Origin of the sequence: Nocardia jinanensis (genome assembly GCF_014645735.1) — a bacterium.
In the GTDB taxonomy this organism is placed as follows: domain Bacteria; phylum Actinomycetota; class Actinomycetes; order Mycobacteriales; family Mycobacteriaceae; genus Nocardia; species Nocardia jinanensis.
Map to the genome: position 1 here is coordinate 230,565 of NZ_BMMH01000005.1, position 57,671 is coordinate 288,235.

52 protein-coding genes (2 of these 52 cut by a window edge) are annotated in these 57,671 nt (G+C 66.1%); 26 read left to right on the forward strand and 26 right to left on the reverse strand.

Annotated features, from left to right (window positions below; genetic code table 11):
- The 11 genes from IEY68_RS14415 to IEY68_RS14465 form a co-directional block, all read left to right on the forward strand.
- Positions 1–169, forward strand: the 3' end of a protein-coding gene (locus tag IEY68_RS14415; RefSeq protein WP_063916266.1) for a phosphotransferase family protein. The gene continues 983 nt to the left of window position 1, outside the view; the window shows 169 of its 1,152 coding nt (coding positions 984–1,152); its start codon lies off the left edge, out of view; the stop codon is at positions 167–169.
- 493 nt (positions 170–662) lie between these two features.
- Positions 663–1,451: an MlaE family ABC transporter permease gene (locus IEY68_RS14420; RefSeq protein WP_062997646.1), complete on the forward strand. Its 789-nt coding sequence runs from the start codon at positions 663–665 to the stop codon at positions 1,449–1,451.
- Between the two features lie 3 nt (positions 1,452–1,454).
- Positions 1,455–2,315 carry an ABC transporter permease gene (locus IEY68_RS14425; RefSeq protein ID WP_062997644.1) on the forward strand — a complete coding sequence of 287 codons (861 nt, stop codon included), beginning with the start codon at positions 1,455–1,457 and terminating at the stop codon, positions 2,313–2,315.
- 10 nt (positions 2,316–2,325) lie between these two features.
- Entirely contained in the window at positions 2,326–3,534 is a 1,209-nt protein-coding gene (locus IEY68_RS14430) for an MCE family protein (protein WP_062997642.1), read from the forward strand.
- Positions 3,531–4,556: an MCE family protein gene (locus IEY68_RS14435; RefSeq protein WP_062997640.1), complete on the forward strand. Its 1,026-nt coding sequence runs from the start codon at positions 3,531–3,533 to the stop codon at positions 4,554–4,556. Before IEY68_RS14430 ends, IEY68_RS14435 begins: the two co-directional genes overlap by 4 nt.
- Complete coding sequence (locus IEY68_RS14440; RefSeq protein WP_062997638.1) at positions 4,553–5,725, forward strand: MCE family protein; 1,173 nt, start codon at positions 4,553–4,555, stop codon at positions 5,723–5,725. Before IEY68_RS14435 ends, IEY68_RS14440 begins: the two co-directional genes overlap by 4 nt.
- The gene (locus IEY68_RS14445) at positions 5,722–6,975 is read left to right on the forward strand and encodes an MCE family protein (protein ID WP_189094273.1); all 1,254 of its coding nucleotides are present in this window, start codon (positions 5,722–5,724) and stop codon (positions 6,973–6,975) included. Before IEY68_RS14440 ends, IEY68_RS14445 begins: the two co-directional genes overlap by 4 nt.
- Positions 6,972–8,117, forward strand: a complete 1,146-nt coding sequence (locus IEY68_RS14450; RefSeq protein ID WP_062997636.1) for an MCE family protein — start codon at positions 6,972–6,974, stop codon at positions 8,115–8,117. The genes IEY68_RS14445 and IEY68_RS14450 overlap by 4 nt, the downstream gene beginning before the upstream one ends.
- Complete coding sequence (locus IEY68_RS14455; protein ID WP_062997634.1) at positions 8,117–9,559, forward strand: MCE family protein; 1,443 nt, start codon at positions 8,117–8,119, stop codon at positions 9,557–9,559. Before IEY68_RS14450 ends, IEY68_RS14455 begins: the two co-directional genes overlap by 1 nt.
- Complete coding sequence (locus tag IEY68_RS14460) at positions 9,529–10,242, forward strand: Rv1363c family protein (RefSeq protein WP_062997632.1); 714 nt, start codon at positions 9,529–9,531, stop codon at positions 10,240–10,242. Before IEY68_RS14455 ends, IEY68_RS14460 begins: the two co-directional genes overlap by 31 nt.
- Positions 10,243–10,250: 8 nt before the next feature.
- A complete protein-coding gene (locus IEY68_RS14465; RefSeq protein ID WP_189094274.1) occupies positions 10,251–11,300 on the forward strand; it encodes an RDD family protein in 1,050 nt (349 codons plus the stop codon).
- 829 nt (positions 11,301–12,129) lie between these two features.
- Here the strand turns inward: IEY68_RS14465 and IEY68_RS14470 are convergent.
- Complete coding sequence (locus IEY68_RS14470; protein ID WP_189094275.1) at positions 12,130–12,576, reverse strand: B-4DMT family transporter; 447 nt, start codon at positions 12,574–12,576, stop codon at positions 12,130–12,132.
- Positions 12,577–12,879: 303 nt separating this feature from the next.
- Between IEY68_RS14470 and IEY68_RS14475 the strand changes: the two genes are divergently transcribed.
- The 7 genes from IEY68_RS14475 to IEY68_RS14505 all read left to right on the forward strand — a co-directional run bounded on the left by IEY68_RS14475 (position 12,880) and on the right by IEY68_RS14505 (position 19,307).
- Complete coding sequence (locus IEY68_RS14475; protein WP_229718778.1) at positions 12,880–13,428, forward strand: TetR/AcrR family transcriptional regulator; 549 nt, start codon at positions 12,880–12,882, stop codon at positions 13,426–13,428.
- Between the two features lie 238 nt (positions 13,429–13,666).
- Positions 13,667–15,004, forward strand: a complete 1,338-nt coding sequence (locus IEY68_RS14480; protein ID WP_062997621.1) for an aromatic ring-hydroxylating oxygenase subunit alpha — start codon at positions 13,667–13,669, stop codon at positions 15,002–15,004.
- A gap of 21 nt (positions 15,005–15,025) precedes the next feature.
- A complete protein-coding gene (locus IEY68_RS14485) occupies positions 15,026–15,358 on the forward strand; it encodes a 2Fe-2S iron-sulfur cluster-binding protein (RefSeq protein ID WP_229718779.1) in 333 nt (110 codons plus the stop codon).
- Positions 15,359–15,383: 25 nt separating this feature from the next.
- A complete protein-coding gene (locus tag IEY68_RS14490) occupies positions 15,384–17,027 on the forward strand; it encodes an FAD-binding protein (RefSeq protein WP_062997617.1) in 1,644 nt (547 codons plus the stop codon).
- Complete coding sequence (locus IEY68_RS14495) at positions 17,024–18,013, forward strand: thiamine pyrophosphate-dependent dehydrogenase E1 component subunit alpha (protein ID WP_062997615.1); 990 nt, start codon at positions 17,024–17,026, stop codon at positions 18,011–18,013. The genes IEY68_RS14490 and IEY68_RS14495 overlap by 4 nt, the downstream gene beginning before the upstream one ends.
- Complete coding sequence (locus IEY68_RS14500) at positions 18,010–19,020, forward strand: alpha-ketoacid dehydrogenase subunit beta (protein WP_062997613.1); 1,011 nt, start codon at positions 18,010–18,012, stop codon at positions 19,018–19,020. The genes IEY68_RS14495 and IEY68_RS14500 overlap by 4 nt, the downstream gene beginning before the upstream one ends.
- Positions 19,021–19,073: 53 nt before the next feature.
- Positions 19,074–19,307, forward strand: a complete 234-nt coding sequence (locus IEY68_RS14505; protein WP_189094277.1) for a biotin/lipoyl-containing protein — start codon at positions 19,074–19,076, stop codon at positions 19,305–19,307.
- Positions 19,308–19,890: 583 nt separating this feature from the next.
- Here the strand turns inward: IEY68_RS14505 and IEY68_RS14510 are convergent.
- From IEY68_RS14510 to IEY68_RS14540, 7 genes are all read right to left on the reverse strand, one after another.
- Positions 19,891–20,670: an SDR family NAD(P)-dependent oxidoreductase gene (locus IEY68_RS14510; RefSeq protein ID WP_062997611.1), complete on the reverse strand. Its 780-nt coding sequence runs from the start codon at positions 20,668–20,670 to the stop codon at positions 19,891–19,893.
- 250 nt (positions 20,671–20,920) lie between these two features.
- Positions 20,921–21,856 (reverse strand): cyclase family protein, encoded by a 936-nt coding sequence (locus IEY68_RS14515; protein ID WP_062997609.1) that lies wholly within the window; start codon positions 21,854–21,856, stop codon positions 20,921–20,923.
- 101 nt (positions 21,857–21,957) lie between these two features.
- Positions 21,958–22,773 (reverse strand): SDR family NAD(P)-dependent oxidoreductase, encoded by an 816-nt coding sequence (locus tag IEY68_RS14520; protein ID WP_063916248.1) that lies wholly within the window; start codon positions 22,771–22,773, stop codon positions 21,958–21,960.
- A complete protein-coding gene (locus tag IEY68_RS14525) occupies positions 22,770–23,654 on the reverse strand; it encodes an alpha/beta hydrolase fold domain-containing protein (protein WP_062997605.1) in 885 nt (294 codons plus the stop codon). Before IEY68_RS14525 ends, IEY68_RS14520 begins: the two co-directional genes overlap by 4 nt.
- 480 nt (positions 23,655–24,134) lie before the next feature.
- Complete coding sequence (locus IEY68_RS14530) at positions 24,135–25,070, reverse strand: IclR family transcriptional regulator (protein ID WP_062997603.1); 936 nt, start codon at positions 25,068–25,070, stop codon at positions 24,135–24,137.
- Between the two features lie 145 nt (positions 25,071–25,215).
- Complete coding sequence (locus tag IEY68_RS14535; RefSeq protein ID WP_189094278.1) at positions 25,216–26,562, reverse strand: MFS transporter; 1,347 nt, start codon at positions 26,560–26,562, stop codon at positions 25,216–25,218.
- 192 nt (positions 26,563–26,754) lie between these two features.
- Positions 26,755–28,653: a flavin-containing monooxygenase gene (locus IEY68_RS14540; RefSeq protein WP_062997599.1), complete on the reverse strand. Its 1,899-nt coding sequence runs from the start codon at positions 28,651–28,653 to the stop codon at positions 26,755–26,757.
- A 424-nt stretch (positions 28,654–29,077) separates the two neighbouring features.
- On the opposite strand from IEY68_RS14540, the gene IEY68_RS14545 reads away from it, so the two are divergent.
- Positions 29,078–29,893 carry an SDR family NAD(P)-dependent oxidoreductase gene (locus tag IEY68_RS14545; RefSeq protein WP_062997597.1) on the forward strand — a complete coding sequence of 272 codons (816 nt, stop codon included), beginning with the start codon at positions 29,078–29,080 and terminating at the stop codon, positions 29,891–29,893.
- Between the two features lie 206 nt (positions 29,894–30,099).
- Here IEY68_RS14545 and IEY68_RS14550 read toward each other — a convergent pair whose 3' ends face one another.
- The 3 genes from IEY68_RS14550 to IEY68_RS14560 form a co-directional block, all read right to left on the reverse strand.
- The gene (locus IEY68_RS14550; RefSeq protein ID WP_189094279.1) at positions 30,100–31,701 is read right to left on the reverse strand and encodes a class I adenylate-forming enzyme family protein; all 1,602 of its coding nucleotides are present in this window, start codon (positions 31,699–31,701) and stop codon (positions 30,100–30,102) included.
- Positions 31,702–32,143: 442 nt separating this feature from the next.
- Positions 32,144–33,502 carry a phosphotransferase family protein gene (locus IEY68_RS14555; RefSeq protein ID WP_229718780.1) on the reverse strand — a complete coding sequence of 453 codons (1,359 nt, stop codon included), beginning with the start codon at positions 33,500–33,502 and terminating at the stop codon, positions 32,144–32,146.
- Positions 33,503–33,669: 167 nt separating this feature from the next.
- On the reverse strand, positions 33,670–34,401 hold the full coding sequence (locus IEY68_RS14560) for a tyrosine-protein phosphatase (RefSeq protein ID WP_063916264.1): 732 nt from the start codon (positions 34,399–34,401) through the stop codon (positions 33,670–33,672).
- A 171-nt stretch (positions 34,402–34,572) separates the two neighbouring features.
- On the opposite strand from IEY68_RS14560, the gene IEY68_RS14565 reads away from it, so the two are divergent.
- Complete coding sequence (locus tag IEY68_RS14565) at positions 34,573–35,397, forward strand: SDR family NAD(P)-dependent oxidoreductase (protein WP_229718781.1); 825 nt, start codon at positions 34,573–34,575, stop codon at positions 35,395–35,397.
- Between the two features lie 140 nt (positions 35,398–35,537).
- Here the strand turns inward: IEY68_RS14565 and IEY68_RS14570 are convergent, their stop codons facing one another.
- The 3 genes from IEY68_RS14570 to IEY68_RS14580 all read right to left on the reverse strand — a co-directional run bounded on the left by IEY68_RS14570 (position 35,538) and on the right by IEY68_RS14580 (position 38,360).
- The gene (locus tag IEY68_RS14570) at positions 35,538–36,227 is read right to left on the reverse strand and encodes a TetR/AcrR family transcriptional regulator (protein WP_062997589.1); all 690 of its coding nucleotides are present in this window, start codon (positions 36,225–36,227) and stop codon (positions 35,538–35,540) included.
- A gap of 557 nt (positions 36,228–36,784) precedes the next feature.
- Entirely contained in the window at positions 36,785–38,032 is a 1,248-nt protein-coding gene (locus IEY68_RS14575; protein ID WP_062997586.1) for a cytochrome P450, read from the reverse strand.
- A gap of 109 nt (positions 38,033–38,141) precedes the next feature.
- On the reverse strand, positions 38,142–38,360 hold the full coding sequence (locus tag IEY68_RS14580) for a ferredoxin (protein ID WP_062997585.1): 219 nt from the start codon (positions 38,358–38,360) through the stop codon (positions 38,142–38,144).
- Between the two features lie 191 nt (positions 38,361–38,551).
- Here IEY68_RS14580 and IEY68_RS14585 point away from each other — a divergent pair, with 191 nt between their 5' ends.
- The gene (locus IEY68_RS14585) at positions 38,552–39,253 is read left to right on the forward strand and encodes a TetR/AcrR family transcriptional regulator (RefSeq protein ID WP_062997584.1); all 702 of its coding nucleotides are present in this window, start codon (positions 38,552–38,554) and stop codon (positions 39,251–39,253) included.
- A 9-nt stretch (positions 39,254–39,262) separates the two neighbouring features.
- Here IEY68_RS14585 and IEY68_RS14590 read toward each other — a convergent pair whose 3' ends face one another.
- From IEY68_RS14590 to IEY68_RS14620, 7 genes are all read right to left on the reverse strand, one after another.
- Positions 39,263–39,700 carry a nitroreductase family deazaflavin-dependent oxidoreductase gene (locus IEY68_RS14590; RefSeq protein ID WP_062997583.1) on the reverse strand — a complete coding sequence of 146 codons (438 nt, stop codon included), beginning with the start codon at positions 39,698–39,700 and terminating at the stop codon, positions 39,263–39,265.
- Between the two features lie 9 nt (positions 39,701–39,709).
- Positions 39,710–40,492, reverse strand: coding sequence for an SDR family NAD(P)-dependent oxidoreductase (locus IEY68_RS14595; protein ID WP_062997582.1), 783 nt, complete (start codon positions 40,490–40,492; stop codon positions 39,710–39,712).
- 86 nt (positions 40,493–40,578) lie between these two features.
- Positions 40,579–41,787, reverse strand: coding sequence for an amidohydrolase family protein (locus tag IEY68_RS14600; protein ID WP_062997581.1), 1,209 nt, complete (start codon positions 41,785–41,787; stop codon positions 40,579–40,581).
- Between the two features lie 69 nt (positions 41,788–41,856).
- Complete coding sequence (locus IEY68_RS14605) at positions 41,857–43,323, reverse strand: aldehyde dehydrogenase family protein (protein ID WP_189094280.1); 1,467 nt, start codon at positions 43,321–43,323, stop codon at positions 41,857–41,859.
- A gap of 28 nt (positions 43,324–43,351) precedes the next feature.
- Positions 43,352–44,554: a thiolase family protein gene (locus IEY68_RS14610; RefSeq protein WP_062997579.1), complete on the reverse strand. Its 1,203-nt coding sequence runs from the start codon at positions 44,552–44,554 to the stop codon at positions 43,352–43,354.
- Positions 44,551–44,817 carry a Zn-ribbon domain-containing OB-fold protein gene (locus IEY68_RS36200; protein ID WP_229718782.1) on the reverse strand — a complete coding sequence of 89 codons (267 nt, stop codon included), beginning with the start codon at positions 44,815–44,817 and terminating at the stop codon, positions 44,551–44,553. Before IEY68_RS36200 ends, IEY68_RS14610 begins: the two co-directional genes overlap by 4 nt.
- A gap of 206 nt (positions 44,818–45,023) precedes the next feature.
- Positions 45,024–46,232 carry a CaiB/BaiF CoA transferase family protein gene (locus IEY68_RS14620; RefSeq protein WP_062997575.1) on the reverse strand — a complete coding sequence of 403 codons (1,209 nt, stop codon included), beginning with the start codon at positions 46,230–46,232 and terminating at the stop codon, positions 45,024–45,026.
- Between the two features lie 725 nt (positions 46,233–46,957).
- Here IEY68_RS14620 and IEY68_RS14625 point away from each other — a divergent pair.
- The 4 genes from IEY68_RS14625 to IEY68_RS14640 all read left to right on the forward strand — a co-directional run bounded on the left by IEY68_RS14625 (position 46,958) and on the right by IEY68_RS14640 (position 52,232).
- Positions 46,958–47,857, forward strand: coding sequence for a helix-turn-helix domain-containing protein (locus tag IEY68_RS14625; protein WP_062997573.1), 900 nt, complete (start codon positions 46,958–46,960; stop codon positions 47,855–47,857).
- Positions 47,858–48,169: 312 nt separating this feature from the next.
- Positions 48,170–49,234: a phosphotransferase gene (locus IEY68_RS14630; protein ID WP_062997571.1), complete on the forward strand. Its 1,065-nt coding sequence runs from the start codon at positions 48,170–48,172 to the stop codon at positions 49,232–49,234.
- A gap of 364 nt (positions 49,235–49,598) precedes the next feature.
- Complete coding sequence (locus tag IEY68_RS14635) at positions 49,599–50,621, forward strand: Rieske 2Fe-2S domain-containing protein (protein WP_062997569.1); 1,023 nt, start codon at positions 49,599–49,601, stop codon at positions 50,619–50,621.
- Positions 50,622–50,996: 375 nt separating this feature from the next.
- A complete protein-coding gene (locus IEY68_RS14640; protein WP_062998035.1) occupies positions 50,997–52,232 on the forward strand; it encodes an NAD(P)/FAD-dependent oxidoreductase in 1,236 nt (411 codons plus the stop codon).
- Between the two features lie 73 nt (positions 52,233–52,305).
- Here the strand turns inward: IEY68_RS14640 and IEY68_RS14645 are convergent, their stop codons facing one another.
- From IEY68_RS14645 to IEY68_RS14660, 4 genes are all read right to left on the reverse strand, one after another.
- Positions 52,306–52,833, reverse strand: a complete 528-nt coding sequence (locus tag IEY68_RS14645) for a Zn-ribbon domain-containing OB-fold protein (protein ID WP_063916247.1) — start codon at positions 52,831–52,833, stop codon at positions 52,306–52,308.
- A 177-nt stretch (positions 52,834–53,010) separates the two neighbouring features.
- On the reverse strand, positions 53,011–54,204 hold the full coding sequence (locus IEY68_RS14650; protein WP_062997567.1) for a thiolase family protein: 1,194 nt from the start codon (positions 54,202–54,204) through the stop codon (positions 53,011–53,013).
- Positions 54,201–54,653, reverse strand: coding sequence for a Zn-ribbon domain-containing OB-fold protein (locus tag IEY68_RS14655; protein ID WP_229718783.1), 453 nt, complete (start codon positions 54,651–54,653; stop codon positions 54,201–54,203). The genes IEY68_RS14650 and IEY68_RS14655 overlap by 4 nt, the downstream gene beginning before the upstream one ends.
- 126 nt (positions 54,654–54,779) lie before the next feature.
- Positions 54,780–55,577: an SDR family oxidoreductase gene (locus tag IEY68_RS14660; RefSeq protein ID WP_062997565.1), complete on the reverse strand. Its 798-nt coding sequence runs from the start codon at positions 55,575–55,577 to the stop codon at positions 54,780–54,782.
- A 325-nt stretch (positions 55,578–55,902) separates the two neighbouring features.
- Here IEY68_RS14660 and IEY68_RS14665 point away from each other — a divergent pair, with 325 nt between their 5' ends.
- Positions 55,903–56,985, forward strand: coding sequence for a Gfo/Idh/MocA family protein (locus IEY68_RS14665; RefSeq protein WP_062997563.1), 1,083 nt, complete (start codon positions 55,903–55,905; stop codon positions 56,983–56,985).
- A 63-nt stretch (positions 56,986–57,048) separates the two neighbouring features.
- Here the strand turns inward: IEY68_RS14665 and IEY68_RS14670 are convergent, their stop codons facing one another.
- Positions 57,049–57,671, reverse strand: partial view of a 2,3-butanediol dehydrogenase gene (locus tag IEY68_RS14670; protein ID WP_062997561.1) — the 3' portion only. The gene runs 445 nt beyond the window's last position; 623 of the gene's 1,068 nt are visible here — the last part of the coding sequence; the start codon falls outside the window, past its right edge; it ends in the stop codon at positions 57,049–57,051.

Sequence of the window (57,671 nt, forward strand, 5' to 3'; positions counted from 1 at the left end):
CTGGGACGACTACAGATTCTTCGCCTTCGATGCGTGGGACTCGATCGCGTTCGGCGTCGCGTGGCCCGGTATGCAGTCGGTGGAAACCGTCGAGGCCGGTTTCCACCGGGCCAATGCCGCGGTCGCAGATCTCGAGGTCTCGGAGGCCCTCGCCTCCTACCTGAACTGATCACCGCGGATAGTAGTCGCGGTATCCGACCGCGAGGATGCAGTCGAGGCACCGGCTCCTCATCGCGTCACACGACCCACCGGACCGAACGAGTCCACAGCCGGCCGGCCGCCCAGCAGCTCGATCTCGACCGGGCATCCATGCTGCGGCCTTCGACTGCACCGACAGCCGGGTGACGCCCGCTTCGGATTGCCGAACGACCCTCTGCGCGAGATGTTAGCTGAGGCAAGCTTCCCGCCGGCCGGACCGGCGGCTTCGCCGCCGAATTCCCCCACGGCCACAATCCAGGACACGCTGATCGGCCGGAACGTGCCCCCGGTACGAGCTGCGATGATCTGCCATTTTACCGGGAAAGATTTAGACTTATTCATTTAATCTATTCAACCTATTGTGTTTTTTCCGTGTCTATGTCAACTTGGTTGCCGACAGTTGCTGTGACGGCGAGCACACGATCTGACTGCACGCACTGGACAGACGGAAACAGGAGGACGCGATGCAACCGAAAGTCGAGGCGCCGCTGCGCGCCAAGCTGCGCGTGCCGGTGTCTGCGGTGGGTGGGTTCTTCTCCATGTGCGCGGCCACCGCCCGCGCCTCGACCAAACGGCCGTTCCCGTGGACCGAGTTCTTCGAGCAAGGATGGTTCCTGGCCCGGGTAGCCCTGCTCCCGACCATACTGGTGGCCATCCCGTTCACGGTGCTGGTCATCTTCACGCTCAACATCCTGCTCGTCGAATTCGGAGCCGCCGATCTGTCCGGCGCGGGTGCGGGGCTGGGGGCGGTAACGCAAGTAGGGCCGCTGGTCACCGTGCTCATAGTCGCCGGCGCCGGTGCCACCGCGATCTGCGCCGACCTCGGCTCCCGGACGATCCGGGAGGAAATCGATGCCATCCAGGTTCTGGGCATCGATCCGATACACCGGCTGGTCGTACCGCGCATGTTCGCGTCGACGATCGTCGCTCTGCTGCTGAACGGGCTGGTGGTCACCATCGGACTGATAGGCGGATTCCTGTTCTCGGTGTACGTACAGAATGTGACCCCCGGTGCGTACGTCTCCAGCCTGACACTGGTCACGGGCCTGCCCGAGGTGATCATCTCGGAAGTCAAAGCCGGTCTGTTCGGGCTCATCGCCGCACTCGTCGCCAGCCATATGGGCCTCACCGTCAAGGGCGGACCGAAAGGGGTCGGCGATGCGGTCAACGAGACCGTGGTCTACGCGTTCATGGCGCTGTTCGCGGTCAATGTCGTCGTCACCGCGGTCGGCGTCAAAGCAACGTTGGGATAGCGAATGACTGAAGAAGTATCGGTATTTCGAAGTAGGTACCCGCGTGCGGCGCACAGGCTCGCCGCGCCCGGCCGGGCAATGGATCACGTCGGCCATCAGGGCTGGTTCTTCTACCAGAGTTTCCGCCAGATGGCCCACGCCGTACGGACCTACCGTATGGAAGTGCTGCGCATCATCGCCGAAATGGGAATGGGCACAGGTGCATTGGCGATCATCGGCGGTACCGCCGTCATCGTCGCATTCATGACCCTGTCGGCCGGCGCGCTGCTGGCGATCCAGGGTTTCGCGTCCCTCGGCGATATCGGTGTCGAGGCACTGACCGGTTTCTTCTCCGCATTCATCAACGTGCGCATCGTGGTTCCGGTAACCGCGGGCATCGCCCTCGCGGCGACCATCGGCGCCGGCGCCACCGCACGCATCGGCGCCATGCGGATCAGCGAGGAAATCGACGCGCTCGAGGTCATGGCGATCCGGTCGATCTCCTACGTCGTCTCGACCCGGGTGATCAGCGGACTGATCGTGATCATTCCGCTGTACTCGATCGCGGTGCTGATGTCGTTTCTGTCGTCCCAGCTGTACACCACATTGCTGGCCGGTCAGTCCTCCGGCGTGTACAACCACTACTTCTACACATTCCTGCGACCGACCGACCTGATGTGGTCGTTCGTCCAGGCGATCGCGATGGCGCTGACGGTGATGCTCATCCACTGCTATTACGGTTTCAATGCCGCCGGCGGTCCCGCCGGAGTCGGCTACGCCGTGGGGCGTGCGGTTCGCGCGTCGCTGGTCGCCGTTGTCATGGTCACTCTGCTGGTCTCTCTCGCGGTGTACGGCACCACGGGCAATTTCAATCTCGCCGGGTGAGGGAGAACTGATGTTCGGCCGCGCGCAAGGTTCGCGATACAAGAATCCACCGTACAAATCCATCTCGGTCGTCTTTGTCGGCGCCTTGGCCGGTCTCGTAGTTTTCTGCGCGGCATCCTTTCGCGGCACCTTCACCGAGACAGCCCCGGTGACCGTGGTTTCGCCGCGATCGGGGCTGATCATGGAGGTCGGGTCGAAGGTGAAACTGCACGGCGTAGAGATCGGCCACGTCGACGGAATCGCCACCACCGGACAGGAAGCCACGATCTCACTCGCCCTGGATCCGTCGAGGCTGCCACAGATCCCGTCGAATGCACTGGCCGAAATCAAGCCCACGACGATATTCGGCGCCAAATACATCGAATTGGTTACTCCCGACGGCCCGGCGGGCACATCCCTGACCGCCGGAGCTCGAATCCGCACCCTCGGCGTCACCGCCGAGATCAACACCGTTTTCCAGGACATCGTGGCGGTGATGAACAAGATCCAGCCGGAAAAACTCGACGCCACCCTCACCGCGATCGCGGAAGGCCTGCAGGGACGCGGCGACGACCTGGGCCAGACGATCGTCCGGCTCGACGACACCCTTGTGCAGCTGAACCCTCAACTGCCCCGGCTGCAGAGCGACCTGCGTAGCACCGCCGCCGCGGCCCAGACACTCGGTGATGCCGGGACCGACCTCATGTCCATCCTGCGCAATGCCACCGTGACCTCCGATTCCATCGTCGAGAAAAAGGACGATTTGGCTGCTCTGCTCGTTTCCGCGATCGGCCTGGGCTCGACCGGCAATACGTTTCTCGGCGAGAACAGAAACGGAATCGTCGACTCGATGCGCCTGCTGACACCGACAACAGCGCTGCTGGCGAAGTACAGTCCGGGATTTCCCTGCATGTTCCATCTCGGCGCGCTGAATGCCGCCAACGAGCCTCCGGTCATCGATGAGACCGGATACTCGGCCTCCATGGACGTCGGACTTCTGGGCGGTGACGATCCCTACGTCTACCCCGAGAACCTTCCGATCGTGGGTGCCAAGGGCGGACCACACACCGAACCGGGCTGCTACGCACCGACGACCTGGGAAAACTATCCGGCGCCGTACCTCAGGATGAATACGGGCGCCCCCCTGAACGGACCGGGCAGTGACCATCCGAAGTTCGGCAATCCCAGCATCATCGAGTATCTGCTCGGCACTGCGCCGACCGGAGAGGGACGCCGATGAGAATTACCTCGCACATGCTCAAGTTCGTGGTCTTCGCCGTGACGATGAGTTTCTTTCTCTTCGCGATCGTGGTCGTTTTCGGAAAGCTCCGCTTCGAGAGCCGCTCGGATTATTCGGCAATATTCGACAATGTATCGGGCCTGAAATCCGGTCAGTTCGTTCGCATCGCCGGGGTCGAGGTCGGTCGGGTCGACAACGTATCGGTCACCGACAACACCCGCGCGCGGGTCGACTTCTCACTGGACAGCGACGTCGCGCTGACCGTGGCGACCCGCGCGGAGGTCCGCTACGAGAACCTCGTCGGCGACCGGTACATGGAATTGAGTGAGGGCGCCGGCGCGACGGACCCGCTGTCCCGGGGCGCCACCATCCCGGCTGATCACACCGCACCGGCATTGGATCTCGACGCCGTGATCGGCGGGTTCCGTCCGCTGTTCAAGGCACTTGATCCCGATCAGGTGAACCAGTTCTCGGCGGAACTGATCGCCACCCTGCAGGGGCAGGGCGGCACCATCGCCGGCATTCTCGACCACACCGCGCAACTGACATCGGCACTGGCCGATCGCGACCAATTGATCGGCCAGGTCATCACCAACCTCAATGCGGTACTCGGCACCGTCAACGACCGCAATCAACAATTCGACTCGCTGGTCGACAACCTGCAGCTGCTGATCAGTGGTATTTCGAAGCAGTCGCAGCCGGTGGCCGACGCATTGGCCCGTATCGGCTCCGCGTCCGGGAACATCGCCGCGCTGCTGGATGTCACCCACGCGGACATCACCTCGGATGTGACCCAGCTGGGCAGGGTGAGCGGCAATATCGACGCCGATCACGACTACGTCGACGGGCTGCTGTCGCGGCTGCCCTCCGACTACGCCCGGTTGAGCCGGCTCGGCCTGTACGGCGACTTCTTCAGCTTCTATCTCTGTGACGTAACCCTGAAGGTCAACGGGCCCAACGGCGATCCGAACTATATCGAGATCGTCGGCCAGCGAGCGGGAAGGTGCACTCCGCCCCAATGAGCGCAACCGCAACAGCGAACACATTCCGGATCGGCCTGATAGGGCTGGTCGTCACCGCGGCGGCGGTACTGACCGCCAACAACTACGACAAGGTCGCCTATTTGGGCACGCATCGCGAGTACCGCGCGCAATTCGCCGAGGCGGCGGGGCTGAAATCGGGGTCGCCCGTGGAGGTCGCGGGTGTCCAGGTCGGCAAGGTGTCCAGCCTGGAACTCGACGGCACAACGGTGCTGGTCCGATTCTCCGCCGACGGCGTGCGACTCGGCACCGAGACAGAGGCCGCCATCAAGACGCATACCGTGCTGGGCAGCAAAATGCTCGAGTTGCGCCCGCGCGGACGGACCCCACTGGGGCCGAACGCGACCATCGACACCGCGCACACCTCGACCCCCTATCTGCTGACCGACACCCTCGGTGACCTCACCGCCACCATCAGCGGACTGAAGACCGACGATCTGACCGCCGCGTTGCAGGTGCTCGGCGACACGCTGAACATGGCCCAGCCGAATCTCGGTGCTGCGCTCGACGGCGTGTCGCGGCTGTCGACATCGATCGGCACGCGCGACGACCTGCTGAAGGATCTGCTCTCGAACGCGTCGGCTGTCACCGGCGTGCTGTCGAAACGCAGCGCCCAGCTCAATGCGCTGATCCTGGACGGCAACGTGTTGTTCCAGGCGCTGGACGAGCGGCGCCAGGCGCTGTCGGTCCTGCTGACGAACATCTCCGCGGTGTCGACGCAGCTCACCGGCCTGATCGCGGATAACAGGGAGCAGCTCGGCCCCGTCCTGGACCGGTTGAACCGCGTCGCCGATCTGCTCGACAAACGCAAAGCCGATATCGAGAGGACTCTGTTGCCACTGAGTCAGTACGCGCTCTCACTCGGCGAATCGGTGGCGTCCGGGCCATTCTTCAAGGCCTACGTGGGCAACCTGCTGCCGGGGCAATTCCTGCAACCCTTCATCGACGCCGCATTCGCCGAGCAGGGCGTGAACCCCGGCATCCTCGGCGGGCCCCACGGTGGCGGTGCCACCGGGCCGCCCGGTCCTGTCCCGCCGGCCGATCCGGGTCCCGCACCCGCTGCTCCGGCGCCCCCCGCAGCACCACCGTTTCCACCGATCCCGACAATCCCGGGGCTCCCGCCCATCCCGGGGCTCGGAGGCCAGCGATGAAGATCCCCGCCCTGGCGCGATGGCCGATTTCCGGTCGCGCGCTCACCCGTGCCGCCGCCGTCGTCCTCGTCGCGGTGCTGGCTGCCACCGGTTGGTACATCCATTCGATCCGCACACGTATCGATATCACCGCGTATTTCGCCAACACCAACGGCCTGTACGAGGGCGACGACGTACTCCTGCTGGGCCTGAAGATCGGCCGGATCGACCACATCGAGCCGGACGGCCGGCAGATGAAGGTCAGCTTCCACTACGACTCCTCGGTCGCGATCCCCGCAGACGCCAAAGCCGTTGTACTGTCGCCGACGCTGGTGTCCTCCCGGGCCATCCAGCTGACCCCGGCCCATACCGGCGGACCGCAACTGGCCGACGGTGACACCATAGATATCAGCCGTACCGCCGTTCCCGTCGAGTGGGACGATTTCCGCAAACAGCTGGAGCGGCTGGCGCAGTCACTCGGTCCGACCGGCGAACAGCCGACCGGACCTCTCGGATCGTTCATCAATTCCGCGGCAGGCGCCCTCAAAGGCAACGGTGATCGGCTCAACACCACGATCACCACCCTTTCCGACGCGATGAGCACGATCGCCGGCAGCCGCAACGACCTGTTCAGCACCATCCGCAACCTGCAGGTGTTCGTCAGCGCGCTGGCCGCCAGTGACCAGCAGATCGTCGAGATCAACGGTCATCTGGCGTCGGTCAGCCAGGTCCTGGTCGATTCGGACAGCCAACTGTCCACGGCCTTATCCGATTTGGACACGGTAGCCGCCGATATTCAGCGATTCGTGGCCGACAACCGGAATCGGCTGCAGCATTCGGTCGATCAACTCGCCTCGGTCACCACGATGCTGAACAACAACAGGGCCACCATAGAGCAGACCCTGCATGTCGCACCGCACGCCTTCGCCAACCTCTACAACATCTACCAGCCGGCGCAAGGCGCACTGACCGGCGCGCTCACCGTGCCCAATATGCAGAATCCGGTCCAATTCATCTGCGGCGCAATCCAGGCCGCCAGTCAGCTCGGTGCGGCGGAGGCCGCGAAGTTGTGCGTGCAGTACCTGGGACCGGTGCTGAAAAGCATCGGCTTCAACTATCCCCCGGTCGGCGCCAACCCGATGACCGGCGTCCAGGCCCGGCGCGACCAGGTCGACTACAGCGAACCGTTCCTCAACCCGTATCCCGCCGGCGCGACGGTCGACGCAGGCAGCGGTATGCCCGGGTTGTTCGGTCGGACAGGACAGCGATGACCATCCCTCGAAAGCTCGGCCGACCACACCGCGCACCCGCTGCGATCTGCTGCGTGGCCGCGCTACTGCTGCTCAGTGGCTGCGGACAGTGGCGCGGTGCCAACTCGCTGCCGCTTCCCGGTGCCGCAGGACACGGAGCCGGGTCCTACCGCGTGCAGATCCAGATGCCGGACGTCTCCACGATCCAAGAGAATTCGCGGGTCCGCGTGGCCGATGTGAATATCGGCTCGATCACCAGGATCGAGCGACAGGGCTGGCACGCGCTGGTAACCGTCACCATCGACCGCGACGTCGTGCTCCCCGCGAACGTCACCGCGGCGATCGGCCAGACCAGTCTCCTCGGCAGCCAGCACATCGAGCTGGCCCCACCGATCGGGGTGCCGGCGGCCGGGCAGCTGCACGACGGTGACGTGATCCCCCTCGACCGCGCCGACCAATATCCGACTACCGAACAGACTCTCGCCACGTTGTCGATGGTGCTCAACGGCGGCGGCCTCGGCCGGCTACAGCAGATCAACAAGGAATTGAATGCCGCGCTGACCGGCCACGAAGCGGAGGTCCGCAGCCTGCTCGATCAGTTGAACACCTTCACCGATCAGCTGCAGCAACAGAGCGGGGACATCGTCGCAGCGATAGCAGGCCTGAACAATCTGGCCGACACCGTGAACCGCCAGAACGACGTCCTCACGAATGCACTGCGCGCCATACCACCTGCCCTGCAGGTGCTCAACGAACAGCGTGACAACCTGGTCGCCGCTACCACCGCGGTCGGCGACTTCGCCGCTACCGCCGACGATATCGTCACCACCAGCCGCGACGACATCATCGCCAACCTGCGCAACCTGCAACCCACCCTCACCGGGCTCGCCGACGCCGGGCAGGACCTGACCCGATCGCTCGGGTTCTACACCACATTCCCGTGGCCGGAGATCAACCTACCGAAATGGGTCCGGGGCGACTACGCGAATCTCACCGCCATCATCGACCTCACCCTCGGCCGCATCGACAACTCAATGATGCAGGGCACGCCGTGGGAGGGACAGCTCACCGCCCTCGAGACAGCGCTGGGTCGTACCGACAGCCGGCAGCCCGGGCTGGGCACCCCCAACCCGTTGACCGGACCACTCGCGGGAGGCCGCTGATGAAGCTGACCACATTCGTCCGCACTCAGCTGATCATCTTCACGATCCTCACGGTCATCTCGCTGACGGTGATGAGCATCCAGTTCATGCAGATCCCGGCACTGTTCGGCGTCGGCAGGTATCAGGTGAAGGTGGAACTGAGCTACAACGCCAATCTGTACGAGACGGCGAACGTCACCTACCGCGGTGAGACCGTCGGCCAGGTGGTCGGCCTGCAACCCGCTCCCCACGGGGTCACCGCGACCGTCAGCTTGTTCAGCCGCGTCGAGATCCCCGCCGATCTGGACGCCGCCGTGCACAGCCGGTCCGCCATCGGCGAGCAGTACATCGATCTCGCACCGCGCACCACCGAGCCGCCGTACCTGCGCGACGGCGACGTCGTTCCGGTCGATCGGACCTCGGTGCCGCAGGACATCGGCCCGCTGATCGACACCGTCGCTCGCAGCCTCGACACCCTGCCGCAGGGAAATCTGCAGACCCTCATCGACGAGAGCTATCTCGCGTTCCACGGCACGGGACCCTCGCTGGCCCGCTTACTCGACGCATCGCACGCACTGGTCGGCAGCACGCACGACAATCTGCCGGCGATCACGTCGCTACTGACAGATTCCGGGCCCGTCCTCGATGCCGTTGCGGCCAGTGATCCCGCGATCCGGTCCTGGGCACAGAATGTCGCCGCACTGACGGGGCAACTGTCCGCCTCCGATCAGCGGGTGCGCGGACTGCTGGTTTCCGGCCGGGCCGCCGCCGATCAGGCGACCGCGTTGTTCCAGCAGTTGCGCCCGACAACGCCGATCTTGCTGGCGAACCTGGTCGGCCTGGGTCAGGTAGCGGTGACCTATAACGCCTCACTCGAACAACTGCTGGTGCTGCTGCCGCAGGGCGCGAGCCAGCTGGACGTCTCCACCTTCCCCGACCGGGAGACCACCAATGCCGCATATCTGTCCTTCAACCTGAATCTGAACCTGCCCGAACCCTGCACCGTCGGATATCTGCCTCCCGAGCAGCGCCGCGACGGCAGCGCGGAAGACGCCCCGCCCCGGCCCGCGCAACCTCTCTACTGTGCGCTGCCGCAGTCGGCGCCGAATGTGGTCCGCGGCGCCCGTAACTACCCGTGCATGGACCACCCCGGCAAACGGGCCCCCACCATCGAGATATGCAAGAGCGATCAGGATTATCAGCCGCAGGGCACCAATCCCTGGATCGGCGACAGCCAGCCCTACCTCGACAACCCGGAGTATCGGCCGAGCGCGTACTCCGAGGGCGCGCCGTCGGCGCCGCCCGACGCGACACCAGCGGTCGACGTCGCCACCTACGACCCGAGTGACGGCTCCTACGTGGGGTCCGACGGGCGCAGCTACACCCTGCACGATGTCGCGCCGGCGGCTGCGGCAACACGGAAGGAGTCATCATGGCAGACGATGCTGAACCCCGCCCTATAAGTACTGATCGGGCCGGCCTGGAAGCGGCTCGCGCCCGCGCGCTCGCCACCCAGGAGGCCGCGCTGGCGGCTCTGGCGACGGCCCAGGCGGCGGCAGCCGAACTCGAACAGCAGCTCACACACGGGTCTGTCGGAGCGGCCGCCGAAGCCTCTCTCCCTGATCCGCACCCGATACCGGAACCGGGGAAGAAGCGGCGTATCCGATACCGTGCCGTCGTGGCGTTGACGGCGGTCGTCACCGTGGCCGCCGCCGGAGCCAGTGCCTATTTCGCGGTGGCGCACCGGAACGCGGTCCACGAGGCCGACCGGCGACTGGCCTATGTGCAGGCCGCCCGCCAGGGTGTCGTCAATATCCTCAGCGTCGACTTCAATTCCGCGAAAAACGATGTGCAGCGCATCCTCGACAATGCCACCGGGGCCTGGCGCGACGAATTCTCGCCGCAGGCAATGCCTTTCACCGATGTTGTGCAGAAATCGAAGGTCGTGACGACCGCCGAGGTCACCGCGGCCGGGTTGGAACATCTCGACGACGACGGCACCGCCCGCGTCCTGATCGCGGCCCACTCGAAGGTATCCAATGCCGCGGGCGCCGCCAATGAGCAACGGACCTTCCGGCTACGGGTAACCGTCGCCTCCGACGGGGGACGACTGAAGATCGCGAAGATGGAGTACGTGCCGTCATGACCACTCGGATGACCGACAGGACAGCTTCCGGCCCGGAAACCGATCCGGACCTCGACACCGCTACCGATGAGACGGCGGAGACCGCAGCCGACACAGATATCTCGGATGCGGCCGAATCCACCTCCGGCACCGATATTTCCGGTCCGGACTTCGCGAGCTGGCGAGCACGCGCGCTGGCCTTCGTCGTCGACACGGGCTGCCCCGCCGCTGTGCTCGCGGTTTCGCTGGCCACCGCCACAGTCGCCGCGTCCGATCCATGGATGCAGGTGCCCGCCGCTGTCGTCGCCGTAGCGGTTCTGGCCGCGGCGATCTGGAACATCGGATACCGGCAGGGGAAGACCGGGCGCACGCTCGGTAAGACGCTCCTCGGCATCCGCACCGACCGGGTGCGGAGTGCGCGGCCGCCGGGCGTCGCCCGTGCGCTGTTCCGCGCGGCGGCCCATCTCGTCGATACCGTGCCGCTGCTGACCGGCTGGTTCTGGCCGCTGCGCGATGCCCGGCGACAGACTTTCGCGGACAAGCTCGCCGACACGGTGGTCGTGGTGTCCGCCGGTGTCGCCGATACGGATCGGACGCGCGCTCGCCGGTTCGCGCTGGGCGGTTTCGGGCTACTGGCACTGGTGACCGTCGGACTTGCCACAACGCAGTACACCGTCGACTACCGGCACGATCGCGCGACCGAGCGGACTCGCACCGAGGTGGCCCGGATAGCCGGCGACTACACCGTTGCCCTGCTGTCCTACGAACCCGACACCGTCGAATCCGATCTCTCCGCCGCCGGGGAAAAGCTCACCGGGGACTTCCTCAGGTACTACCAGGACTACACGAAGACTGTGGTCATTCCGGCCGCCAAGGAAAAGAAGGTCGCCACCCGGGCCCAGGCGGCCGGGGCAGCCGTGCTGAACGCCGACGATCGGCACGCCACCGTGCTGGTGTTCATCAACCAGGCGACGACGACCGCGGACAATCCGCAGCCGGCTGCCATGTCGAGCACGGTGCGGGTCGAGCTGGTCGAGATCGGTCACGAATGGCGGATCTCCCAGTTCGAGCCCATCTGATCGACGCCGACTCCGACCGCACCGCGCGATACGCCACACGAACGGAGCGGCTGGATCACATCTGCCGAGAACCCCTGCTCGCCGGCGGGGAGTTGACGGTCCGCCGGTGCCGATGGACTCATGGACACCGTTCGGGATCTCGGCAGCGGCGGCACCGGGTCCGAGCTACGCGTTCCGGCGTCATCGGTGGCGCCGTCATCCCGGCAGCTCCGCACTGTCGTGGCCCGGTCTGCGCTGGGCCACACCCCGCCGAAATCCTCCAGCCGCGCGTAGTACCCGAGCGGCTGGAATTCGAAGGTCGGCGCAGTTCCGCCGTGCATTCCCGGCGGTTGGCGAACCGTGCTCGCGCGTTTTCGAAACGCTCGTCCGCGACGAGGTCGGGGCGGACGACACGCGCACAGAGATCAGGCCCCGAGATCGAACCCGCTGCGGTCGGCCGATCCCTTCGAGCCGTAGCCGTGGCCGCAGGGATCAGGGGAATCCGACACACCTCGTGTCGAGGTACGTTCGAGGCCCGCGCGGCTGTTCCGGCGGCCCAGAGCCTCGGCTCTCATCCGATGCGTGGGCACGCCACCGCATCCACCCGCTTCGGGGATACGATCCCGGACGGGACCCGGGCCGGGTAGTCATGATCGCCGAGACTCCGTCGTTTCGACGAGTCGCCGGACACGACGCCGACACCGCGCCCGCCACAAATAATCGATATCGACCTATCTGGAGCAGCAAGCTACATCGGCGGCAGCTGCCCCCGCAGGAGCAGCCAAGCGATCGTGCGCACCAGATTCTGGACCTCGTCGACGAAATCGAACGTCATATGTCACCCCCTCGGTCACACCGGATGGGTGGCGTCCTGCGCCGCCACCCGAGTGGCCAGCACCCGCCCCACTCCGACGCCGGCCATGGCCGGAACGTAGATCAGCAGAACGATCCAGGCGGCGCCGGCAGTGAGCTCGAACAACAGTGAGTTTCCACCCGAGTTCAGGTACGGCAGCACGTCGGCGATCCAGGCCGAAACGCCGGCCACCAGGCCGCCGGCCACGGCGGCCCGCAACCAGAGCAGCGAGAAGTCCGCCTCCGACCGGTCTCCGTACCGCAGCCGATCGCGGCGCCCGTCGGCGATACCCCAGACCAGCGAAACACCCACTACCAGCGCCAGTGTGATGATCCGGGCGGGCGAGGTCCAGTCCGTCCAGAAGAGGACCGTAAGACCCAGCAATGCCTGCGCGACACAGTGCACCAGCGCAAGCCCCAGAGCGCGCGTCAGTGAAGCAATCATGGGCGCCATAATAGATTCGCGCCGCCGCCACGCGCTGACAAATGGGCAGAATAGCAATAATAGATAGATTATTAACCTATCAACTGACCCCGCGCACCGAGAGATCGAAGTCGGTATCGACAACCCCGCCGGCAGGCCCCACGAGTCCGTAACCTGCCGGAAGTCTGTGCCGAGTGGAATGACAGTCCGTGAGACAATGACGGCTCCACCGGATGGAAGGGACAGATGGCCGCGCCGGCTCATATGGGACGCCCGATGGGGGCAGACGGAGACCGGACCCGTCGGCGGATCAAGGCTGCCGCGATGAAGCACATCGCCGACGTCGGCTATGCCAACGCCACCATGAAGGCGATAGCGCGGGAGGCTCAACTCACCAGCGCCGCGATCTATCACTACTTCCCGTCCAAGGAATCCCTGGTCGTTGCGACGTTGGCATCGGTGCAGGACGAGCTGATCGGGCGACTCCAGGAAGCGGCCGAGCGCGCGACCACATTGATCGACCGCCTCACCGCCATCCTCGAGGAGGCCCTCGCCTGCGTCGAGGACTATCCGTCGGTGACCAGATTCGAGGCGAGCATTTCGTACGAGACCAGCCGCCATCCGGACCTCTCCGCACTGCGCTCCCGCCGCCGGGAGGCAGAGGAGACGTTGTACGGCCGGCTGGTCAGCGATGCGGTGGCCGACGGTGAACTCTTACCCGAGGTCGATGAACAGTCCCTGGTCGACGTTATTTTGTCGATTTCGTCGGGGTTGGTGTACCTGTCCGCAACGTCTGTTCCGGAACGGCACCGCAGCGCCGTTCGCGCCTTCGAGGCGATCTTGGCTACCGGACTGCCGGTAGCCGACAAGTAATCCCGATCGCGCACGCCGTCGTTTGTCTTCGGCTCCCGCCGTCGACTCCTGTTCGGGGATCGGTCGCGGGACCGAGTGGCCGACACAGGGCGCGGATTCACCGCACCGAACATGGTCAACTCATTACACCTATTGACAGAGCGCGTTCTACGCCACAAACTAACTCATCAATCAGTTAATGATGCGGGACACACATTGTGCCCTACCGCTCTGATGCAGCCCACGTTTGGAGGCAGCAATGACCACCCTCGAAGAACCGATGCAGGCAACCGCCGCGGCGATCCCGCATGCGATCACCAACCCGGCACGAGTGCCGGTCGAGCGGTACTTCTCCCCGGAGTTCGCCGCGCTGGAGAAGGAAAAACTGTGGACCAAGGTCTGGCAGATGGCGTGCCGGCTCGAGGAGATTCCCCGGGTGGGAGACTTCACCGAATACCAGATCAACGATCAGTCGATCCTCATCGTCCGCGAGAGCGAAGAGTCGATCAAGGCCTATTTCAACGCCTGCAGGCACCGCGCGACCGCACTCGGCGACGGTACCGGCACCTTTCACGGCGGCCAGATCGTCTGTCCGTATCACGGCTGGCGGTGGAACCTCGACGGCAGTAACTCGTATGTCTACGCCGAGCGTGGATTCACCCCGGCGTGCCTGGACCCGGACAAGCTCCGGCTGCGGGAATGCCGGGTGGGCACCATGTTCGGGATGGTGTTCATCAATCTGGACCCCGAAGCGGAGCCGCTCGAGGTCGCGATGGACGGGATCCGGCAGAAGTTCGACCTGATCGGGTTCGACCGGATGAAGGTGCGCTGGTGGAAGCACGCGGTGCTGCCGGGCAACTGGAAGATGGCGCAGGAAGCCTTCCTGGAGGCGTACCACGTGATGCAGGCGCATCCGTCGTTGAGCATGGGCGCCGCGGACGACGACTACGACGTCGACACACTGGGCGGCAACTTCGAATGCTTCGACAACGGCCACGCGCACTCGCTGCTCGCCTCGACCGCGGGGTGCCCGGTCAAAGGAATGTCGATGGCGGACTACTTCATCCAGTTCAACAACGCCTTGTACATCGGCACCGACGCCTACGCCACCGACCGGGACATGTTCATCCAGCAAGGACTGCTCGAGAAAGACATCCCCGAGGACCAGTTCCCGATGGCGTTCTTCCAGGCGCTCTACGAATACGCCCAGGGCGCCGGTATCCCGCTGCCGCCCCCGACCATGGAGACCAGCGGATACGGGCATATCTTCCCCAACATCACCGTGCTACCGGCCTACGGGAACTCCATCATCTACCGGGTGCGACCCAACGGTGACGATCCCGAATCGTGCATTTTCGAGGTGTGGGCGGTGCAGATTCCCGCAGCCGAGGACGCCGAGAGCTTCGGCCGCCCCGAGCTCGAAGGGCCGATCCCGATCGAAGAATGGCCGCAGATCTTCAAAGAGGACTTCCAGAACATCGGAAGGCAACAGCGCGGTGTCCACACCCACGGGCTGCCGGATCTGGTCATGTCCGAGAAGTACGAAGCGATGATCGTCAACAGCCACAAGACGATCGACAAATACCTCTCCCGGTAACCGGACGTGGCACAGGTACGGGTGGAACCCGCCGGCATCGATCTCGACGTCGCGCCCGGTCAGACGATATTCGAGACCGCGCTCGCGGCGGGAGTGACATGGCCGACCGTCTGCTTCGGCCAGGCGCGCTGCACGGCGTGCGCGCTGAAGATCCTCGACGGGCACCAGAACGCCGGGCCCGTCGAGCCCGAGGAGCGGGACCTGCTCCAGCAGATGGCCAGTCGTCGCCGCCGATCCGCGATACGCGACACCCGGATCGCTTGCCGGATGACGGTGCTCGGCCCGGTGACCGTGGACAAGCGCGGCGCGAAGAGGCAGACCGATCCCGAAGCGAACGGTGATCGAAATGAATGAGAACACTGGTGGATTCGAGGCAAATGTGACAACGCAAGATCGTGCGGCAGGAAAGGACGACACCACCTACGACGTGATCGTCGTCGGTTTCGGTGGCGCCGGAGCCTGCGCGGCCATCGCCGCCGCCGACGCCGGCGCCTCCGTGCTCGTCCTCGACCGGTCCTATGGCGGTGGGTCCACCTATCACTCCGGTGGAGTGGTCTACGCCGGCGGCGGGACCGGCACCCAGCGGGCGGCGGGCGTCCCCGACAGTGCCGACAATATGTACGCGTACCTGCGCAAAGAGATCGGTGACGCGGTCACCGAGGAGACGCTGCGCCGGTTCGTCGACACCAGCCCGGCGATGATCGAGTGGCTCGAGGCACAGGGGCTCGAGTTCGAAGGCAGCGTCTGCCCCTACAAGACCTCCTATCCCACCAACCGGCACTACCTCTACTATTCCGGCAACGAATTGGCCGCCGGCTTTTCGGATATCGCCGAGCCGGCGCCCCGAGGCCACCGCGTACGAGCGAAGAACTTCTCGGGTGCGACCTTCTTCGAGCGGCTGCGGGACTCCGCCCTCCGGAAGGGCGTGACCTTTCGCCCCCTCGCCGAGGTGTCCGGCCTCATCGTCGACGGTGATGCGATCGTCGGCGTCGAATTCCACGCACCCGCACCGGACCGTATGCCGGGCCGAGGTTTCGAAAAGCTCACCAAGTTGGCGGAGAAGCTGCAGGTCTGGCACAACTCGTCAGGAATACGACTGAACCGGATCGTCGAGCGTGATCGCCGTAAGCGCGCCACGGCGCACCGGGCGCACGCTCGAGCGGGCGTCATCCTCTCGGCCGGCGGGTTCGGCTTCAACCGAGCACTGGTGGACCAGTACGCACCGGCCTGGTCGGCGATCGACGCGCTGGGGACCGTCGGTGACGACGGTACGGCACTCCGGCTCGGCGCCCAGGTCGAGGCCCGCACAGCCAAATTGGGGTCGATGTCGGGATGGCGGTTCATCGCACCACCGTCAGGTTTTCTGGAGGGCATCGTCGTCGACGGCGACGGTGTTCGATTCGCCAACGAACAGCTCTACGGGGCAACGATGACGACGCCCATGGTGGAGGAACACCAGGCGCGGGCCTTCCTGATCGTCGACTCCGCGACCTGGCGACTTGCCCGCAGTCAAACACGCACCCAGGCAGCCTTCTTCCACGTACCGCAGCTGGCATATGTTTTCGGCCCGGCCGGGCACTCGAAGGCCGCTACGCTGACCGAGCTGGCCGCTGCGATCGGCGTCTCCGCGGAGGGTTTGACAGCGACTGCCGCACAATACAATTCGGATATCGATCAGGGCCGCCCCGACGCTTTCGGGAAGAAGGACGAGGTCCGGCATCGGCTCGATGAAGGCCCGTTCTACGCCGTCGATCTGTCGCCCGATGTCTCCGTCACCTACCCGTTCAAGTTCATCACCCTCGGCGGCCTGGTCGTCGACGAAGCGACCGGCCAGGTCGTCCGGGAGAACGGCGAGACGATTCGCGGGCTCTATGCGGCCGGTCGTTCCGCCGTCGGCCTCTGCAGCAACAGTTACGTCTCGGGCTTATCGCTCGCCGACGCCGTGTTCTCCGGTCGCCGGGCCGGTGAACACGCCGCCGGCGTATCGACGTCAACCACCATCGAAACCCAGGAGAGGTCATGACCCCGACCACGCCGGTCCCCGACGCCGACACCCAGGTCGCGCTCTACCGCACGGCGACCCGGATCAAACTCTTCGACGAGAAGTATCTGTCGTTGATGAAAAGCGGCGCCATCGGCGGCATGTACTACTCGCCGCGCGGCCAGGAGTTCGCCGCTGTCTCGGTCGCGGCTCATCTGCGCCCCGACGACTACGTCGTCACCATCTATCGCGGTCTGCACGATCAGATCGCGAAAGGTGTACCACTGCGCGAATTGTGGGCCGAATTCCTCGGTAAGGCCGCCGGCACCTGCGGCGGGAAGGGCGGGCCGATGCACGTCACCTCCCCGGAGCACGGCCTGATGGTGACCACCGGTGTCGTAGGTTCCGGCCTGCCCATCGCGAACGGCATCGCCCTGTCCGCCGCGATGCGCGGAACCGACCAGGTCACCGTGGTCAACTTCGGTGACGGCGCCTCCAATATCGGCGCCTTCCACGAATCCCTCAACCTGGCCTCGGTCTGGAAACTGCCGGTGGTCTTCGTCTGCCAGAACAACCTGTACGCCGAGTACACCCCACTCGCCGACGGCACCTCCATCGACCGCATCGCCGACCGCGCCGCCGCCTACTCGATGCCCGGTGTCACCGTCGACGGCAACGACCCGATCGCGACGTACCGGGTTGCCGGTGACGCAGTCGAGCGCGCACGCCGTGGCGACGGCCCTACTCTCGTCGAGGCGCTGACCTACCGGTTCAACGGTCACGTGATCGGCGACCAGCAGGTCTACATCCCCAAAGAGGAGTTGTCGGCCGCCATTGCCGCCGATCCCGTGCTGCGGTACCGAGAACAGTTGATCGCCGAGGGCACCGCCACCGCGGCGCAACTCGACACGATCGATGAGGAGGCGGCCGCCGAGATCGCCGACGCCGCCGAATTCGCGCTCAACGCACCTTGGCCGGACCCGTCCGCACTGACCACCGACGTGTACGCCGAGGAGGCGATCGCATGACCATCCAGGATGAGCGCACCACCGTCGCGACGAAGAATCTGCTCTTCGTCCAAGCGATCAACGAGGCACTGCACACCGCGATGGAACTCGACGACAGTGTCTTCGCGCTCGGCGAGGACATCATGGACCCCGGCGGGGGCGGGTTCGGCGTGCACAAGGGCCTGGAAACCAAGTACGGATCGGCTCGTGTACGCGCCACCCCGATCTCCGAGCAGGCGATCATGGGCGCGGCGATCGGTGCGGCGATGACCGGCCTGCGCCCGGTCGCCGAAATCATGCTGATGAACTTCGTGCACGTCTGCGCGGACCAGTTGATCAACCACGCCGCCAAAATGCGCTACATGTCCGGCGGGCGCACCCCGGTGCCACTGACCGTCCGCACCGCCACCGGCACCGGCGGCGGATTCGGCGCCCAGCACTCCGATATGCTCGAGGCACCTCTGGCGCATGCGGCCGGCCTCAAAGTCATCGTGCCCAGCAACCCCGCCGACGCCAAGGGACTGCTCCTCTCCGCCATCTTCGACGACGACCCGTGCGTCTTCGTGGAAATGACCGGGCTGTACTTCGCCGCGAAGGGCGAGGTCCCCGAGGGGGATTACCGAGTACCACTGGGCCGGGCTGCCATTGCTCGCCCGGGCAGCGATGTCACCATCCTCACCTACGGCAGGCAGGTTCTCGACAGCCTCACGGCGGCGCAGACCCTCGCCGGCGAAGGAATCGACGTCGAGGTGATCGACCTCCGAACGATCCAGCCGCTCGACCTGCCCACCATCCTGGCTTCGGTGGCCAAGACCAAGCGGGCTGTGATCGTCCACGAAGCGGTGCGGCGCGGCGGTTTCGGCGCCGAATTGGCCGCCACTGTTCAAGAAGAGCTTTTCGGCGAGCTCGCCGGCCCGGTGCTGCGAGTAACGGCGCCGAACACCCCGGTGCCCTATGCCGGAACGCTCGAGCAGGCCTATCTTCCCGGCCCCGACAAGATCGCCGCGGCCGTCCGCACGCTCGCCTAGCGAGCACTCGATAATCCCCTACCGAAATCGCACCTACTTCAGGAACAAGGACAGTGACCGTGGAAATCAAGATCCCACAACTCGGCGTGACCATGACGGAAGGCGAGATCACCGAGTGGCTGGTGGAGGACGGGGCGTCGGTCACCGAGGGCGAGCCGATCTACAACCTGGCCACAGACAAGACCGAAACCGAGATCGAATCACCGGGCACGGGGACCCTCGAAATCGTGGGCGAGATCGAGACGACCTACGAGGTCGGGACGGTCGTCGGAAGAATCCGCCAGTAGGAACTGCTCGTGGTCGAGGAGAACGCACATGTCCGAGCCGCATGAAACAGCCGGCAATGACGCGACCGCCCCCGAACCCGGGCCGACAGGGCAGGGGACCCGGGCAGAGTTCCGGATATTCACCGGCGAGCCGGTCGTCGATCTGTCGCAGATCATGGACTTTCCGGGCTATCCCGAGGAAGTCGTGGATTCGATCCCGCCCGAGGAATTCGCGCTCATGGCGGGAGGTGCCCTCTGTACCCCGAGGGGCTCGGTACGGCTACCGCGCCGGCCCCGAAGGCGTGACGGTCTTGGAGTTCCGGCACGCCACGAAGTTCGATATCGACATCACCGACAGGCGCCCCTCTGTCTGGAGCGAATTACGCAGATCCGCACGTGAACACAACGGCTGGCCGGGCTTCTACGAAGCAGCCGGCTATCGGAGCCAGAATGTCGGCACGGACCGATAGCGCAACCAGCTGACCTGTCAGCACGACCCTCCCCCGAAGGCCGGCCACGGACTTCGGGGGATTGTCGCGCCCCGATCCGGACGGGCAGGGCGAGGTGGCAACGCTGTCGGCCGGGTGTCTTCGCGCGCGGGCGGTCACGCCGTATCGAACCCGGGCCGATGCGGCCCGGCGAGGTGGCCGCCGTCGACGACGATGCCGGCTCCGGTGCAGTACGAGCTCTCGTCGGAGGCAAGGAAGAGGGCGGCCTGCGCGACCTCGATGGGGCGGCCGAGCCGGGCGATCGGCTGAAGACCGACCAGGTCCTGCAGCGCCTTGCGAACGGCCTCCGAGGCTCCTTCGACCAACGGCGTCTGCATGATGCCCGGATGCACGGAATTCACCCGGATACCGTGGCGTCCGAGTTCGAGGGCTGTGGTCCGGGTGAGCCCGGTGACTGCGAACTTCGTTGCCGCGTAGGTGGCCATCCCGGCCACACCGACGAGACCATCGATGGAGCTGATGTTGACGATCGAGCCGCCGCCCCGTTTCCGCATGGCGGGGATGACGGCCCGGATGCCGCGCCAGACACCGCTGAGATTGAGATCGACCAATAGCAAGTGGTTCTCGGTCGTCTCATGCTCGATCGGTCCGGGGATGGTCCCGGTTCCCGCGTTGTTGACCAGCACGTCCACGCCTCCATACGTGCCGGTGCATTCTCGGACGACGGCCGCCCAGTCCTCGGCCCGCCGGACGTCGAGCCGGCGGAAAGTCGCCGATGCGCCGAGCTCCACCGCGACAGCGGAACCGCGATCCATATCGACGTCCGTCAGCACCACGACTGCTCCCTGTTCGGCGAACAGCCGTGCCTGGGCCTCGCCGAGGCCTCGAGCGGCGCCGGTCACGAGGGCGACCTTGCCGTGCAATCGATCTCCCATTACGTACTCCTCATCGAGTCGACAGTGCGCGAGTACGGCGGTTCCCGATAGCTGCGCACCAGCGTTGTCGTGCAAATATTCGGTCCCGCGGCCCCGCACGAAGAGCCGAGGGTGTGGTCTGCGATCCCGGACCGCTCGACCACCCAGATCAGCGACGGGACGGTCCGCGAGGTTCGTTCGCAGCAGCGAAAGAGGCGCTGGCAGCCGGACGTCGACGTCGAGGGCCCGTCGGTACAGCCGGATCGAAGGGTCAGGTCACGAAGATCGGGTTGACGGGGCTGCCCGTCGCCCCGGTGACCTTCAGCGGGCCGACAGTGAACAGACCCAGGTAATCACCGGCGCGAGCCGGGGCGGCGAGATCGAGGTACTCGATCAGATAGATGCCGTGGTCCACCAGCAGGGTCTTGTGCACCCCGAGGAAATCGCCCCGGTCGAACGGGATGACCTCGACAGCGGCGTTGTCACTGCCCACCAGGACGACGTCCTGGGCGGCGAGCCACGATGCCGCATCGAGGCCGATACCCGGCTGGCCGATCGCTTCGGGCCCGGGGCGATTCTCCAGCCAGTACTGCAGATATCCGGTACGGATCAGGACGGCATCCCCCGCTCCGATCTCGACGCTCTGCTTACGTGCTGCGCCCTGCAGGTCGTTCGCGGTGAGGACGCGACCGGGCGTGATCCAGTCCTCGGCGCAGCCGAAGTAGCCGACCATGTCGAGGAGCACGCCGCGCGCGGCGACCGCCCCGACCTTGTCGATGCCGAGTTTCGTGGCACCGGCCGTGGCCTGCATCGCCTGGTAGCCGGTCCCGTTGTAGTGCTGGTACTCGTGGTAGACGTGGATCAACGCGTCCATATGGCTCGTCGTATGCGACGCCATGATGAGCACATCCTCGTGCGACCCCGTACCGGGCGCGCAGCCGAACTCCGGCGGCGCCGTGCCCTCGTCGGTGGAATCCTGCAAGGTGAGGCGCATCGGAGTTCCGCGGTATTCGATCAACGGCACGTCTCGCGACTGAATCGGGATACCGAGGCTGTAGACGCGGCCGGAGGTGATCGCGGCGGCTGCCCGGCGGACGGTGTCGGGGCCGAGCAGGTTCAGCGCGCCGCGCTCGTCGTCGACACCCCAGCGGTACCAGTTGTTGGCCCTGTCCGGAGCACCGGTGGAGCGAAGATCACTGGTGGTCACTGTTGTTGTCCTCTCGTCGTCGTTGACGTGAAATCGAGGATGTATGAGTTGCCGCGAAGGGGACCGGGGCGTTCGCCGGACGGCTGCCACCGCCTCGACCGTCAGCTCATGGTCGTGCCACCGTTGGGCCGCAGTGTCTGCCCGGTCATGAACGACGAGGCGTCCGAGGCGAGGTAGAGCAGGGCGAGCGCGATGTCACGCGGAGTGCCGATGGTGCCGAGTGCGGCGAGACGGGCGCGTTCGGCGATAAGGTGCGCGTGCGCGTCCTCGTCCACCGACCCGTCGTCGGCAATGTAGTTCGCCGCCACCATCGGGGTGTCCACGAAGCCCGGGGCCACCGCGTTCACCCGGACACCCGAGGGCCCGTACTCGGCGGCTGCCGTCTTCGTCAAGTGAATGACCGCGGCCTTTGTCATGCCGTAGACCGACAGGCGCGGCACCGCGATCTCACCTCCGGTGGAGGCGACGTTGACGATCGATCCCCGCCCCCGCTGCGCCATCCGCCGGCCGGCTGCCGCCACGCCCCAGTAGACGCCGAACAGGTTGACGTCCGTGATCCGGCGGACCTCGGCCTCCTCTGCTTCATCCAGGGTGAAGTAGGCGATAACGCCGGCGACGTTGGCCCAGATATCGAAGCCGCCGGCCTCGGCGGCGGCAGCGTCGGCCAGGTCCTCGACCTGGCCGCGGTCGCATACGTCGAGTGTTCTGATCAACGTCGAGCGACCGGCGCCGGCAACCCGCTCCTCGGTCTCCTTCAAGCCGGAAAGGTCGCGGTCGGCAAGTATCACGTCGGCCCCGGCCTCGGCGAAGACGACCGCGGTCTCGCGGCCGATCCCACTCGCCGCTCCGGTGACGACCGCCGTCCGCCCGCTCAAACCGAAGGCCTGCGGTGCTGGAACCGTGTTTTTCGTTGTCATCGGTTTCCCCTGATTCCCGGCGCTCCCGCCGACTCTGCCAACCGTGCCGGCGCTGCGAACTCGTCGAGGAACCGCACGATGCCCTCGACCGCCTCGACGGACCCCGGTGCCTGCGGGTAGCCCAGATGCCATACGTGTGGGAGTCCGTCGAAGAGTTGGATCCGTGCGGTGGATGCGATGTCACCGAACCTGACCGCGTCGTCCCGCAGGCTTTCGTCGCGGCTTGCCTGGACCAGGATCGGTGGGCCGGCGGCCGTCCACTCCCCCCACAGCGGCGAGACGTAGGGGTCGGTCGCCGGGTGGCCCCCGAGATATATCGCGGCCGCCTGGTCCGCCGACTGCCGGGAAAAGATTTCGTCCGTACCCGCATTGTCCGTGAACGAGGCGGCACTGTTGCTCAGGTCGAGCCAGGGCGAGCAGAGCACCGCGGCCACGGGCGCGGCCAGCCCGCGGTCCGCGGCAGCGAGCATCAGAGCCGCGGCGAGCCCGGCTCCGGCGGACTCTCCGCCGACGAGCACGCGGCGCCCCGAGTCGAGCAACGCGGTGTATGCCAGTACGGCGTCGATCAACGCCTCGGGGTAAGGCCGCTCGGGTGCGAGACGGTAGTCCACCGATAGAACCTCACAGCCGCCGGCCACCGCAAGAGCGCAGTTCCAGGCAGTGAAGGCTCGCGCGGAGCCCATCCGATACCCCCCGCCGTGGAACCAGAGCATGCTCCGGTCGTCACCCGTCGCGCTGTCCGGCCGAACGGCCATGACGGGGACCCCGCCCAAGGCCTTGTCCGAAACCTGGACACCCGGCGGGGGCACCGCTGCGGCGCCCGCCTGCGCGACGGCCCGCCGCGCAGCCAACTCCGGGGTAGCGGCCGGACCGCGGGTCATGCCGCACGTCCAGCCTCGGCACCGAGCATTTCGGACTTCGAATCCACCTGCATGAGATCACCTCGATATGTCTTCCAGCACCGGCCGTCCTGCCAACCGGTACGCGATACCGGAATATACTCCGTCAAATACACGCTTGTTTCGTAATTGCGAAACTACCCACGAAATCTCGGGTGACTCGGAGAACGGGTCGCACCGCGGGCAGGGCGAGCCCGGGATGACGACGGGAACCAGAAGTTCGGGCCGGATCAGGCCGATCGACGGCGAAACGCCGATCCGGCACACGCTGACAACCGTCGGCCCCGACCGGGCGGCCGTCGGTCGATCAGACGAAGGGCAGCCGTTCCGGCCGCTCGGACCCACAGCAGCCGCCATGGGCGTTCACCGCTCACCAGGACATGTAGGGGCGAGCACCGCCCGGTCCGGGAAACCCGTTCACACGGCTCGAACGCGGCACGTGCCGCGCCGGGCGACGACCTCTCAGGAGGCGTCGTACACCCAATCGCCGGCGGGGACCCGACCGCCGATGGCCCTCGTCAAGGACAGCCCCGTCTCGACGACGGAAGAGGCCATGCTCTCGATCTCCGCCCCGGTCGCCGCATTCAGGCCCGTCAGCGTGATCGCGAATTCGACGCTGGTATCCGGACCGAACACCGGCGCGATGATCATCTTCGGCAGGTAGGTCTCGTCCGGACTCTCGCCGAGCAGATCGTACGAGTCGAGCGTGGCCGCTATCCGTGCGACGCGCTCTCGGAGGTCACCGTGGGTATTTCGACCGAGTATCTCCGCTTCGATCTCGTCGAGGCGCGGGTTGGAGAGTTTGACGGCGAATCCCCGTTCCCGTATCCGCCGCAGCGCGTCGTGCAGATGCTGCTCGGTCTCCTTCAGTTCATCCGTCCTGCGTCCCCGGTCCCCCGCCGAGTCTTCCGACAGCCCGCGCGCCAGCCATCGGCGCACCGCGTCCATCGAGCTGTAGGCGAGCCAGATCTCACCGAAGGGGGGCACCAGCGGAACGCGGTGCCCCGGTGCAAGCCCCCGGGTGTTCCGCGATGCCCGGCCCGCCACGACGAGCAGCAAAATCTCGTCGGCGACGAGGACGCTGCCGAGACAATCGGCATTGTGCCGGTCCGCCAGCCGCTCCAGCTCGGGACGAGCGAGGTCGACCACCGGGTGGCGGGCACACGCCGCCCGCCCCACAGCCACCAGAGCCGGTCCCAATTCGTAGGTCTTGTGCCGCCGGTGCCGGATGAGGTAGCCGGCGTCGGTCAGGGCTTGGAGGACCGAGGTGAGCGACGACGGACTCGCACCCACCTCGTCCGACAGCTCCGACAGCGTGAACGACCGCCCGGGATGAGTCGTGAAGTAGTCGAGAACCGCGACGGCACGTACCGCCGATCTCGCCGATGGGGTCGGCACAGGACACCTCACTCAGCCGCCGAACGCTCGGCGGGGTCGCGGAATACGGACGATCGCACGATACCCGCAGCGCCGGCCGATCTGCGAATTCGCTTTCGATATGACGTCGTGACAGTCCGCAGGCCTGATCGGCCATATCCCGGGATCAGATGCTCAGAGCCTCGCCCCCTTTCCCTGACGGACTCCCCGCTGTCTTCGCTTCCTCGCCGGCGATATCCACATAGCGGGGCTTCGCGACGACGATGACGACGCAGCCGAGAACAGCGGCGGCGACCACGAGCAGCGCGGGGGCGTAGGGGTTGCCGGTGGAGGCAGCGAGTTTCGCGGCGGCGTAGGGCCCGAAACCGCTGCCCAGCACCGATCCCACCATGTAGCCGACGGCAACGCCGCTGTACCGGATGCGGGTCGGGAACAAACCCGTCGATGTCGCCAGCACCGGCGGGGCGATCATCTGGGTGAACACCAGCAGGACGAGCACCGTCAGGGCGACGCCGACGATGCTCGAGGAGTTACGGAGCACCGCCATGGCCGGCACGATGAGGACCACCACCACGACGAGGACAGTGCAGAGCAGGCGCTTGGGACCGACCCGGTCGACGAGCGCACCGGAGACGAAGATCAGCGGGATGGTGACAGCGCCGACGCCCGCGAAGATCAACGAAACCGGCCCTGGCTCGAGATGTCCGGCCCCGTTGATATATACCGGCAGGTAGGCGATCAGCAGATAGGCGATCAGCCCGTTGACCAGCGCGAGGCAGATGCACTGGAGGACCGCGCCGCGGTACCGGGCGAAGACCTCGCGAAGAGGGGCGGCGGAGCCGGCCTGCTGTTCCGTCAGCGCCGCGAAGGCAGGTGACTCCGCGACGCGCGTGCGCAAGGCGAGGCAGACCAGGGTGAGCGGAAGGACGAGCAACAGCGGGACCCGCCAGCCCCACTGCGTCATGGTCTCGGTGCCCAGTACCGAGGCGGTGATTCCCACGACCAGAGGGGCGAGCGCCGCGCCGAGGGAGAAACCGATGGGCTGCAGGGTATTGAACCGTCCGGCGTTGTCCGACGTCCCGTGCTCTGCGGCGTACACCGAGGCGCCGGACAGCTCGCCGCCCGCGGAAAAACCCTGCAGTAGCCTGGCCACCACGAGCAGGATCGGCGCCGCGATGCCGACCACCGAGTAGGTGGGGAGCATTCCCATCACGACACTGCTCACGCCCATCAACACGATAGTGATCAGCAGGGTTCGCCGACGGCCGATACGATCGCCCAGGCGTCCGAAGAAGATTCCGCCCAGCGGCCGCGCGACAAAGCCCGCCGCGAAGACCAGCAGGGTCGACAGGACCGCCGCCGCGGGATCCCCGTCGGGAAAGAACGCCGGGGCGACGAAGATTACCAGGTAGGTGAAAACCGTGAAGTCATAGGCTTCGACGGTACATCCGAAGATTGTCGCCAGCGCAGCTCGTCGACGGGCGACTCTTGCGGACGTGGGGCCGGTATTCACGATATGTCTCCACTCGGGTGCTCTGCGGTCGCCGGTTCGATCGTGGGGCGGGGCCGCGCCGGCCACGCCGCCGGCTCAGGGGGTGGGTTCGCGCGTCCGGCGCACCGCGGGAAGGCATGACCCGTGGCGGCCGAGCAAACCTGGACGGCCATGCGGGGAAACGGTTTCCACCGCGAGGACCGTGCACGACTGTCAGGACAGGATGAAGTGGTCCAGGTCCGGTCGAATGCACTGCTCGTGGTATTCCTCGAAGTCCCACGGGGCGTTGACACCGAGTTTGCCGTGTGAGTTGACGTAGTAGTTCGAGCCGGGCACGCCCTCCCCGGACAGGTAAACCAGTTCCGCAGCGCGGCGCTGGAGCCGATCGTTGTACTCGTCGCAGACATCCTTGCGGACCTCGATTCGCCGCGCCCCCTCGTCGAACATGGCGAGCAGGCACTGGGCGATGTAGCTCGACCACACCTCGAACCACATCGGCAGGGTGTTCGCTCCCGCGACCGGCTGCGAGTTCGGGCCGTACAGGATGAACATATTCGGAAACCCGGGAACCGCCATGCCCAAGAAGGCCTCCGCCCCGCTCTCGGCCCAGTGCTCGTGCAGCGAGTCGCTGCGACCCAGGTACTCGGTCGACCACAGGTAGCGGTCGGTCTCGAACCCGATCGCCGCGATGATGAGGTCCAGGGGGTGATCCCGCCCGTCGGTGGTCCGGATCCCGTCCGGGGTCAGGCATTCGATGGGCGTGGTCACGAGCTCGACGTTGTCGCGGGTGAGCGCCTTGTACCAGCCGTTGTCGACCACGGGACGGCGGGCGATGGGCGCGTAGTCGGGGGTGAGCGCGTCCAGGAGATCCTGCCGGTCGCCGAGCTGCGCCCGCATGTACCCGACGAGAATGTCGCGGAGCATATCGTTGCGCTGGTTGACTTTTCCTCCGGAGGCGATCCACTCCGGGTCCGGCACGAGGAGATCATAGGCATCGAGCAACGGCACCACCGCGGTGTAGCGGCTCCAGTTCCAGTAGTACGGCATGGCGTGGAGCAACCACTGCTCCTCCGCGCCGAGCGGCTCCCCGTACTTCTCGCGGGGGCTTATCCATTGTGGAGTGCGCTGGAACACCGAGACGTGGTCGGCTTCGCGGGCGACCGCGCCGAGCAACTGCACGCCGGTAGAGCCGTTGCCGATGACCGCGACCCGCCGGCCTTCGACCGATCGGTCGGCCTGCCAGGCCGTAGTGTGGACGATCTCCCCGCGGAACTCGCCGGCCCCCGGAAGATCGAGCGCACGAGGCAGCGCGAACAGCCCGGCCGCGCTGACCACCACGCCCGCGCGCATCGACCTTTCACTGCCGTCGCTGGTCCGGACAGTCAGCTCCCACTCCGCTTCCTGGTCGTACCACTCCGCCCGCACCACGTCGTGTTCGAACCTGATGTGCTCGTACACACCGTGCTTGTGCGCCACGGTCTCCAGGTAGCTGCGCACCTCGCCCTGGCGTGCGAAGTGTTCGGTCCACCGGTGGTTCTTTTCGAACGAGAACTGGTATGTGGCACTGAGTGTGTCGACCCGGGCGTCGGGATACGTGTTGACGCTCCATACCCCGCCGGCCTCGCTCCTGCGCTCGAGCACCGTATAGGGGATCCCGAGCAATCCCAGCTGGACCCCCATCGCGATACCACTGAACCCGGCGCCCACGACGATCACCTGGAACCCGTCAGGGACTCGCACCCCACCTGCCGGCGGCTTCGTCTGGCGGGTGTACTCGTCGAACGCCAGCAGATCGCGCCGAGCGGCGAGGGCCGCGGCGGACACCGGTTCCAGGTGGGCCATCCGGATCAGCCTGTCGATCTCGTCCGCATCAGGAACTCGCGGCACGAAATTGCCGGCTTCCTCGCGCAGGAACCGGGCCGCGGCCGCCTTCAGCCGTGCGTGGTACGCCTGCGGGACGACCGGAAGTGCACCCGCGCCCCCTCGGACCGACTTCTCCTCCAGCGGGATCCCGGCGATCTCCGGATCGCCGGTGGCCTGGTAGAGCGCGATCCGCAGCGCTCCGAGCTCGGCACCGTGCAGCGCCTTGTTCAGGAAGTCGTCGTCGACCATGAGTCGTCCTCTCGATATGCGCGGTGATCACCGCTCTCCCCGGTTCCCGTCGGCTCACCCCGGCGCTCGAGCACCGGCACCGGTCGAGCGGGTGACGTCCGCTGACTGCTGAGAGCGAAGGTCCGGGGCGGCCCGCATCGCTTCGGGTGGCCGGACGGGCGGTCGTGGCTCACCTCGATAGAGACGTCGCTCTCAACTAGCCATGATGAAGGACACACACGCAATCCCGCAGCGATATCTGTTATTTCGCTCCAGATTTCGTTATTACGAAACCGATGCTTCGCCTGACACTGGGGGCGACCGACAACCCACCGCGGGGCCGCGCCCTTGACAGAACCGCACAGGCCGTGCGCATTATCAGTTAGCGGATTCGTATTCGTAATAACGAAGTCACATTTCTAATGGCGATGGAGAGGATCGGTAGATGCCTGATCTTGGATTGCAGGGCAAACGGGCCGTCGTGACCGGCGCGGGATACATACCCGACCGGGCCGGCCACGGGCGGTTCACCGCGCTGGCATTGGCCGAGGCCGGAGCCACCGTCGCCTGCGTCGACATCGATCCGGGCCGTGCGGACGCGATCGCAGACGAGATCGTGCGGTCGGGCGGGTCCGCGTTCGCAGTCGTCGCCGATGTCCGGGACCGCGATCAGGTGACACGGGCCTTCGACGAGGCAACGGAGAAAATGGGCGGCGTGGACGTATGTGTCGACATCGTCGGGTTCGCCACCTGGAACTCGGTGCTCGACGAGACACCCGAGAGCTGGAACGCGCAACTGCACGAGAACCTGACACAGGTCTTCTTCGTGTGGCAGGAGGCGGCCAAACGCATGGTCGCCCAGCGGACCGGCGGTTCGCTGGTCGCACTCTCGTCCGTCGACGGGACGCAGGCCGCTGCGTTCCACACCGCCTACGGAGCCGCGAAGGCCGGCGTGATCTCCCTGGCGAAGACCTTCGGTCACGAGTTGGGTAGGTATGGCATCCGTGCGAACACGGTCGCTCCGGGAAACGTCGGGAGCGGCAATCTCGATCAGCCCGACGGCGAGTACGCGGTCAACGGCATCAACCCGCTCGCCGCACCGCGCGCAACCGATATCGCCCGCTCCGTGCTGTTCCTGTGCTCGGATCTCTCGGCCCGGACCAGCGGACAGACACTGATCGTCGACGGCGGCGCGACGACGGCGGACCTGTGGGGTGTCACCGACGAGATGCTGCCGGCCCTGCGCGCGGCCCTCCCATAGGGACGACGCCCAGCCGTCGGTGCGGACGTCCCGGCAAACAAGGTCCGCGTTCCGGGCAGTGACACCTGCGCCGCCGGCCTCGGCCTGATCACTGCCGCTCTGCTGTCGCGGGCGAGCATACCGATATGGCCCCGGACGAGCAGAGCTCGCTCGGGGCATACGACGTTTCGACTCGCGGTCTCACCGGCAGGTCGCGTCACCGATCGTCAACTCGGGGCCGAGTCCCCGGCGAGGAGCGCGAGTTCGGCGCGGCTGAGCTTCCCCATCGCATTGCGCGGCAGGGTAGCCACGATCTGCACGGAATCAGGAGCCTTGAACGGGGCGAGACCGCGGGCCCGGCAGTGCGCACGCAGGACATCGACTGTCAGCTGGTCGAGTAGCGTACCCGGCTCGGCCACGATCAGAGCGTGGACGATTTCGCCCCGCGTCGTATCGGCCCGCCCCACCACTGCGGCATCCAGGACGCCCGGGTGTTCGACGAGCGCGTCCTCCACCTCGGACATCGAAATATTCTCGCCGTTGCGGACGATGATCTCTTTGATCCGGCCAGTGATGCGGACCAACCCGGCCGAACCGTGCCGGCGAGCCAGGTCCCCGGTCCGCACGAAGCCGAATTCGTCGAACGGTTCGCCGTCGGTCTCGGGATCGAGGTACCCGGCACACCGCTGGGGACCGGCGAGCCGTAGCTCTCCCTCGCCCATACCGACATCGCGCCCCTGCGGGTCGACGATCCGGATCTCCACGCCCTGGCCCGGCCGCCACGCCGACATGCGCATCGCTTCGTCGTCATCGGCTGGGGGATAACCGATGCTCGGGAACTCCGTGAGGCCGTACCCGTTCGAAACACCCGCCCCGCCCAACTCGTCGCGGGCGGCGGTGTGCAGATCCGGGTGGACCGGCGCTCCCCCGCCGATACAGTGCCGCAAGCGGGGGAACAGCCGCTCGCCGGCCTGTTTGCGCTGGGCGGCCACGGCGGCCGCGAAGAACGGCGTAGCGCTACCGAGCAGGGTGGCGCCCGCACGGGCCATGGCCTGCGGCGTCGTCGCGGGGTCGAACACGTCGAACAGCACCAGGCGCGCGCCGGTCCGGAGCGCCGTCAGCAGCCAGACCATCCCGCCGATGTGGGCGAACGGGTACGCCATCGGGAATATGTCGTCCGGGCCGATCGTGAACTGGCTGTCGAGACTGCGCGACGCGGCGAGCACCGAGTCGTCGGTGTGCCAGACCCCTTTGGGACGTGCCGTGCTGCCCGACGTGGTGTAGAGCCATCGCGGCTCGTCCGATGGACGCGGCGGTGGAAGCAGGGCGGGGTCGGCCTGCGGGAGGGCGAGTTCTCCGGGACCCGCAGTCCGATGGTCTACCTCCAGCACCGTGCCCGCACCGGCGAACGACCGCACGACGTCGGCATGGCGGAAACCGCGCCACTCGGACGGCACCACGGCGAGCACGGAGCCGAACTTCCGGTGGAAGTAGCCGATTTCGGCTTCGCGCAGCACCGGTATCAACGGGTTCTGAACCGCGCCGAGCCGGTGGAACGCAAGGCACGTGACCACTGCCTCGATCGAGGTCGGCAACTGCCACATCACCCGGGTTCCGGGTCCGACCCCCAGCTCGTAGAACCCGGCGGCGACCCGTAGGACAGCGCGCCGGAAATCGGCGGCCGTCATCCGACGGTCTTGCTGGTCCTCCAGCAGAACCGTCTCGGGGTGCTGTCCGGCAGCGATCTCGACCTGGTGCCAGATCGCGGGGAGGCCGGTTCCTTCTCGCTCGTCCGATCCGGACACGAACATGCTGTCCGTAGGCGTCATAACATCCTCGCTGGCCGGTCCGGTGGCGCCGGAACGGCGGTTCGGGTGGCACTGCCCGCGGACCGGCCGAGGATTGCCGTTACGTCTCCGCGCAGGCCCGTCCTCGCTCGGTCACGAAGAGTCCTCCACAGTGGTGTGATGTCCCGGATCCATCGAGCCGGGCTGCCGGCAGATCGAGCCGGAGACAGTCGGCCGCTTCGCGGCCAACCGATGCCGCAAACGGTACCGAGACCGGCGGATCTTTGTCATCGTTTTAGTCAAATTACCAGGTGTATAGAATCGTCGAGAGCCCAAAAACCGGGTTCGAACTGCAGTATCAGCAGTCCGAAGTGGATTCGTCGTAATCGTCAGATTGTTTTCTGGACCGGGTCGCACAAGGCCCCGACGATGCAGCCAGGCTGCAGGGCCCGCGCCGAGTGCAGCGCGGGCCCTGCCACGCGAATCACCGCGGCGGAAACGCCTGGACGCGATGGTGCTGCACAATCGCCGACCCTTCCGGGCCGAGAAGCATCTGCGCGCGCTGGGTCCGGCGGTTGAACAACCGGAGGAGCTCGTCATCGTGTGATCCACCATCGGCGACCACGAACTTTTCGAGCGCCTCCTCCCCCTCCTGCCAGGCGGCGGGCCGGTACCCGAGCAGAGGTTCGAGGTCATCGAGATCGGCATCGGCGACCTTCTGCCCGATCTCGTCGAAGCGCTGGAGGTGCCGCGCGAGCCGGAAGGCCATCCGTGCCTCGTACCTGCTGATGTCGTCGGTCGCCGGAAAGGAGCGCAAAGACGCGACGAGGTGACCGAAGGCCGCGGCGGCGGGCGAGATGTCGGGACTCGGCACATCGAGCCGCTCGAGCTCGACACCGGCGTTTTCCGCGTACGCTTCGACGACCATGACGTTTGTCTCGGTGCACCACTGCAGGTTCGTCATGTATGCCGACCCGAGAGGCGGCGCCGCCAGCGCCGAGTGGAAGCTCAGCTGGTTGCTGAGGGTGAACGCGAAATGATGCCAGCGGATCGCGTCGAGGTCGACCGGCTCGCCGCGGTACTCGGCGTACCGGGAGTAGAGATCGTTGAAGTCTCCGTAGTTGATGATGGTGTCACGCATGCGCCAGCCGGCGAGATCCATCATCGGATCACCGAGATGGCCGAGCTCCAGGTCCATCAGCGTCAGCATGCGGCCGTCTCGATGCAGGAACTGGCCGGAGTCCCACACCACCGGAGCTTCCCGGCCGCCGGTGTCCGGTGGATTGCGGAACAGCCATGCCAGGGCCCACTCCATCAAGGGGTCCGGCCGCTGCTTCGTCGATCGGTAGGCGCGTTCGAACGCGGCGATGCCCGGCTGCCAGGACAGGTCGGGCGACGGCGCCTTGGCGATACCGGCCTCCACGAACGGCCGCGTGTCGAGGCTGTGCAGACGGGCGAGGGCCCGCAAGTACTGGTCGACGACCGCGTGTCGCTGGGCATCGGTGCTGTCGGTGAATTCGAATACGCCGTCGATCCGGTCCATGACATAGAAGTTCGGCTCGTCGGAGGAGCCGTGCACATGGGGCACGGGGAGCCCGGCATCCTCGAGGAGTCGATGGAAGGTCATCTCATGGTTCAGCGTGAACGGCGGTTCGGTATCGACCCGGGGGCCGCGAACGTAGAGCGGCAAGGTCTTACCGTCGCGGACGACGTCGACGAACCAGCAGGGTCGCCAGCGCGCTTGCTGCTCCATCCGGACGACCTCGCCGAGTTCGGATCGCAGCCAATCGCGAACCGACTCCTCGGTCGGGACGTTCTCACCCTGCGGTCGGTCGATGGTCACGGGCAAGCCTCCTCATGGGCTCAGCGTCCACATCGCCGAGGATTCAGGCGGGACCGCTGGGAAAGGACACCGGGATCCTCGAAAAGCTGATCCCGGCCACCTCGCCACCATATCTGACAGTTTCGTTAAATCCAACCTGGCGAGGCCCTCGCGGGTTCGACACCTCCTCACCGGACGTCGCCGGCATCGGCCGTCAGGCCCGTCCGGACGGCAGCGATATCGCCCGGGCTCGCCCCGTGACCACGTAGCCATGCCTCCACCTCCGCCGGCTCGGCACCGATGGTGGAGAAAACCACGTCGATTGCGCTGTCCGGCACACCGAGAACATCGGGCCGATATCGGTTGCCCCCGTGCCGATGACGTTCGAGCAGGGCGGGCATTGCGACCGCGGAACGGCGGTAGTCCGCCCGGATCGACTCCGCCTCCACTCCCAGCAGGCCCAGTATCACGGCCACGAGGACTCCGGTCCGGTCCTTCCCGCCCGTACAGTGGATCAACACCGGCCCTGGGGCCCGGCCGAGCACGCCGAGGAGCGGACCGGCGACCTCCCCGATCCCGGAGACGATCCGCCGGTACACCTGCGCCAAGCGCGGTTCGGCACGCTCCGCGCCCGACTCTGTCAGCCGGTCCAAGAGCGGAAACCGATGGACCGCAGCCCCCATCCGGACCAAGGGGTGCTCTTGTGCGAGCTCCGCGCGGGAGCGCAGATCGATGACGGTCGTCGGTGGCCATATCGCTACACCGGATGGAGTCCGATCCCCCGGCATCGGAGCGTCGGAGCGATAGAGGACGCCGGCGCGCACCGCGCCGGCGTTCCGTAGCGGCAACCCTCCGATATCGCGGAAATTCACCAACTGCGGTGTCGGCGCGTCGGACTCACCACGGAGACCTGGCGTCATCATCTCCTCCTACCCTCGACCGGGAATGGTTATGACGATACTGTCAGATATGCACATTCCCGGACAGCCGCCGATTCTGCCGATCTCCCACCCCCGCCGGGCCCTGCGATGAGCGCCCGGCCGAACTCGTGGTGGTCTCGCAGGTCAGGACTTCCCGGAACGGTCGCCGTAGTGGTCGGCGGAGCCGGCGGTCTCGGACTGGCGATCACCGATGATCTTCTCGACAATGACGTCCGCGTCGCCGTGGTCGATCGCGACCCGCAGGCCACGGCCGCGCTATATGGCCGGAACCTCTCGGAACTGATCGTGATCACCGGGGATGCTCGCGACGTCGACGTGCTGACCCGCCTCTACGGCGCTGTCGACGAGCGATGGGGCCGCCTGGATACCGTCGTTCACTGCGTCGGGGGCACCTTCCGGGCGAACTTCACCGACACCACCCCGAAGGGATGGGACACACTGTTGCGGACGAACCTGGTCCACATCATGCACTCCTGCTCGCTGGCGGTACCGCTGATTCGCAGAGGTGGTCGTGGCGGCAGCATCGTCAACCTGACCACGATCGAAGCTCACCGCGCCGCGCCCGGCTTCGCCGTCTATTCGGCCGCCAAGGCCGGTCTCGCCCACCTGGCCCGTTCCCTTGCCGTGGAATTGGCTCCGGAGCGCATCAGGGTGAACAACGTCGCCCCCGATCTCACCCCCACGACGCCGGGTGGGATCACGACCGGAGACGGCCGGTCCGCCGCAACCACGGGGACGGTGGGCGGGATGGCGGTCGGGCTCGATCCGACCGCGGCCGGCATCGCGATCCCCATGGGACGGACGGGAGTTCCCAGCGACGTCTCGGGAACGGTTGTGTTCCTCGCCTCGGATCTGTCCCGTTACGTAACCGGCACGACGATTCATCCGGACGGCGGGACATGGGCGTCGTCGGGCTGGTTCAACTGGCCGGATCACGGCTTTCTGCCGACGATACCGCCCGGCGTCACAGCTTGACGGTGTCGTCGACAGTCACGACGACACCGCGCACTTGCCGCGACATTCGGGCGTATGGCTCACCGCGATGCTCATCACGGAACTCCCGGCGACCGATCCGGGCCTGATTCGCGAGGCGGTCGCCGGCTGAAGAATGTTCGTCAGCGGTCTTCGCCGGGTTTGCCGTCGAGGATTGCCGTGATCGCTGTGGTGAGGGTATCGACGAATTCATCCATATCGACCGGCAGATCTTGCACGACGGCGAAGAACCACGAACGCTCGAGCATGGCGATGACCATCAGACCGAGTATTTCGGGAGCCGGAGTCGGCGCCGTCTGCCGCGCGCGCAGGCCGGTCCCCAGGATCCAGGCCACCCGCATCTGGATGCGTTGGGCAGATCGTATGAAAGTGTCGTCCGTCGGTGCCGATTGGGCAGTGGAGAACACGAACGCCCCGTGTTTGTCCATCAGCGCCAGGTAGCCACACACCCAGTCCCGGATTTCGCCGCGGGGCGCGGGCGTGGGGAAGGTGTCCCACCGGCCGACCAGTTCCAGAAAGTCGTGGTAGGCGGCTTCCCCGAGCAGATTGAAGACTTCGCGCTTGTCCTTGAAATATGTGTAGAACCCGGCCCGGGAAATCCCACAGGCGTCGGTGATGTTGTTGATCCGGGTGCCGGCGTAACCCTTCTCCAGGAACAGTCGGCGCGAGGCATTGATGATCGTCTCCCGCGTCTGCAGAGCCCTCGCCCCCAGCTCGGCCGCGCCCGCTTCGGGATGGTGTGTGACGGTGTCGTCAGGTGTGGTTTCGATGACTTCCTCCCACAGTCGGGCCAGCTCCGCGCAGTTGACCACGAGATGATACCGCCCGCCGCGCCGATCCGGCCGACCGCCAACGGGAAAGGCCTGACGTTACCATCAAGTGGACCCCGCGACTTCCTCGGCAGGATGCGGGAGCGGTTCCGGCACGTCCGTTCCGGTGACGGCGGCGGGCGCGACATCGTCGGCCGAAGGAGGGGTCGCTGCTGCAGGGCATCGGTCGGACACCGGGTCACGGCACCGACGAGCTCGTGACGGAGGCCTGCGTCGTGGACCAGCGCGGGCTGGATCGAACGGAGCGGGCGCGGGCGCTGCTGAACCCGGGCCCGTTCCGCGGCGGAGCCGACCGGGCACGTCCTCGTCGTCGTGATCACACTGAACCGGCCGGAAGCCCGCAACGCGGTCGACGCCGCGATGTGCCGAGCGGCCGGTGGGCTACTGGAGTAGACCGAGAAGGAGCCGACCGGGCTGTCGTTCTCACCGAGGCGAGCGATCGGGCCTTCCACCTGGGCGCGGATCTCGAGCGCTCGCGCGCGGTGACGCGGTGATCCCTGTGTCGTCCGTGACCGCGCCGAGCATCTCGGGTGACGAGCCTATCCGAACAGCACCGGTATCTCGGTGGCGCCCCGTTCGTACATGCCGATGAAGCGGGGCGTTTCCCCCTCGGGGTCGAGGCGGAGATTCGGCAGCCGGTCGAGCAGCCTGTTGATCCCCACCCGCATCTCGGCTCGTGCGACATGCATTCCGAGACAGACGTGCACGCCGCCGCCGAAGGCGAATGTCGGTGTGAGCGGCCGGGTGATATCGAACTCGTCGGGATCACGCCAGCGGTCGGGGTCCCGGTTGGCGGCGGCAACGCACAGATGCAGCACGGAGCCCGCGGGCATGTGTACACCGTGGAAGTCGACATCCTGCGTTACGTACCTGGAGAACATGGGATCGGTCGGCATCCACCGCAACGCTTCCTCGATCGCTGGCCGCAACAGCTCGCGATCCTCCCGTACCGCGTCGAGCACCTCGGGACGCTGCAGCAACGCGGTGAGCACGATGCCCATCTGCTTCCAGGTGGTACCCGAGCCGGCCGTCAGCAACAGGACCGAGAACGAGTAGATCTCGGCATCGGTGAGACGCGTGGTCTTCCCATCCTCGCCCTTCAGCTCTGCCTGCGCCAGAACGCTGATGAGATCGTCTTCCGGCTTCTCCCGCCGCGCGGCGACAATCGGCCGGAGGATCTCCACGATATCGTCCGGGCGCGACAACGCCGCACGAATTTCCAGCGCCTGCTCCACGGATACGCCGAAACTTCCGGTGATCGTGAGTACCGGAATGGCAGCACAGAAGTCGACATTGAGTTCGGCTCGCCCAGCGTCGGCGAAACCGTCGATGAGCTGATCGACGGTCTCCTCGATCCAGTTACGGATCCACCATTGCGCCTTGCCCGGTATGAACGACGGCTGCACCAGCGCCCGTGACCGCCGGTGCTGCAGACCGCCCATCGTCAACAAGCTGTTGCTCACGCTGAGCTCCCCGTTGTTCGGGTCGACAGGCTCGATCGACGAGGCGAAGACCTCTCCGTTGCGATACGCGGTATCGCACGCCGCGTAGCTGAAGGCCGAGAAGTGGGGGCGGTCCGGATGGGGCAGCCCTTGGAAGAGGGCCGGTCCCTCGTAGCCCGTCAACTCGTGAACCACACCGGCGTGCACGGGACCTTGTTCACGCAACCGGTGCCATACCGGGTATGGATCGCCCTCGTAACCACCACCGTGCGCCGCTCCGTAGGAACCTCGCAGATCGAATAATTCGCGAACGCGGTCGCGGTCGAGTATTGATGTAGTACTCACCTGTCACCTCACTGAATATCGGACCGTCGGCCGGGAACACCGATCCGGTGGTGACCCGGACGATCCCCGCGATAGTTGTAGAACTGGTTGCAACACAGACTGTCGGCTCTCACGCTTCGTCGACAATTCCCAGCGCGCCGGCCGGGCAGGCCTCGACCGCGGTCCGGACCGAGTCGTCGGGATCTGTCGAAGGGGTCAGTACGACCGCTTTCGCCTCCTCGTCCTGAGTGAAGGTGCCCGGAGCGTAGACAGTGCACATTCCGCTGCCGATACACGCTGTTCGGTCGACCGTGATCAACCGATCCGACGCCGTATCGAATGACTTCATTGCTTGTCCTAACCTTGTGATCTCGCCCAGAGCCGCCCGCCGGCGCTCGGGGCAGTATCGACATCGACATCGAGGTCGCTATCGTGGGCAGGCACGGATGTTTCCGTCCTCAGCAGCGCCGGTGACCTCCGATCCGCCGGCCCGAAGGCCGTTCCAGGGACGTAACGAACACCAGGAGAAGGGGTCCCCTGATGCCGGAAGTCACCGGCCGCAAGACGACCATGTCCAACGCCAGGCGCCGCCACAACGGTCCGGAACCGGAAAAACGGCGCGGGACCGGACGTACGCACCGGGGCCGGGAAACCCGGCGCCGGCTCGTCGATGCCGCCAAGGCGGTCTTCGAACGCGACGGATTCGTGCATGCGAGGATCACCGATATCTGCACCACCGCGGGGGTCTCCCACGGCTCCTTCTACACCTACTTCGTCACCAAAGAGGAAATCTTCACCGAGGTGGCCGATTCGGTCGAACTCGACCTGCTCACGATCGGACCCGCGCCCGAGGGCACCGGTCCGATCGGGCGCATCCAGTCGGCCACTGAGCACTACCTGCGGGTGTTCGGCGCCAACGCCAAGATCATGAGCGTGATCCACCAGGTCTGCACCATCGACGCCGATGTGCGCGCCACCCGCCTGCAGCGGCAGAACAGCTTCGCCCAGGCTGTTGAAACCCATATCCGCGGCCTCCAGGAATCCGGTCACACCGATCCCCGGATCGACCCCGCCTACGCGGCGCGAGCATTGGGCGGTATGGTGGCCCATTTCACCGACCATCTCTTCAATACCGACAACGACTTCGACCTGGACACTGCTGGCGAGCAGCTCACCCTGATATGGGTGAACGCCCTCGGTATCCGCGACACCACTGAACTCCGGTCCACCGCCCACGACTGAGTCACCTCACTACGGGGACAGCACCACGAGCGGGATGGTCCGAGCCGTTCGAGTCTGGTAGACGTCGTAATTGGGCCACCGATCGGACATCACCTTCCACAGTGCGGAGCGCTCGGCGCCGGACACCGTCCGGCCGACCACCGGGATGCGCTGTGCCCGTACCTGGATCTCGGCGCGGGGGTTCGCCTCCAGGTTGCGATACCACTCGGGATGCGCCGGCGCCCCGCCCATGGAGGCCACGACGATATAGTCCGCTCCGGATTGCCCGAAGATGAGCGCGGAGGTACGTGGCAGGCCGGTCCTGCGCCCCGTTGTCGTCAGCAACAGGGTCGGTACGCCGTTCCACAGGTAGCCCACTTCCCCGTCGGTTTCGCGATAGCGCGCAATATGTTCCGCGCCGACCAGGGCCAGATCGGGGGCCTTATAGCCGGGCTCTTTCTCATTCATCGGTTGTCCTCACCTCGCCACATATCCGCCGTCGACCGGGAGTAGCACTCCCGTGACATTGCCGGCCGACTCCGATACCAGGTAAACGGCGGCCGCGGCACAGTCCTCCGCGGTGATCGGCTTGCCGAGTGGATGCTGTGCACCGGCCTGCCGAACCGCCTCCTCGGACAGCTCGGCCCCCTGCCCGAGTCCGCCGGCGGCGAAGAAATTGGTCTGCGGCATGGCGGCCGGGCAGAGGGCGTTGGCCCGGATTCCGAACGGGGCGCCCTCGATCGCGACGGCACGGGTCAACTGGTGCACGCCACCCTTGGTGGCGCCGTAGACCGCCCCGCCCCAGCCGACCAGGCCCGCCACCGAGCCGGTGTTGAGAATGACCCCGCCACCACCCTGCTCCTTGAAGCGCAAGACAGCATGTTTGCACCCGAGGAAAACACTACGCAGGTTGACCGCGACCAACCGATCGAATTCCGCGACCGTATGGTCTTCGAGCAGAGCTCCCCCGAGCCTCGGGGTGGGGATGCCGACGTTGTTGAACAGAATGTCCAACCGCCCGAAATGCTCGACCGCCGAATCGAGCATCCCCACCACCTCGCTTTCCTCGGCGACGTCCACCCGGACCGCCACTGCTGTCCCACCGGTCTTCTCGACCAGCCGAACGGTCTCCTCGACCCGCTCCGCGCTGATATCGGCGCACACCACGCGGGCGCCTTCGGCTGCGAACCGCAGCGCGGTCGCTCGGCCGACACCCGACCCCGCGCCCGTGACCACGGCGCTCTTTCCGTCCAGCAACATTGCTGCACATTCCTTTCCCATTCGATACCGAGCGCAAGGCGCCGGTGAACACTTCGACAGCAGCGATGGATCCGGCCGAGTTCGGCTCAGGCGCGGGTCAGAACGGGCGGCTCTGCGGGGGTGAATCGGTAGAGCCGCTCGGCGTTCCCACGCAGAATCTTGTACTGGGTTTCCGGCGACAGATGCCCGATGCGGTTCTTCACCACCTGGATCGAGTCGGGGAAGGTGGTGTCGGAGTGCGGATAATCGGTCTCGCACATGATGTTGTCCTCGGGGATCTCGCCGAGACTCGCTATCGCATGGGCGTCGTCGATGATGCAGAGATGGATATGGTCTCGGAAATCCGCCCGCAGATCGAGTTTGTCCAGATCTATCGCACCGCTGCCGGCATGCCCGTCGAAAGATACACCGCGCTGAACCCAGTAGCGCTGTTTGTCGAGCACCTGCTCGGCCCGCTCCAGGAAGTACGGCGCCCATCCGGCTTCGCCCTCGGACAGCGCGATCTTCAGTTTCGGATAACGCTGGAACAGGCCGCTGAACAGAAACGACAACATGGTGCCCGAGGTCCTGGTCGCGCCCCAGGTGAGATTGGCCATGAACGGCGCGTTCGAGCAGATCTGCGGCAACGTCGAGGACGACCCGACATGCATCGACACCACCATGTCCAGATCGTTGGCCGCCGCCATGACCGGGTCCCAGTAGCCGCTGGGGTCGTGAATGGTGGGCAGGCCGAGCGGCTCCGGATTCTCCGAGAACGCGAAGGATGTGGCGCCCTTGGCGGCACAGCGCTCCATTTCCCGGGCCGCGAGTTTCGGGTCCCACAGCGGGATCAAGATGAGCGGGATGTAGCGACCGGGTGCCGCCCCGCACCATTCCTCGATCATCCAGTCGTTGTAGGCCTGCAGGCAGGTGAACCCGAAGTCCCGGTCATCCGCCTCGTAGAAGATCTGCCCGCAGAACCGGGTAACCGACGGAAAACACAGCGAGGCCAGCACTCCCGCACGATTCATATCCTCTATTCGCGCCACGGCGTCGTAGCAGCCGGGTGCCATCTCGCTGTACGGCACCGGGTCGGGGCTGAACTCCTCCTTGGACTTGCCCACCACAGCGCTCAGCCCGGAACTGGGGAACTTCTTACCCTCGTAGACCCAGAAATCCATCCCGCTGTCGTCGACCTCCATATGAGGTGCACGGTCGCGGTCCTTACTCGCCACGCGATCCACCCAGACGTTCGGCGGCTCCAGAACATGGTCGTCGACCGATATCATCCAGTCGAGATCAAGGTTGGCGGTCATTGTCCGTCCTTTCTTCGGCGACCTTCGTAACGAGGTCGGGTTCTGCTTGTCGTTCCGCTCGCGCCCGGCTCAGCGGAGGTCCCCGATGGCGATGTGTTTGACTTCCTGGAAGGCTCGGATGCCATCGGTTCCGCGCTCGCGGCCGAGACCGCTGTGCTTGTAGCCGCCACTCGGGGCGTACGCGCTGTACAGGCCGGCGTTGACATTCACCGCACCCGTCCGCAGGCGGCGCGCCACGGCCGTTGCCGCGGCCACATCAGCGCCGTACACCTGGCCGGAGAGGCCGTAATCGCTGTCGTTTGCGATCCGCACCGCGTCGTCGATATCCCGGTAACCGATGACCCCGATCACCGGGCCGAAAATTTCCTCCCGCGCCGCCGGATTGTCGTTGTCCGGCAGGTCCAGCACGGTCGGCTCGAAGTAATAGCCCCGCTCGAGACCGGCGGGCCGCCCGCCCCCGAACACCACACGGCCACCGTTGTCCTGCGCCAGCGCCACGTATCGCTCGCACCGTTGCCGCTGAGCCGCGCTGATCACCGGACCCATCGTCGCGGCCCGGTCGCTGGGCGGCCCCACCTCGATACCGGCGTAGGCCTGGGACACCGCGGCGATGACCTCGTCCTTACGGTCTTGCGGCACAAGCATGCGGGTCGCGGCGATACATGCTTGACCGGCCGTCGCCCCTACTACCGCTGCGGCTCCCCTGGCGGCGTGCTCGACGGCGTCGGGCAGATAGATCTGCGCCGACTTGCCACCGAGTTCCAGCGCCACCCGTTTCACCGTCGGCGCGGCCTGGCTCAGGATCGCCCGCCCGACCGTGGTGGAGCCGGTGAACGACACCATATCCACCGCCGGATCCGTGGTGAGCAGTTCCGCACCCGCGGCGCCGGGCTCCACCACTACGCTCAGCACTCCGGGCGGCAAGCCCGCGGCCGCCGCGGCGGCACCGAACATGAGCGAGGAGATCGGCGTCAGCGGGCTCGGGCGCAGCACCACAGAGTTGCCCGCCATCAGCGCCGGAATCAGTTTCTGCATGCCCATGATGAACGGGGCGTTGTAAGGAGTGATCGCGGCCACGACGCCGATCGGCTCATACCGGCGGATACTCAGCCGCACGCCCGCCCGTATCAGCTCGTCGACCGGCACGGGGTTGGCTTCCTCATGCGCCATGGACAGGTACAGATCGATCGTTTCCCGGGCCATCGTCATGGTGGTGCGGAACTGCGCACCCTCCGCGTAGAACACCGGTTGCCCGCCCTCGGCGACGATGAGGTCGACGAGCACCTCACGGGCGGACTCCAGGTGTTCGAGGAAGGCGTGCAGTGTCTGCGCCCGTTCCACGGCCGGCAGGTCGGCCCACACCCCGCTGTCGAAACTGCGGCGCGCCTCGGTCACCGCCCAGCCGATATCCGCTACCGATGCCGCGGCGAGCTCCGCAACGGTCGATTCGTCCGCCGGATTCTCGACGGTGAACACCGCGCCGCCGTCCAGCCATTTTCCGGCCACGTAGGAGCACCAGTGTGGAATGTTCGTCACGATCGATCCCTTCGTCGAACTGGCAATGTCAGAACGGTTCGGCGCTGTACACGACGGCGCCTCCGTAATGCGGCGACGATTGGCAGGCGACGCCGATCGTCGCCTTCGCGCGTTGTCGTGCGCCGGCCCGCCCGGCGAGCTGGAGATAACACTCGAGCATCTGCGGGATGCCGTGCATACGCCCGTTGCCGAGTGCGCCGCCACCGGAGAGCACCGGTAACCCGTCGGGCCGGTCACTGTCGATCCGTCCGTCCTGGACGAACCGGTGCGCCTCTCCGACCGGGCAGAAGCCCAGGGCCTCCAACCAGAACCAGACAAGAGGCGAGAAACCGTCGTAGAGCTGCGGCAGATCCACCTCGTCCGGCCCCACGCCGGCCGACTCCCATAACCGGCGCGCGGTCTCCGCACCGCCGCGCATGATGTCGTCGAGCGGCCAGTGCAATGGCAGGCGGTGCGGTACCGGGCTCGATTGCGCGTAACCGCTGATGTACACCGGGCGATGCCGGAGGTCCCGGGCCCGGTCCGCGGAGGTGAGCACGAACGCGGCCACCCCATCGACCGGGATATCACAGTCGTACCGGCACACCGGGTCTGCGAGCAGCGGTGCGTCCAGGTACTGCTGTGCCGTCAGCGGTTTGCGGTACCAGTGGGACCACGGTATCCGCGCGCCGTTCTTGCGCGCCTCGACGAGTACGGCCGCCATGGCTTCCCGGTCGGCACCGTAACGCTGCAGATATTCGGTGTAGGGCAGCGCGATCATCGCGAGGGGCCCGAAGTATCCGGTGGGCGCAGTCCACTGTTGAGGACCGGTGATCTCACGGGTCGAGTTCCCGTGGTAGCTCCCACGCGGGTTGTGCAGCGCGCGGAAGAACAACAGATAATCCGCGGCACCACAGGCCACAGCATTGATGCCCAGGGTCAGCGCCCCGGACACCTGGCCGACCCCCTGGAAACCGGCGACGTATCGCGGTGCGGCGCCGAGGTGTTCGGCCATCCACGCCGCCGTGACCGTGCTGATCCCGTCTTCGACTGTGTGCGAACCCGCGGTCGGGAACATCGAGGCGGCGACGATACCGTCGACCTCGCCCAGTTCCAGACCGGCGTCGGCGATCGCCCGGCGCGCCGTGTCGACCGCAAGTGCCCCCAGTGGGGAATCGGCATGCCGCTGAATGGCGCTCTGTGCACAGCCCGCGATTGCCACCTTGTTGCTTGCGCCGAACCTGCCGCTCATACGTTTCCGTCCCGATGATCGTCCCCGCTCAGCACGAAGGCGGGAACGGCCACGCCGGACGCTATGTCCTCGAACGCGACCCGCACCGCCGACCCGATCTCGACGGGTGCCCCGGGACCGTCGAGCAGTCGGCCGATCAATCGAAGCTCGGTCTGTTCGATCAGTTCGACATCCACCAGAACGAACGGCACGTCGGCCGTGAACCCGGAGAGGAACGATTGACGCACCACCGTCCACGAACGCACCACACCCGATCCGCTCACCGGTTCGAATACGAACTCCGCAGCGATGCTTCGGCAGTGCGGACAGATCTGGTCCGGGGCAACGGTGAACAGTGCACAACGGCCGCATCGGGCGGCGGTGAGCATATGCCGAGCCGTCGCCGCCCAGAAGGGGGCGGAGAGTTCATCCGGAACAGGGACAGGCCGTCGGTCCGCAGCGGCGTGCCCGATGCTCGGGTCGGCGCTCATCACGGAATCACTCCCGAATCCTTGAGTGCTCCGATATCCGCCCAGCTGTATCCCAGTTCCAGTAGTACCGATTCGGTGTGCTCGCCGTGCTCGGGTGCCCGGACCAGATCGGGGGGATGTCCGTCGAACTGCACCGGAACCGTGGGCAACGAGTACTTCACGTCCCCGTCGACCACTTCACCCAGGTACCCGTTGGCAAGCACCTGCGGATCCTCGAGCAACTCCTCCACGCTCTGAACCGGCGCCCACGGCGCATCTATCGTGGCGAGCAGCTCCTTCCATTCGGCGAAGGTGCGCTCGCCGAATTCCGCTACCAGTTCGGCGACACAAGCTTCCCGATTCTCCCGCCGCGCCGCGAGATCGACGAAGCGTGGGTCGTCGGCCAATTCTGCTCGGCCGATCGCCCGGCAGAAATCCCGCCAGTATCGATCACCCTGAAGGAATACCAGCTGGATATGACGCCCGTCCTTCGTCCGGTAGGTGCCGACCAGGGGGTTCGGCGAGTCCTCGTTCCCGGACATCGCTCGTGGCTGCTGCCCCTGCAACGCGGACAGCAGGTCGGATGACAAGGTCCACATCGCGGTCGCGAGCAGCGAGACATCCACCACCGCGCCCTGCCCGGTACGCTCGCGCCGCAACAGGGACGCGGCGACCCCGAAAGCCAGCGCCATCGCGCCGTTGCGATCGCCCATCGCGCCACGCTGGTGGATCGGGTTCTCCCGGTCCGGGGGCGTCAGGACGTGGGCCATACCGCCCCGTGCCCAGAACGCGGACGAGTCGTAGCCGGCCCGGTCCGCGTCGGGACCCCGGGCGCCGTATCCGTGCCCACGGGCATAGACGAGCTTCGGGTACCGCGCGGTCAGCGTTTCCGCGTCGAGTCCGAGACGTGTCAACGCACCCGGCCGGAAATTGGTCAGGAAAACGTCGGCTGTCTCCAGCATCTGGTCGAGGACGGTTCGGCCGCCCTCCACCCGCAGATCCAATGCGACCGATCGCTTGCCCCGATTGGCCAGTGCCATCGAAAGATTGACCCCGCCGCTGTCCACGCCGATGCCCTGCGTGGCAAGGCCTCGATAAGGGTCACCCTCGATGCGTTCGATCCGTACGACGTCGGCTCCCCAGTCGGCCAGCAGCGCGCCGGCGACCGGAACGAAAACCCATTGAGCCAACTCGACTACCCGGATATCGCGGAAAGCACCGTTGCTCACGTCCGGCTCCCTTGTTCGTCCATTGCTGTTCTGTTCGCCGGGTAATGCCCGAGCCTGTCCGGTGCGGCCTCATATCCGCTGCCCGGGGGCAGTACGCCGACCAGAACGCGCCCAGCGCAAGTTCGTAGCGACCGGCCGGTTCGTTGTGGGTAAATGCAAACTGACAACGTTGTCTCCTGTGCAAACGCAACGCTCGCTGAGCCACCTCTGACCTCCTGATGCGTTCCGGACGACGCTTTCGACGCGACTCCACACGGGACGGCCGAGGGATCAACCGGGTACGGACACCGAGTCGGCTACGCCAGGCACCCGGCTGTCGCCCCGAGCACTGTCGACCTCCGCGCATCTCAGGCGAGTGCAGGCCGGCAATTCAGGGAAACGCGGTCCTTACAGAAGAGGAGAAGTGGCATTTGATGCTCGTATTTCAGCACCATTGATCCAAATGATAGCTTGTTGTGATGTGGGGCACAAGGGCTATCGTGAGGTGATGATGGCGGCCGACTTCCTCCAAAACCGAGTCGGCGCACAGAGATCAGCCCGAGTCGAGCCCTCCGGCAGTCCGGACGCCGCATATGCGCGTGCCGCCAGGGGAGCTCACATCGGATAGCCGTCACCCGGGCCGAAGGTGGCGAACCTCGAACCGGATACCTGCCCCGCCGGCCGATTCACTCAGCGCTATTCTTGGAATGTTCGGTGCGGGCAGGGTGACGAGGTGAAGGGGCAGGATGCCGATCAAGCCGTCTCCGGCGGTCGTCCGCGCGGGTCAGCTCCTGCAATTCATGGCCCGGCGCCCGTCTGCTTCGTACTCGATCGCCGAACTCGCACGCGCCACCGATATGCCTCGTGCGACGTGCGATTCCACGCTACAGGCCCTGGCGGAACACGGTCTGGTCGTGCGCCGCGGACACGAACTCCGATATGAACTCGGGGGCTTCTGCATCGTGCTGGGTGATGCCGCCCGGGCCGCGAACCCGATCTTGAATGCCGCCAGTGTCGAGGCGGAAGCCCTCGCCCGTGCACTCAACGCCTGCGTGGCAGTGTCCGCGCTCATCGGGAACGCGACCCGGGTAATGGCGGTTTCCGACTGGGGTCCACCCCTCGGTACCCGCCCCCGGCCGGGCCAGTCCGTCCCGCTGTCGCCTCCTTTCGGCGCCGTCTTCGTTGCCTGGGACCGGGACAAGGCTGTTGCCTGGCTGGCCGAGGCTGCCGGCACATCGGCCGATGAAGCCCCGGATCGCTGGCACAAGGCGCTGGACGCCATTCGCAGACGGGGGTACAGCGTCTCGCTGACGCCTGCACGCTCCTGGGTACCGGACCCCGACTCGGCCTTCGAAACCGCGCTCAACCCCCCGGATCCCGAGCACGCTCGCCGCTATCAAGCGGAATTGGCCGAACGCATGAAACACACCGAGTACCTCCCGATGGATCTCGAGGGTGCGGAACCGGTCCGTTTGATGCAGATCTCGGCACCGGTATTCGACGTGGCCGGCCGGACCGCGGCGGCGCTGATGCTGCTGGGGCCTCCGCACGAACTGGCCATTCCGGAAGTGGAAGCCCTCGGACGCCAGGTCGCCGATGCGGCACACCGCGCCGCCAAAGCCGCCGGTAGCGATATACCTCATTGAAACCTCGGCAGTTCGCGCCCTGATCCGTTGGCGGACCGGGCAGCCGACGCCCAGGAACACCGGCTCCGTTCCATCACGCGGACAAGTCCCTGGACGCTCCTGAACCATCCGAGCTCAACCGGAAATCGACAATAATGTCAATATCGATGTCGACATTCACCTACACTCGTGCCAGGCACAGTTGCTCACGCCGCTCGCCTCGGACCCCAGGATCCGCGCTACGCCCCAGCCGAAGAGCCCGGCCCGCCGCGAACTGGATCCGGCGATCGCATGCGTTTCCCCGAAATCAACGAACATCCCAGAAGAGGCATCGTGGCTACATCGAATCGACAGCAACCTCCGGTCCCGCGGACACTGACCGACCTCCTCTCCCCGGAATGGCTCACACAGGCACTCGGCGCCCGCTTTCCCGACATCCGCATCACCGGGCTCACCCCGGGACCCGTGGTGAGCCGGATATCGACCAATGCCCGATTCCACATCGAATGCGACGGTGGACTCCCCCCTGGGCTCTCCCCCGATCTCTGCGGCAAGGGCTACTTCACAGAATCCGGCTGGTCGAACCGGCACGCCGGCACATTCGAAGTGCTCTTCTATCAGCGCCTCGCCGCCCAGACCGGCATACGGACACTGCGCAACGTGTACGCGGAGGTCGAGGACGGAACAGGACATGGCGTGGTCATCACCGAGGATGTCGTCGCTCAGGGTGCGCGGTTCCTCGATGCCACCAGTGAATACACGCCCGATCTGACCGCCGACAGCCTTTCCCAGCTGGCCACACTGCACGCCGCGACATGGGGGAGTCCGACCGTTGGTGCCGCCGAGTGGCTGGACTCGCGGCTCGATTTCATTCGGAACGTGCGTGGTGTCAAGGAGATCCGCGGCAATTTCGAGAGCGAGATCGGCGCGGGAGTTCCGGCGGAAGTACGCGACGCCGAGCGGCTCTTCGACGCCTACCGAGCACTCGCGGAGCGGACCAGCACGGCCGAACCGTGGTCGGTCGTTCACGGCGACGCCCATGTCGGCAACCTCTACCTCGATGGTGACGGCCGGCCGTCATTCCTCGACTGGCAGCTGACACAGCGCGGTCCATGGTATTTGGATGTCGCTTACCACATTGCGTCCGCATTGACCGTCGAAGATCGGCGCACTACCGAAAAGGACCTTCTGCGCCATTATCTGGAGCAGCTGAGGATCGCCGGGGTCGACGCTCCGACATGGGATGAGGCATGGCTGGGCATGCGTTTGGGAGTCCTGCACGGCTTCTATCTCTGGGGCATCACCCTCAAGGTCGCTCCCGCTATCACCACCATGCTCGAGCATCGTCTCGGAACGGCCGTTGCCGACCACGAATCCTATGCAGCAGTGGGCGTCTGAGATATGGTTCCAGGTCGCGTACCAGCTCTACCGATGTCGACAGTGGCTGGTCCGCGGAGCTTTCCGGGCTGAAGTTCGACACTTTCGACCGTCGTGGTGTGCACGCCGACTGCGCACCTCCCCCCCAGGCGGTACTCATCCCGAGCTGAATATGACATAATCGTCAAGTCTCAGCTCCCGCGGCCGCGGAGGTGCACGCCGTCTCCGAGCAAGCGCCGGGAACCGGACCTCGCCATGGCGGGAGGAGTGGCACGGACTTGCGGATCGCCGGCTTCTCACGGTGCCGTCCGGCCTCGTGGACGACGGACGCACAGCCCCCGACCGCCGGGACCTCCGCCCACCACAACATACGGAGAGAGCACATATGCAGAGCACGCTGAGCGTGAAGCCGACCGGCTGGTTCCAGATCGGGTGGTCAGCGGAATTCGGCCCGGACGCGGTCGTCGGCAAGCGGTACTTCGGCCACGATCTCGTGGCCTATCGGGGCCGCGACGGCGAGGTACACGTCCTCGATGCCTACTGCCAGCATCTCGGGGCGAACCTCGCCTGCGGCGGGAAGGTCGTGGACGAGGGTCTGCAATGCCCGTACCACGGCTGGGTCTGGAACTCCGCGGGCCGCAACGTCCACATTCCCTATCAGCCCGATCGGCCCAACAAAGTACGGCGGGTACGCTCCTGGCACGCCGCCGAACGCGCCGGCCAGGTGTTTCTCTGGCACGACGTCTCAGGCCGACCGCCACTGTGGGAGTTGCCCGACGATCCGTTCGAGGCGCTCGGAGCACACATCGAGAAGGAGTCGTTCCACCCACCGCGATCGGCACATTTCCCCGATCTCCGGATCCACCCGCGGATCCCGCCCGAGAACGCGGTCGACCCGCACCACTTCCGCTTCGTCCACGGCACACCGATGTCACCTGTGGTACTCGAGGAGCACGTCGACGACTGGACCTGGCACTCACGCGTCGGTTTCGGTCGGCGCTGGGCCGACGGCAGCCGCAGTGACGAGACCCTCGGCACGATCGTGATCCACTGGTCCGGGATCGGAGTCAGCTGGAACGGTGAACACACCCGCAGCGGCGTCCGCGTGGTGGCGATCTGCCTCACTCCCGTGGACGACGAGCACTCCGAAATATTTGCGACATACTGGTTGGCCGAACGCGAAGACGACTCCCAGCCGGGCGTACTGGCGCGCCGATACCAGGAAATCGAAAACGCGCTGCCGGACGACATCAACATCTGGAACAACCAGATCTACCTGGACCCACCCGGCTTGGCCGCCTCGGAGGCCGCCGGGTTCCGCAAGCTGAGGCAGTGGGTCCTCACTTTCTTCCCCGACGACGAGACCGGCACCGTCCCCCACGCGGAAAAGGTGCCGGCCGCCCGCTGATCTCGACGGAAGCACCAGCGTCCGGGTCAGGTGCAGCCCGCGCGGCCGAACTCGTCCCCACCGGGCGCGACGGCAAGTCCGGACTGCCGGAGTACCCGACAGGCAGGCATGCGCTGCATCTTTAGCATAATCAGCTAGATGTTCTATACAATAAGCCTGATTGGTCGAACCGGATGATTTCTGCGGATTCGGGATCTGCGCTTTGCCGAGGTGGTCGGCGCCGATCCGATCGAATCGGCGCCGGGCCAGGTCGTCGAGCGCCACCCGGTCGCCCGTGCCCGTGCATCCCACTGATCGGTCACCACACCACGGAATGTGAACACCTGCAATGCCGGTGCCTATGAATCGGCCGATCTGTCGAAAGTTGTGCCAACAATGTCTGAAATTCCCGGCCATATTCTCGTTGTCGGCGCCGGACTGGGCGGGCTGCGCACCATCGAGGCGCTCCGATCCGCGGGCTATTCCGGGCTGATCACCCTGATCGGCGCCGAACCCGAACTGCCGTACGACAGACCGCCACTGTCCAAACAGGTTCTGTCCGGCACCTGGGAACCGGCTCGCACACAGCTCGCGGGCTATGAGCGGCTGCGAGAACTCCATGTGGACGCCGATCTGGGCAACCCGGTGGTGGAGTTGCGCGGCACGCGGGCGATTCTGGCAAATGGTCACTCCGTCGATGCCGGAGCGGTGGTGATCGCCACCGGTGTGCGCGCACGGCGGCTGCCCGGCCAGACCGATGCGTTCCACACGCTGCGTACGCTGGACGACGCGCTCGCACTGCGCTCTCGGCTCGCCCACGCGGACAACGTACTCGTACTGGGGTCGGGGTTCATCGGGAACGAAGTCGCGAGCACGGCGGTGGAGCAGGGAAAAACAGTGACCGTCGTCGAGGCGGCCCCGCATCCACTCGCTCGGTCCTTCGGGCCCGCGGTCGGTGGCATGACGGCGCGCCTACTGACCGATGCCGGCGTCACACTGTTGTGCGATACGACGGTCGAGGAGTTTCTCGACCCCGACTCCGGTGTTGCGGTGCGGCTCGCGACGGGCGACGAACTACGGGCCGAGCTGGGCGTAGTCGGCGTCGGCGGGATACCCGACCTCGACTGGCTGGCCGATGATCGGGTTATCGTGGCCAACGGCGTCCACTGTACGGAACGTGGCTCGGTCGTCGGCACGGACAATATTTGGGCTGTGGGCGATGCCGCCGCCTGGTACGACCCGGCCTGCGGCGAACACATTCGCACCGAACACTGGACCTCGGCGCAGGATCAGGCCAAGATCGTCGCCGCAGCGATCTTGGGAGTTTCTGTACCCACCATGCCGACCCCCTATGTCTGGTCGGACCAGTTCGGTATGAAGATCCAGGTCCTGGGCCGCGTCGCGCCGGACGACGACATCGTTCAGCTGCACGGCGAAGGTTTCGGCGGTGGGGCCATCCGGGGAACCGTCCTCGGTCATTTCGCCGACGACCGGCTGACTGCGGTTACCGGATTCGGGGCTCCCGCCATAGTGGCCCGTTACCGTGCGGCGATCGTCGGAGTATTCGACCGGGCCCAGGTCGAAGCGTTCGCCACCGGCCTCGCAGCCAAGCGGGTTCCTGCAGGCGCCTGAACCCGCCGGAAGACCGGACGCCGGCGCACCGCCTGCCTGTCCTGAGCGGGCGCCGAATCGACACCTGCACCGCTCAGGGATAGGGGCTCGCCGGCGAAGTAACGGCCGGCGACCCGCCGTACCAGTCGATGGAGTTTCCTCCACAGGTCGAGGTCATCCGAGCCGTAGGACCGTCCTCGTCCGAGCTCGGCTGTTCAGGACAGACCACAAATACGGGGAAGCGATCTACCTGCGGATACGGCTGGAACTGAACCCGGATGGATCGGTCCGCTTGCGGCGGGACGTCGCCTTCGATCGTCGTGTACACCCACGGACCGTCGTCGAGTTCCACGATCGCGAGCGTCATCGGCACCAGCGCGGAGTGTGGGCGGCCGACACTGCGGTGCGCCGGCCGCCATGACACGATCGAACCGAGGCCCGATGAGGGGACCCATTCGAGCTCGAACGATCGGCACACCGAGCATTCCCCGGTCGGTGGGGCCAGCAGCTGATCACAGCGCAGGCAACGCCGAATCATCAGCGCGGTTTCCGCCGGGTCTACGGGACCGTCGTCGGGTTCAGCTATGGACTCGAACATGGAAGCCTCGGTGTTGTAGTTCATCCGCCCTACCGAGCATCTCCTGATGCGTACGCCACGGCATCGGTGAAACTACGGCGACAGGGACCTATAAACGGCGTGCCGGCCCGACCAGGCCGGCCGTCGCCGAAACTCGCTCCGATCAGGATCGGGCGCCGTCCGATCGCCTCGACGTCGGCCGCGAATCGCTCCAGTCCGTACTCACCGTCGACTGACCAGCATCGCCCCGGCCACCGGCCCACCACCGGCGGCGACGGCGGCGACTTCGGCGTTCTTGCGAACCTGTCGATCACCGCCCTCACCCCACAGCTGCACACAGGCTTCGTGCAGGAACCCCATACCGTGCAACCGGCCACCGGAAAGCTGCCCACCGCTGGTGTTCAGCGGTAGGTCACCGTCGAGGCCGATGCGGTGGCCGCCATCGACGAAGTCTCCGGCGCGGCCGTGCTCACAGAATCCCAGCGCCTCCAGCCACTGAATCGTCAAGAACGTGAACCCGTCGTAGAGCTGTGCGAAATCGACATCGGCGGGACGCAGGTCGGTGCGCTCCCACAGTGTCGTGGCCGCATCGTGGGCAGCCATGGTCGTGAGGTCACGACGCTGATCCCAGGTCGCGCGCTCGAACATGCCGGTGCCCACCGATTCGACCGTCAGCGGCGGTTTCGGCAGTCCTGCCGTCGCCTCGCGCCGAGAGACGATCACCGCTGTCGCGCCGTCGCAGGGGATATCGCAGTCGAAGAGGCACAGCGGTTCCGAAATCATCCTCGCGTTCAGGTAGTCGTCCATGGTCAGCGGATCACGGAAGATCGCATCCGGGTTCAGGCCCGCATGCTTGCGCGCGTTCACCGCGATAGCACCCAATTGCTCACGAGTGAGGCCGTGGTCGTACATATAGCGCTGCGCCGGCATGGCCAGCCAGTTCGCCGCCGACACCGCCCCGAAGGGACCGAAGAACTCCAGATGGGCGGGCGCGCGCCCATTACCGAACAGCACCGAGGCACGGCCCTTGTCCGCCTGAGCCGTCGATTCCCATACCGACCGGAACACCAGCACGTGCTCGGCCAACCCGGTCGCCACCGCCATGCACGCTTCGATCACCGGACCCAACTGCCCCGCGGTCTCGGTACTACTGATGAACCACCGCGAACTCAGACCGAGCACATTGCGCAACTCGTGCACCGTTGCCCCGGAGAATCCTCGATCGGGAACCCCGGGCCCGGGGTAGCTCGCGACACCATCGATATCGTCGGGCTCCAGCCCGGCATCGGCGATCGCGCGCAGCGCCGCCTCCACGGTGAGATCGAGTCCGGTGCGGCCCAGCCGACGACCGACCTGAGATTTTCCGGCACCGCTGAGAACCGCCCGCCCGCCGAACGGTCCACCCGAATTCTTCACGCGCTCTCACCTTTCACCGGACGGAACAGCGGCAGCCAGACGTCGTCCCACTGTTCGAACCACACCTCGACCTCTTGCCCGATCGCCACCTGATCCGGGTCGACCCCGACCACGTTGCTGACGATCCGGACATCGGGCTCGTCGGCGAGCTCGATCATCGCCACCAGATACGGTGGTTCGAAACCCGGAATCCATTGCTGATGGTTGACGGTGTAGGCAGCAACCCTCCCCTTGCCCGAGGCGGCCTCGGGCCCCACGTCCCGGCTCCGGCACCGGAAGCATGCCGGCCCGCCGGGATGGAACCAACGCCGGCAGCTACGACAGCGGTAGATCATCAGCTTGCCGTCACGGCCACCTGTCCAGAACGCTTCCGACTCGGGTCCGGGTTCCGGCAGCAGTCGCGTTCGTGGCCGGGTATACCCGGGTATCTCCTGTTCAGCAGTGGTCACCTCCCCAATATAGATTATTCATCTATCTAAGTAATAGTTATCGAGGTGGTGCACACCGGAGTGTGGACGACCTGCACCTCAGGCGCTGTCCTTCGCGATCCCCCGGGCCCGGCTCGTCGAGCAGCGTCAGAAGGCGGACCGGTGCAGGCCGCCGTCCACTTCGATCCAGTTGCCGTTCACATAGCCCGCGTCGGCCGAGCACAGATACGTAACCAGCGACGCGATCTCGGCCGGCCGGCCGATCCGGCCGGCCGGCACTCGGGCTTTCGTCAGCATGAACTCGCGCCGTTCGCTCTCACTACCGGCACCGACCACCGCGTCCAGGTACTGGATGGCGCTCTCGGTTTCGATCCAGCCCGGCGCGACCGTGTTGATGGTGATGCCGAATCGGGCGTATTCGTCGGCGACGGTCTTCAGCAGACCCACCGTGGCGGGACGAGTGGCGTTGGCCACGACGTGGTGGATACTTCCGGTGGGTTCCTTGGCGGTGGCCGATCCGATATGGACGAACCGGCCCCACCCCGCCTCCCGCATACCGGGCAGCACCGCGTGCAGCAGGTAGAACTGGCTCACCGTGTAGGCCTCGAAGGACTCCCGGAGCGGCGCGGCGTCGGTGATATCGGCGAAGTCACCGGGACGCTGGTACTTTGCCTGACCGATAACGATGAGGGGCGGCCCGAACTCCCGGCGCACCAGTTCCACCGCCCGGCCCACTTCGTCACGGTCCGAACAGTCCGCCGTCACTCCGAAGGCGGTGCCACCCTGCCGGCGGATCCGATCGACAGCCGCCTCGACATCGGCCGCGGTACGGGCCGCGATCGCCACCCGGCTCCCCTCCGCGGCCAGCATCTTCGCCACTTCGAAACCCATTCCCCGGCTGCCGCCCACCACCAGTGCCACCCGGTCCTCGATCCCGAAATCCATTGCGATCATTCCTTCCGTCGGGAGCTGGTCCGCGCAGCGCGCGCTACCCCTTGCCAGAGTAGTGACATTTGTGTCAAATTTATCGCGTTCGACGCATTAACTGTTCACCCTCTGGGACATGCGAGTCATCTCGACCGCATGCGAGCCGGACCACCCCGAGGCAAGCAGCGATACATTATCTAAAGTCGAAAAGTGTTGGTGCTGAATCAATTATGGCGCCTCGGCCGCACAGGTGGTGTAGCGATGTAACCTACGGAAATCCGCCACCTCGCGCACCCGGCCATGGCAATGCGCGCGGCCCGACCGTTTCAACAGGGAGTTGACAATGACGTTGCGTGTAGGAGTAATCGGCGTTGGGTGGGGAGCAATGGTTCAGGTACCCGGGATACGCGCCAGCGCCGGATTCGAACCGGTCGCCCTCTGCGCACGCACCCGCGAACGCCTCGATCCGGCCGCCGAACGGCTCGGTATCAGCGACACTTCGACCGACTGGGAGAGCTTCGTGGCCCGCGACGATCTCGACGTCATCTCCGTCGCCACACCCGCACGGATGCACGCCGATATGGCCCTGGCCGCCTTCGAAGCGGGCAAGGCGGTGCTGTGCGAGAAACCGCTCGCCGCCGATCTCCCTACCGGCCGGCTGATGGCCGCCGCCGCGGCGAAATCCGCACAGCCCTCGGCATGCTGCTTCGAGAATCGGTGGAACCCGGACTGGCTGGCCGTCGGCGATACGGTGCGCTCGGGATCGCTCGGCAAGGTGTACGTCGCGCGGGTGAACCGCAGCGCCTCCTACTGGCACCCCTCCCGGCGGCCGCAGGCGCGATGGATGTACGACCGGGACCAAGGCGGCGGTTACCTCGCCGGCCTCCTCGTCCACGATCTGGATTTTCTGGTGAGCATGCTGGGCCGCCCGGTGTCGGTCTGCGCCGAAGTACGCTCCAGCGAGCCCGTGCGTACCTTGCCGGACGGGGAAGTCCTCCAGGTGACCGCCGACGACACCTCGGCCCTGCTGCTCCGATTGGAGTCCGGAGCGATCGCGATCCTGAGCGTATCGGTCATCGGCCTGTACGCCGACCACTACCGGCTCGAGCTGTTCGGCTCCGAAGGTACCGTCATCGGTGACGGCACGCTCCGATCATCGTCTTTCACCTCCGGCTCGACCGGCGACACCTCCCTCACCCCGCTCCCGGACTCCGATCGTGCCCCGGCACACCCCGGCACACTGCCTGATGGCCTGGCCGGTCATGCCGCTCGCGCGATGGCGCTGATGCTCGACGACTGGCTCCCGGCCTTCGACGGCGGCGTCGGCACCGCACCCTCATTCGATGACGGCCTGCTCAGCCTGGCGATCATCGATGCCGCGAATCGCTCGGCCGCCGGCGCCGGATGGGTGGATATCGAAATGTGAGCCTCCCCGCGGGACCGACAACTCGGGCGAGCCCCGGCCGTCTACACCGACCTGTCCACCGATTCAGATCTCGCGAGGGGTGACGAGGATCTTCACCTCGGTCGCACGGCCATCGGCCAGCAAATGCTCGATTCCCCTGTCCAGCGCGTGGGTGAGAGAGACCCGGCTGCTGATCAAAGCGTCGGGCCGGATCCGGCCATCCACCACGGCGTCCCGCACCTCGCGGAAGTCGGCCGCCGTGTACGCGAAACTACCGGTGAGCACCTTCTCCCTGGTGAGGAACGGAACCACATCCAACGGCACATCACCGTGGAAGTTCGCGACGACGACCGCCGTCCCTGCCGCTGCGAGCGCGTCGATCGCCGGCTGCAGAGTCGCCTTACCCACCCCGGAAGCATCGAACGCCACATCGACACCGCGCCCGCCCGTTGCTGCCCGTACTGCACCGACCACCTCTTCTTCGCGAGGGTCGATGATCCGGTCGGCACCGAGTCGTAGCGCGAGTTCCTTGCGCGAAGCGCTCAGCTCAGTGACGAAAACCGTCTCGACGCCGTGTGCCCGCAGCGCGAGGACCAGGGACAAGCCGATCGGGCCCGCACCTACCACCAGCGCGGTGCTGCGTTGGTTCACCCCGGCGAGTTCGACGGCATGCCATGCGACGGCGAGTGGCTCGATCAACGCGGCCG

Excerpts from the sequence above, each read along its gene's own strand:
- IEY68_RS14665 (WP_062997563.1), top strand. The coding sequence starts at position 55,903 with ATGACGTTGCGTGTAGGAGTAATCGGCGTTGGGTGGGGAGCAATGGTT.
- IEY68_RS14465 (WP_189094274.1), top strand. The coding sequence starts at position 10,251 with ATGACCGACAGGACAGCTTCCGGCCCGGAAACCGATCCGGACCTCGAC.
- IEY68_RS14475 (WP_229718778.1), top strand. The coding sequence starts at position 12,880 with ATGAAGCACATCGCCGACGTCGGCTATGCCAACGCCACCATGAAGGCG.
- IEY68_RS14550 (WP_189094279.1), bottom strand. The coding sequence starts at position 31,701 with ATGACGCCTACGGACAGCATGTTCGTGTCCGGATCGGACGAGCGAGAA.
- IEY68_RS14590 (WP_062997583.1), bottom strand. The coding sequence starts at position 39,700 with ATGAATGAGAAAGAGCCCGGCTATAAGGCCCCCGATCTGGCCCTGGTC.
- IEY68_RS14455 (WP_062997634.1), top strand. The coding sequence starts at position 8,117 with ATGAAGCTGACCACATTCGTCCGCACTCAGCTGATCATCTTCACGATC.
- IEY68_RS14435 (WP_062997640.1), top strand. The coding sequence starts at position 3,531 with ATGAGAATTACCTCGCACATGCTCAAGTTCGTGGTCTTCGCCGTGACG.
- IEY68_RS14450 (WP_062997636.1), top strand. The coding sequence starts at position 6,972 with ATGACCATCCCTCGAAAGCTCGGCCGACCACACCGCGCACCCGCTGCG.
- IEY68_RS14495 (WP_062997615.1), top strand. The coding sequence starts at position 17,024 with ATGACCCCGACCACGCCGGTCCCCGACGCCGACACCCAGGTCGCGCTC.
- IEY68_RS14625 (WP_062997573.1), top strand. The coding sequence starts at position 46,958 with ATGCCGATCAAGCCGTCTCCGGCGGTCGTCCGCGCGGGTCAGCTCCTG.
- IEY68_RS14420 (WP_062997646.1), top strand. The coding sequence starts at position 663 with ATGCAACCGAAAGTCGAGGCGCCGCTGCGCGCCAAGCTGCGCGTGCCG.
- IEY68_RS14600 (WP_062997581.1), bottom strand. The coding sequence starts at position 41,787 with ATGACCGCCAACCTTGATCTCGACTGGATGATATCGGTCGACGACCAT.
- IEY68_RS14445 (WP_189094273.1), top strand. The coding sequence starts at position 5,722 with ATGAAGATCCCCGCCCTGGCGCGATGGCCGATTTCCGGTCGCGCGCTC.
- IEY68_RS14480 (WP_062997621.1), top strand. The coding sequence starts at position 13,667 with ATGACCACCCTCGAAGAACCGATGCAGGCAACCGCCGCGGCGATCCCG.
- IEY68_RS14430 (WP_062997642.1), top strand. The coding sequence starts at position 2,326 with ATGTTCGGCCGCGCGCAAGGTTCGCGATACAAGAATCCACCGTACAAA.
- IEY68_RS14560 (WP_063916264.1), bottom strand. The coding sequence starts at position 34,401 with ATGACGCCAGGTCTCCGTGGTGAGTCCGACGCGCCGACACCGCAGTTG.
- IEY68_RS14425 (WP_062997644.1), top strand. The coding sequence starts at position 1,455 with ATGACTGAAGAAGTATCGGTATTTCGAAGTAGGTACCCGCGTGCGGCG.
- IEY68_RS14635 (WP_062997569.1), top strand. The coding sequence starts at position 49,599 with ATGCAGAGCACGCTGAGCGTGAAGCCGACCGGCTGGTTCCAGATCGGG.
- IEY68_RS14595 (WP_062997582.1), bottom strand. The coding sequence starts at position 40,492 with ATGTTGCTGGACGGAAAGAGCGCCGTGGTCACGGGCGCGGGGTCGGGT.
- IEY68_RS14520 (WP_063916248.1), bottom strand. The coding sequence starts at position 22,773 with ATGACAACGAAAAACACGGTTCCAGCACCGCAGGCCTTCGGTTTGAGC.
- IEY68_RS14460 (WP_062997632.1), top strand. The coding sequence starts at position 9,529 with ATGGCAGACGATGCTGAACCCCGCCCTATAAGTACTGATCGGGCCGGC.
- IEY68_RS14545 (WP_062997597.1), top strand. The coding sequence starts at position 29,078 with ATGCCTGATCTTGGATTGCAGGGCAAACGGGCCGTCGTGACCGGCGCG.
- IEY68_RS14470 (WP_189094275.1), bottom strand. The coding sequence starts at position 12,576 with ATGATTGCTTCACTGACGCGCGCTCTGGGGCTTGCGCTGGTGCACTGT.
- IEY68_RS14610 (WP_062997579.1), bottom strand. The coding sequence starts at position 44,554 with ATGAGCGGCAGGTTCGGCGCAAGCAACAAGGTGGCAATCGCGGGCTGT.
- IEY68_RS14440 (WP_062997638.1), top strand. The coding sequence starts at position 4,553 with ATGAGCGCAACCGCAACAGCGAACACATTCCGGATCGGCCTGATAGGG.
- IEY68_RS14660 (WP_062997565.1), bottom strand. The coding sequence starts at position 55,577 with ATGGATTTCGGGATCGAGGACCGGGTGGCACTGGTGGTGGGCGGCAGC.
- IEY68_RS14640 (WP_062998035.1), top strand. The coding sequence starts at position 50,997 with ATGTCTGAAATTCCCGGCCATATTCTCGTTGTCGGCGCCGGACTGGGC.
- IEY68_RS14540 (WP_062997599.1), bottom strand. The coding sequence starts at position 28,653 with ATGGTCGACGACGACTTCCTGAACAAGGCGCTGCACGGTGCCGAGCTC.
- IEY68_RS14645 (WP_063916247.1), bottom strand. The coding sequence starts at position 52,833 with ATGAACTACAACACCGAGGCTTCCATGTTCGAGTCCATAGCTGAACCC.
- IEY68_RS14580 (WP_062997585.1), bottom strand. The coding sequence starts at position 38,360 with ATGAAGTCATTCGATACGGCGTCGGATCGGTTGATCACGGTCGACCGA.
- IEY68_RS14510 (WP_062997611.1), bottom strand. The coding sequence starts at position 20,670 with ATGGGAGATCGATTGCACGGCAAGGTCGCCCTCGTGACCGGCGCCGCT.
- IEY68_RS14525 (WP_062997605.1), bottom strand. The coding sequence starts at position 23,654 with ATGACCCGCGGTCCGGCCGCTACCCCGGAGTTGGCTGCGCGGCGGGCC.
- IEY68_RS14585 (WP_062997584.1), top strand. The coding sequence starts at position 38,552 with ATGCCGGAAGTCACCGGCCGCAAGACGACCATGTCCAACGCCAGGCGC.
- IEY68_RS14500 (WP_062997613.1), top strand. The coding sequence starts at position 18,010 with ATGACCATCCAGGATGAGCGCACCACCGTCGCGACGAAGAATCTGCTC.